General features: G+C 53.0%; 36 protein-coding genes, 4 tRNA genes, 1 other RNA gene and 1 pseudogene (2 of these 42 cut by a window edge). 20 read left to right on the top strand and 22 right to left on the bottom strand.

The window, feature by feature from the left end; all coding sequences use genetic code 11:
- From CRP01_RS13355 to CRP01_RS13325, 8 genes are all read left to right on the top strand, one after another.
- A protein-coding gene (locus CRP01_RS13355) for a M1 family metallopeptidase (RefSeq protein WP_170110369.1) crosses the window boundary here: on the top strand, positions 1 to 1731 show its 3' portion. Its footprint begins 642 nt before the window's first position; 1731 of the gene's 2373 nt are visible here — the last part of the coding sequence; its start codon lies off the left edge, out of view; it ends in the stop codon at positions 1729 to 1731.
- 111 nt (positions 1732 to 1842) lie between these two features.
- Positions 1843 to 2505 carry a methyltransferase domain-containing protein gene (locus CRP01_RS13350; protein WP_099150553.1) on the top strand — a complete coding sequence of 221 codons (663 nt, stop codon included), beginning with the start codon at positions 1843 to 1845 and terminating at the stop codon, positions 2503 to 2505.
- A 427-nt stretch (positions 2506 to 2932) separates the two neighbouring features.
- On the top strand, positions 2933 to 3205 hold the full coding sequence (locus CRP01_RS13345) for a hypothetical protein (RefSeq protein WP_099150552.1): 273 nt from the start codon (positions 2933 to 2935) through the stop codon (positions 3203 to 3205).
- A gap of 158 nt (positions 3206 to 3363) precedes the next feature.
- Positions 3364 to 4173, top strand: a complete 810-nt coding sequence (locus CRP01_RS13340; RefSeq protein ID WP_099150551.1) for a phosphatidylinositol-specific phospholipase C/glycerophosphodiester phosphodiesterase family protein — start codon at positions 3364 to 3366, stop codon at positions 4171 to 4173.
- A 169-nt stretch (positions 4174 to 4342) separates the two neighbouring features.
- Positions 4343 to 4413: transfer RNA gene (locus CRP01_RS13335), tRNA-Trp, on the top strand.
- A 39-nt stretch (positions 4414 to 4452) separates the two neighbouring features.
- Positions 4453 to 4545, top strand: a tRNA-Ser gene (locus CRP01_RS13330).
- A 40-nt stretch (positions 4546 to 4585) separates the two neighbouring features.
- A tRNA-Ser gene (locus tag CRP01_RS42285) sits at positions 4586 to 4668 on the top strand.
- A gap of 7 nt (positions 4669 to 4675) precedes the next feature.
- Positions 4676 to 4748 (top strand) — tRNA-Lys (locus tag CRP01_RS13325).
- A 330-nt stretch (positions 4749 to 5078) separates the two neighbouring features.
- Here the strand turns inward: CRP01_RS13325 and CRP01_RS13320 are convergent.
- The 3 genes from CRP01_RS13320 to ssrA all read right to left on the bottom strand — a co-directional run bounded on the left by CRP01_RS13320 (position 5079) and on the right by ssrA (position 8440).
- Positions 5079 to 5987: a DUF5995 family protein gene (locus CRP01_RS13320; protein ID WP_222845730.1), complete on the bottom strand. Its 909-nt coding sequence runs from the start codon at positions 5985 to 5987 to the stop codon at positions 5079 to 5081.
- 415 nt (positions 5988 to 6402) lie between these two features.
- Positions 6403 to 7767, bottom strand: a complete 1365-nt coding sequence (locus CRP01_RS13315; RefSeq protein ID WP_099150550.1) for a cytochrome P450 — start codon at positions 7765 to 7767, stop codon at positions 6403 to 6405.
- Between the two features lie 294 nt (positions 7768 to 8061).
- Positions 8062 to 8440: a transfer-messenger RNA gene (ssrA, locus tag CRP01_RS13310) on the bottom strand.
- A 146-nt stretch (positions 8441 to 8586) separates the two neighbouring features.
- On the opposite strand from ssrA, the gene CRP01_RS13305 reads away from it, so the two are divergent.
- Positions 8587 to 9801, top strand: coding sequence for an NAD(P)-dependent oxidoreductase (locus CRP01_RS13305; protein ID WP_099150549.1), 1215 nt, complete (start codon positions 8587 to 8589; stop codon positions 9799 to 9801).
- Positions 9802 to 9814: 13 nt separating this feature from the next.
- On the opposite strand, the gene CRP01_RS13300 is transcribed toward CRP01_RS13305, so the two are convergent.
- From CRP01_RS13300 to CRP01_RS13290, 3 genes are all read right to left on the bottom strand, one after another.
- Entirely contained in the window at positions 9815 to 10984 is a 1170-nt protein-coding gene (locus tag CRP01_RS13300; RefSeq protein ID WP_099150548.1) for a WG repeat-containing protein, read from the bottom strand.
- A 78-nt stretch (positions 10985 to 11062) separates the two neighbouring features.
- A complete protein-coding gene (locus CRP01_RS13295; protein WP_099150547.1) occupies positions 11063 to 11779 on the bottom strand; it encodes an NUDIX hydrolase in 717 nt (238 codons plus the stop codon).
- 110 nt (positions 11780 to 11889) lie between these two features.
- A complete protein-coding gene (locus tag CRP01_RS13290; protein WP_099150546.1) occupies positions 11890 to 13344 on the bottom strand; it encodes a nicotinate phosphoribosyltransferase in 1455 nt (484 codons plus the stop codon).
- A gap of 326 nt (positions 13345 to 13670) precedes the next feature.
- On the opposite strand from CRP01_RS13290, the gene CRP01_RS13285 reads away from it, so the two are divergent.
- Positions 13671 to 15383 carry an Ig-like domain-containing protein gene (locus CRP01_RS13285; RefSeq protein ID WP_170110357.1) on the top strand — a complete coding sequence of 571 codons (1713 nt, stop codon included), beginning with the start codon at positions 13671 to 13673 and terminating at the stop codon, positions 15381 to 15383.
- Positions 15384 to 15568: 185 nt separating this feature from the next.
- On the opposite strand, the gene CRP01_RS13280 is transcribed toward CRP01_RS13285, so the two are convergent.
- From CRP01_RS13280 to CRP01_RS13275, 3 genes and pseudogenes are all read right to left on the bottom strand, one after another.
- Positions 15569 to 19084 (bottom strand): hybrid sensor histidine kinase/response regulator transcription factor, encoded by a 3516-nt coding sequence (locus CRP01_RS13280; protein WP_170110356.1) that lies wholly within the window; start codon positions 19082 to 19084, stop codon positions 15569 to 15571.
- 177 nt (positions 19085 to 19261) lie between these two features.
- Positions 19262 to 19351, bottom strand: a pseudogene (locus CRP01_RS43435) (two-component regulator propeller domain-containing protein); the annotation flags it as partial.
- 350 nt (positions 19352 to 19701) lie between these two features.
- Positions 19702 to 23124 (bottom strand): ThuA domain-containing protein, encoded by a 3423-nt coding sequence (locus CRP01_RS13275; protein ID WP_099150543.1) that lies wholly within the window; start codon positions 23122 to 23124, stop codon positions 19702 to 19704.
- A 355-nt stretch (positions 23125 to 23479) separates the two neighbouring features.
- Between CRP01_RS13275 and CRP01_RS13270 the strand changes: the two genes are divergently transcribed.
- A complete protein-coding gene (locus tag CRP01_RS13270; protein WP_099150542.1) occupies positions 23480 to 24265 on the top strand; it encodes an NUDIX hydrolase in 786 nt (261 codons plus the stop codon).
- A gap of 7 nt (positions 24266 to 24272) precedes the next feature.
- Here the strand turns inward: CRP01_RS13270 and fahA are convergent, their stop codons facing one another.
- Entirely contained in the window at positions 24273 to 25517 is a 1245-nt protein-coding gene (gene fahA / locus CRP01_RS13265; RefSeq protein WP_099150541.1) for a fumarylacetoacetase, read from the bottom strand.
- A gap of 298 nt (positions 25518 to 25815) precedes the next feature.
- Here fahA and CRP01_RS13260 point away from each other — a divergent pair, with 298 nt between their 5' ends.
- From CRP01_RS13260 to CRP01_RS13250, 3 genes are read left to right on the top strand one after another with little or no spacing between them, the layout of a single operon-like run.
- Positions 25816 to 27237, top strand: a complete 1422-nt coding sequence (locus tag CRP01_RS13260; RefSeq protein WP_099150540.1) for an MBL fold metallo-hydrolase — start codon at positions 25816 to 25818, stop codon at positions 27235 to 27237.
- Position 27238: 1 nt separating this feature from the next.
- Entirely contained in the window at positions 27239 to 28867 is a 1629-nt protein-coding gene (locus tag CRP01_RS13255; protein WP_099150539.1) for a 4Fe-4S dicluster domain-containing protein, read from the top strand.
- 59 nt (positions 28868 to 28926) lie between these two features.
- Entirely contained in the window at positions 28927 to 31842 is a 2916-nt protein-coding gene (locus CRP01_RS13250; protein WP_099150538.1) for a molybdopterin-dependent oxidoreductase, read from the top strand.
- Between the two features lie 129 nt (positions 31843 to 31971).
- Here the strand turns inward: CRP01_RS13250 and CRP01_RS13245 are convergent, their stop codons facing one another.
- The gene (locus CRP01_RS13245) at positions 31972 to 33381 is read right to left on the bottom strand and encodes a S41 family peptidase (protein WP_099150537.1); all 1410 of its coding nucleotides are present in this window, start codon (positions 33379 to 33381) and stop codon (positions 31972 to 31974) included.
- 64 nt (positions 33382 to 33445) lie between these two features.
- Complete coding sequence (locus CRP01_RS13240) at positions 33446 to 34303, bottom strand: DUF6597 domain-containing transcriptional factor (protein ID WP_099150536.1); 858 nt, start codon at positions 34301 to 34303, stop codon at positions 33446 to 33448.
- 254 nt (positions 34304 to 34557) lie between these two features.
- Between CRP01_RS13240 and CRP01_RS13235 the strand changes: the two genes are divergently transcribed.
- Positions 34558 to 34935, top strand: coding sequence for a rhodanese-like domain-containing protein (locus CRP01_RS13235; RefSeq protein ID WP_170110355.1), 378 nt, complete (start codon positions 34558 to 34560; stop codon positions 34933 to 34935).
- Between the two features lie 885 nt (positions 34936 to 35820).
- On the opposite strand, the gene CRP01_RS13220 is transcribed toward CRP01_RS13235, so the two are convergent.
- The 4 genes from CRP01_RS13220 to CRP01_RS13205 all read right to left on the bottom strand — a co-directional run bounded on the left by CRP01_RS13220 (position 35821) and on the right by CRP01_RS13205 (position 39141).
- Positions 35821 to 36954, bottom strand: a complete 1134-nt coding sequence (locus tag CRP01_RS13220; protein WP_099150532.1) for a hypothetical protein — start codon at positions 36952 to 36954, stop codon at positions 35821 to 35823.
- 59 nt (positions 36955 to 37013) lie between these two features.
- Positions 37014 to 38141: a permease prefix domain 1-containing protein gene (locus CRP01_RS13215; RefSeq protein ID WP_099150531.1), complete on the bottom strand. Its 1128-nt coding sequence runs from the start codon at positions 38139 to 38141 to the stop codon at positions 37014 to 37016.
- Positions 38142 to 38227: 86 nt separating this feature from the next.
- A complete protein-coding gene (locus tag CRP01_RS13210) occupies positions 38228 to 38827 on the bottom strand; it encodes a hypothetical protein (RefSeq protein ID WP_099150530.1) in 600 nt (199 codons plus the stop codon).
- Complete coding sequence (locus CRP01_RS13205) at positions 38794 to 39141, bottom strand: PadR family transcriptional regulator (RefSeq protein ID WP_099150529.1); 348 nt, start codon at positions 39139 to 39141, stop codon at positions 38794 to 38796. Before CRP01_RS13205 ends, CRP01_RS13210 begins: the two co-directional genes overlap by 34 nt.
- A 146-nt stretch (positions 39142 to 39287) precedes the next feature.
- Between CRP01_RS13205 and CRP01_RS13200 the strand changes: the two genes are divergently transcribed.
- The 5 genes from CRP01_RS13200 (at position 39288) to CRP01_RS13180 (ending at position 47936) form a co-directional block, all read left to right on the top strand.
- The gene (locus CRP01_RS13200; protein ID WP_099150528.1) at positions 39288 to 39878 is read left to right on the top strand and encodes an RNA polymerase sigma-70 factor; all 591 of its coding nucleotides are present in this window, start codon (positions 39288 to 39290) and stop codon (positions 39876 to 39878) included.
- A gap of 261 nt (positions 39879 to 40139) precedes the next feature.
- Positions 40140 to 41195, top strand: a complete 1056-nt coding sequence (locus tag CRP01_RS13195; protein ID WP_099150527.1) for a FecR family protein — start codon at positions 40140 to 40142, stop codon at positions 41193 to 41195.
- A gap of 153 nt (positions 41196 to 41348) precedes the next feature.
- Positions 41349 to 44645 carry a SusC/RagA family TonB-linked outer membrane protein gene (locus tag CRP01_RS13190; protein ID WP_170110354.1) on the top strand — a complete coding sequence of 1099 codons (3297 nt, stop codon included), beginning with the start codon at positions 41349 to 41351 and terminating at the stop codon, positions 44643 to 44645.
- Positions 44646 to 44698: 53 nt separating this feature from the next.
- Positions 44699 to 46324, top strand: coding sequence for a RagB/SusD family nutrient uptake outer membrane protein (locus CRP01_RS13185; protein ID WP_099150525.1), 1626 nt, complete (start codon positions 44699 to 44701; stop codon positions 46322 to 46324).
- Between the two features lie 112 nt (positions 46325 to 46436).
- On the top strand, positions 46437 to 47936 hold the full coding sequence (locus CRP01_RS13180; RefSeq protein WP_099150524.1) for a sulfatase: 1500 nt from the start codon (positions 46437 to 46439) through the stop codon (positions 47934 to 47936).
- Positions 47937 to 47959: 23 nt separating this feature from the next.
- Here the strand turns inward: CRP01_RS13180 and CRP01_RS13175 are convergent, their stop codons facing one another.
- From CRP01_RS13175 to CRP01_RS13150, 6 genes are all read right to left on the bottom strand, one after another.
- On the bottom strand, positions 47960 to 49357 hold the full coding sequence (locus tag CRP01_RS13175) for a sulfatase (protein ID WP_099150523.1): 1398 nt from the start codon (positions 49355 to 49357) through the stop codon (positions 47960 to 47962).
- A gap of 208 nt (positions 49358 to 49565) precedes the next feature.
- The gene (locus CRP01_RS13170) at positions 49566 to 50684 is read right to left on the bottom strand and encodes a sialidase family protein (protein ID WP_099150522.1); all 1119 of its coding nucleotides are present in this window, start codon (positions 50682 to 50684) and stop codon (positions 49566 to 49568) included.
- A gap of 43 nt (positions 50685 to 50727) precedes the next feature.
- Positions 50728 to 52224, bottom strand: coding sequence for a sulfatase (locus CRP01_RS13165; protein ID WP_170110353.1), 1497 nt, complete (start codon positions 52222 to 52224; stop codon positions 50728 to 50730).
- Complete coding sequence (locus CRP01_RS13160; RefSeq protein WP_099150520.1) at positions 52211 to 53800, bottom strand: sulfatase; 1590 nt, start codon at positions 53798 to 53800, stop codon at positions 52211 to 52213. Before CRP01_RS13160 ends, CRP01_RS13165 begins: the two co-directional genes overlap by 14 nt.
- 47 nt (positions 53801 to 53847) lie before the next feature.
- Complete coding sequence (locus tag CRP01_RS13155) at positions 53848 to 55530, bottom strand: sialidase family protein (RefSeq protein ID WP_099150519.1); 1683 nt, start codon at positions 55528 to 55530, stop codon at positions 53848 to 53850.
- 172 nt (positions 55531 to 55702) lie between these two features.
- Positions 55703 to 57671, bottom strand: the 3' portion of a protein-coding gene (locus tag CRP01_RS13150) for a sodium:solute symporter family transporter (RefSeq protein WP_099150518.1). It continues 719 nt past the right edge of the window; only the last 1969 of its 2688 coding nucleotides appear in the window; the start codon falls outside the window, past its right edge; it ends in the stop codon at positions 55703 to 55705.

The following is a 57671-nucleotide window of genomic DNA, read 5'->3' as shown; positions in this document are numbered from 1 at the left end:
GACTATATCTTTACGATAACGCAGTGGTATCCAAGACTCTGTGTGTTCAGTGATGTGGAAGGATGGCAAAACAAGCAGTTCACCGGACGGGGAGAATTCGCGCTGACTTTCGGTAACTTTATCGTGAAAATGACCGTGCCGGAAGACCACGTAGTCGGCTCTACCGGCGAGTGTCTGAATTACTCCACGGTACTGACTCCGGCCCAGTTGAAACGTTGGGAGCAGGCCAAAACGGCTAAAGAACCCATCGAGATCGTTACCCTGGATGAAGCCAAAGCCACAGAAAAAGCCAAAAAGGCTACCAACACCAAAACCTGGATCTACAAAGCGGATAACGTAAGGGACTTTGCCTGGACGGCCAGCCCGAAATTCGTCTGGGATGCCATGCCTCACTTCACCGAAGACGGCCGGCGGGTGATGGCGATGAGCTACTACGGCAAAGAGGCTTATCCGATCTACAACCGCTATTCCACCAAAACGGTCGCTCATACGCTGAAGACCTATTCCAAATACACCATTCCTTATCCCTACCCGGTAGCTATCTCCGTTGAGGCTTCCAACGGTATGGAATATCCGATGATCTGTTTCAACTACGGTCGTGCGGAAGAGGACGGTACCTACACCGAACGGGCCAAGTACGGCGCGATCGGTGTGATCATTCACGAAGTGGGGCACAACTATTTCCCGATGATCATCAACAGTGACGAACGCCAGTGGACCTGGATGGACGAAGGGATCAATACTTTCCTGCAGTTCCTGACCGAGCAGGAGTTCGACAACAACTATCCTTCCCGCCGGGGCCCGGCTTACGCCATCACAGATTACATGAAAGCGGAAAAGGATCTGTTGGAACCGATCATGACCAATAGCGAAAACATCGTACAGTTCGGACCGAATGCCTACGCCAAACCGGCTACCGCGCTGAACATCCTGCGGGAAACCGTCATGGGTCGCGAACTGTTTGACTATGCCTTCAAGGAGTACAGCCGTCGCTGGGCGTTCAAACACCCCACTCCGGCTGATTTCTTCCGCAGCATGGAAGATGCCAGTGCGGTGGATCTGGACTGGTTCTGGCGCGGTTGGTTCTATACCACCGAAGCGGTTGATATTTCCCTGGACAGCATCCAGTGGTACAAGGTCGACCTGGAGAGTGATCCGGAAACCCGCGAGGTAAGCTATCCGGTGAAAAGGGATAAGCCTTACGAGCACATTTCCAAGAAGCGTAACCGCGAAGAAGGCCTGGAATTCTCCATAGAGAAAGACGAAGAGCTGGTGGATTTCTACACCGAATATAAGCCCTGGGAAACGGCCGATTCCGTCACTATGGTGAAAACAGAGCTGTACGCGGAGACCCTGAGCAAAAAGGAAAAAACGGAAAAATTCGGCGACAAGAACTACTACGAGCTGTATTTCAGCAATAAGGGTGGTCTGGTAATGCCGGTGATCCTGGAATTCACTTTTGAAGACGGCACCACCAAAGTGGAGCGCCTGCCGGCACAGGTCTGGCGGAAGAATGAAGACAAATTCTCCCGCGTTTTTGTGACCGAAAAGGAAGTGAAAGCCATTCGCCTGGACCCTTTCCGGGAAACGGCGGACATCGATGAGAGCAACAACAACTGGCCGGTAATGGAAATGCCGAGTCGCTTCCAGGTGTTCAAGAGCCACAAAACGGAAGAACGCCCGAATCCGATGCAGGAAGCGAAAGCAAAAGGAAAAGTGATCCGCCCGTAAGCGCGGAACGAGCTGCTGACTTTCCAGAATATTAGCTAAATTGACGCGAGTCCGGATTGTTTCGGACTCGCGTTAGTTTTTTGGTCACGTCTATTCAAACCATCTTGCGCTATGGACTCTTGCTGTAATCAGGCTTACCAACAAACTTTTGATGACGCCAGCGCCGCGAAGGAGATGAAAGATTACCTGGCGGGGGGCGTGAAAAAGAGTTCGCGACCTTTTTTGGCGGTCTTACAGCAACTGCCCCTCCGGGGAAGGACCCAACTCGATATCGGAGCCGGGATCGGTGCGATGATCCTGGAGTCCTTTAACCGGGGACTGGCCACGGCTACCTATGTCGATATTGCGGCCGGGTACCGGCAAACTTTTCTCCAGGAAGCTACAAACAGGGAATTGACCGGACAGATTGACGCCAAACTGGGTGATTTTACGGAATTACACGCCACCGTAGACCCGGCGGATCTGGTGACGCTCGACAAAGTGATCTGTTGTTATGAAGATTACGAAGGGCTCGTCCGGCATTCGCTGAGCAAGGCCCGTCGCTGGTACGTTTACAGTATTCCCCGAGAAGTCTGGTGGGTACGTTTGGTGCACGTTGTGGTGGAGAAGATCCGCAAGATCAGAGGAGGCCAGTTTCGGTCCTTCATTCACCCCGCCGGTAAGATCGAAGCAATGGTCGAAGCCGCCGGATTCAAAATGATCGCGATGCAACGGCGCCGGGAGTGGGAAGTGAAAGCTTTTGAGCGGGTATCGGAAGTGGAAGTCCTGCGTTAAACGGGAATGCAGAGAGCTGCTGATCTGTAGATAGTCTAATTTTATCGATTGTTAAAAAACGCCTGTCCTAAAATGGGCAATAGGAAAATCTACCCGCAAAAAAAAACGTATATTAAAGCATTGATTATCAGTCTAGATGCCAGATTAGGTGTTGTTTTTTACACCGGGTGCCCGGGCCGGAATTACCCAAAATTCACCCCCGATCGCAACCTTTCAAATTAGCGGGGCGTATAATAAGTTATTCTTCAGCTTCGTTTTATTAGCGACTTTGATTGATTCCCCAATCTTTATCCATTCCGCCTTTCCCAAATACTTAAACATCGGAAAAAGTTCAGACTAATTGTGGTCCGGAACGAACAATCCATCGTGTCCTGTACTTTAAGCTTGAGACCATCTGCACTTCTTAACCTTACTAAAACCATTAAGCATGGACATTACTTATCTATTGCCCACCGATGAGGTAAACACACTGGAGCAGATCAGAAAAAATCACGAAGATTATTCTACCCGTCAGCGCGCGAGCCTGGTTTTACTCAGTTTGATGGATCGATCTTTACAATCCGGTCGCCAGTTTACGGCCATCGGCCTGATGACCCTGATCGAACGGTATAAGAAGTATGGTTTTTCCTGTCTTCTTCCCAACTGGGATCTTAAATACGTCCATTCCTGGTCGGCCTCCGGCCCTTACCAAATGGCTTAATACCCACCGAAATTACAGTTGCATCCTTCTTTGAATTGGATTGGTTAGTTTTGCCAGGAGAGGGTGGACACCAGGCCGTTCCGGCCTGAGATCCACAATGGGCAATACAGCGTACCCTATTGCCCGATCTTTTCTTTTGTGAACTAAAGCTGATACCGATGAAATTATGCTACCGGCCACTGATCGCGATGGTGCTGACCTTTTCCCTCCTGGCCTGCCGGGCTCAGACCTTCGCTCCGATCCCCTACGCCCACGCTCACAACGATTACGAACACGAAAGGCCCCTGCTGGATGCGCTGGATCACGGTTTTACCAGTATCGAAGCGGATGTCTTTGCGATTGACGGTGACCTGTACGTTTACCACAACCGACCGGATCAGGTAGATCCCGCCCGAACCTTAAAACAGTTGTACCTGGAGCCCCTGCGCGAACGCATCAGCAAGAATAACGGACAGGTCTATCCGGGATACGACGGGCATTTTCAACTCATGATCGACATCAAAACTGATGCAGCGGAAACTTATTCCCTGATCAGTCGGCAACTGCAGGAGTACGCCTCTATCTTTTCCCGGATCGAAGCCGGGCGGGAAGTAGCCGGTCCGGTGATGGTATTCCTTTCCGGCAACCGTCCCATCGAAACCATTCTGCAAGCAGATACCCATATTGCCCGTCTGGACGGCCGCCCGGATGATGTGGGCAAGGGCTACACCGCCGGTAAAATGCCGGTGATCAGCGAACGCTACGGTAAGGTGCTGCAGTGGGATGGTACCGGCAAACTGAGCGCCAAGGAGAAAAAGCAATTGCGGAAGCTGATCAAATCGGTACACCGGGAAGGCAAACAGTTGAGACTGTGGGCGATGCCCGAATCGGAATCCGCCTGGAAGGTATACCGTAAACTGGGTATAGACTGGATCAATGCCGATGATCTGGCGCGCCTGCAAAACTTTTTTTCCGCCTCCCGGAACTAATCCCTCCCAAAGCCTGTAGTATTAGCCGTATGAATACAAATCACCACATATCGATCTCCATCAGTAGTAAGCGTTGGGCGAAGCATCGTCCGGCAGGGGGAGATCTATGATATGTCCGAATAAGGCAATCTAAAGCCCCTTGCATGCTGATGTAAGGGGCTTTTTTTATGTGGGTACCCAATTGGTGTGGTAAGCGGTCTCCAAAACCGTGACCTGTAGGTTCGAATCCTGCTACCCGCGCAGCGGCCATCATTTAAGCCAGTGGCGGCCCTCATATCTGGAGAGTAGGCAAATATTGGTTTGTTGCATCCGACTGCTAATCGGAGCCGGTCCCAGAGGCCGGTGCAGGTTCAATTCCTGTGCTCTCCGCCAATTTCAATGCACTGACCGGAGTGAAGATCACTTCGGAACCAGAGAGTAGCACGCGATGGTGCGTAACTGGTCTTGAAAACCGGGCCATCCTTCGGGATGAGGGTTCGACTCCTTTACTCTCTGCAAATATACCCTCGTAGCTTAACCGGCAGAGCAGCGGTCTTTTAAGCCGCGTGGTGGAAGTTCGATCCTTCCCGGGGGTACTTTTATTATGCGAACGCCTACTGCACCGGACGGTAGACGGTTCGGCCGGAATAGATCCGGCTGGCCATTAAGAGAGCTGACGGCCTCACATTTCCCGGGATGCTACGCGGATAGCGGCAGGATCAGCAAGGGGTGTACGTTCGCAGTCTATCGTCCCCAGAGAACAGGCAAATATCGGTTGGTTGCGCCCTTAGGCATTTTGGGTTCGGAGGCTCCCGGTACAGGTTCGACTCCTGTGTTCTCTGCTAAAATGCGGGAGTGAGGAAAGGAGAGTGATCATTATGAAAACCTACGCACTCTTCCCTTCCTCCTCCCTCCTTTGTGGTTTGCTAGGAGGCTACCGCCGGTACACTCAGTTCGAAAAGTTTTTCGGATACGGAGCCCCGTTCTTCCTGCCGGATCCGGCGCAGCATCATACTGGTGATGGTACCGGGCCGCCCGATAAATTTGGCTTTCCGGGCGGTTTGCCGATCCCGCCTGGCGATAAGCTTCGTCTTTTCACGGGCCGGTTTTTTTGCCAGCTTTTTGGCAAACTTCCAGGCGCTTATCCGGGCCGCCCGCATAACCAGATCCACCAGGAGGTTATCGAATTTTCCGGCCCTTTCCAGGATGAGCCCGTAGAAGGGCCAGATCCCGGAGAGGCCGCACATGACCTCGTCTACCAGGGAAGCCAGGATCTCATTTATTTTGATAAAATCGTTTTTTAAGCCACGGATATCTTCTCCCGCGCACACTTCCGCCGCCGCAATGCCTAGGTCGAGATTGATGTGCGCATTGATGCCCAGCAATAGATGCTGCAGGACGATCGGCTCGTCGACCGAACCGAGATCAAAGGCTTTTTTCCAGCAGTAGGAGAGGGGCTGCCCTTGTTGGTAGGCGAAATAAGCTGCGAGGTACCGTTCTGCGAACACAATATCCAGTTGTTCCATACGCGGGCCGTCGTCAAAAAAATTATTGGCAATCCCTTCCTTGACCTTTATGGTCACTTTCTGATACAGCACGGCAAAATAGCCCAGTGGATCGTGGCGCTGTTCCGAATCCCAGATGATCGTGGCCAGCGCCGCAATAACGTCATCGATAGTGTGTAGGGGCAAGGGCTCCAATAATCCGGTGTCCTTGTTTTCCGCAAAATGTTTTCCGGAAGCGGGAGCTGACTGTCCTGCGGAAAGTGGGAAAACGGAATGCTGCGTCCGATAGGGAGCAGATTGAATGACGTGCATAGCTGACCTATCCATCATAAGTTGTCTGTCATTGGTTTGGTAAAAGAAATTAGTCTCAAAAGTCATGATGTCGGACGGTTATTGTCCGCAAAAAAAGGTGGGTATAGCTATGCTACATGCAATGGGTTGTTAGGTTATTTTGGACGCAAAGTGGTTTTATGATGACGTGTTTGACACGTCAGCACCACCCCAATTTTACGCCAGTTAGGTATTGGTTACTTAATTTGTAAGGACTGTCTAAGTGGTATTCTTTAAGATAGATGGGGTCCTATCCAGGGAGAGAGTGACCCTGAGTCGTACATTTAGCTGTAATTTGCCCTTTTTTTCGCCCTAAAGAAAAGACCGCGTGAGCGAAATACTCATCTGGGTGAGCCGATGAATGGAAAGATTTTTTGGATTTTATAGCTGTTCGGCAGCTGCTACGATCCTTACTTTAAATGGACCGCAACTTGATGTAGATCTCCCGGTCCGGCTGCAGTGATATGTAGGGTGCCAGACCGACGGGCACATCCTGCTCGAGCGTCATCTCAAAATGCTGCAGGATCCGCACCAGCATCATTTGCATTTCCATCATGGCAAAATTGGCCCCGATACACAGACGGGGACCGCCTCCAAAGGGAAGATATGCGAAGGATGGACGCTGCCTGGTGGCATCTTTGGTAAAACGATCCGGATCGAATTTTTCGGGTTCCGGCCAGTATTGAGGATCGTGGTGAATGCCATAGATATATAGCCCGATGATGCGGCCTTTGGGCAGTGATAAACCCTCAAATTCATCATCTTCGATCGGGATGCGATCGAGTATCCAGGCGGGCGGATACAGCCGCATCACCTCCTGCAGAACGGAGTTGACGTATTCCAGTTGGGGCAGCGTATCAAAGCCGGGAGCTTTCTTGCCCAATACGGACCCGATCTCCGTACGGAGTTTGTCCACGGCTTCCGGGTGCCGGCCCAGCAGATACCAGGCCCAGGCCATGGCATTGGCGGTAGTTTCGTGGCCGGCGACCAGCAGGATCAAGCATTCTTCCAGCAATTGCTGATCCGTCATACCCTCTCCGGTATCCTCGTAACGTGCCTCCAGTAGCATATCCAGCAGGTCGTCGTGGCGTTCTTCGCTCTGCTTTCGCTGGCGGATAATGCTGAGTACGATCTCTTTGAGGTCCGCCGCGATCCGCTCGTGTTTTTTCCATTCTCCGGTAAGTTTGTACCAGGGGATCAAATAAGGCTGCCGGATCGGTTTGACGATAAAGGACTGAATGGCGTTAAAATTTTGACTGAGCCGGTTCAGGGTACTGACCGCGACGCCGGTACTGAATAGGGACCTGGAGACGACATTAAAAGTGAGCAGCATCATTTCGTGGGCGATTTCCACGGACTCGCCCTTGCGGGCGCGCTCGTGCCATTGCTCCAGGTACTTGTCGATCTCCCGGTTCATGATACCCATCAGACCCGCCAGCTTTTTGCGGTGAAATCCCGGTTGGATCAGGCGGCGCTGCTGGAGCCAGTAGGCACCGTTACTGGTGAGCAGGCCACGGCCGATAAAGTGAGCCAGATGCTCCGTCTGTAGATAGGATTTTTTATAATTCCGGTGGTTTTTCTGCAGCACATACTGGATCAGTTCGGGGCGGGTCGTCACCATGGCTTTCGTCCCGGGCGTGAGAAACAACAGGAAGGTATCTCCCGATGCCCATAAATAGCGGTTGAGGGACGGAATGGGATTGCGGACAAAATCCGGCAGGTTCTGCAACATCCGATAGAAAGAAATGACGGGCGGACGGGTTGGGGTATCAGCTTCCATGCTTTGTTGTTTTTAGGTGTCTGGGTCTGTAAAACTTGGATTCTGTTCCGAACGAACCACTTTTTTGCAGGCGGTCCGCATGACAAGATCAACAAAAAGATGATCAATTGTGTGGGTAAGGGTAAAAAAACGGTCAAAATAAGGATGGAAACCTGAGCGTCCTGCTGCTATGCAAATAAAAGTAAAGGTGAAACTCCATATAATGGTCCGACGAACTCAGGGTGGGCATAGGGCAAAAAAAAGTGAGTAACCAGGGTGCAGATCACTGCATTTACCTCGTTACTCACTTGTGCTTTGTGGAGCCGGCGGGAGTCGAACCCGCGTCCAGAGAAAGCACCAATAAGCTTTCTACATGTGTAGTTTCCAGTTAGATTTTCGAGCGATAGAAAGGATTGGAAACCCTCCCATACTATCGCCTTATTCCCTTAATTTCGCATACTGATCGGGACCGGTCAGTATACTAGCCCGAGGGTTGGTTGATGCGCGGCACACTGTGTATCAGGCGTCAAGCGTGGGGCGCAAAGGCTTTCTAAGATCTAATCTTAGGCAGCCATGGCGAACTGTCTGTTGCCATGTAAAAGTTGTTAATAGCCAGTTGTTAACGGAGATAAGCTACTATGCTCCGACATGCTTACTTACCAGTTGACTCTCCTGTCGATTCCGGTACGGCCCCTTTCAAAAAAGCGCTTTCGCTTTTTCAAAAAGTGCTTGCAAAGTTAATAACTATATTTGTTAACAAAAAGTTCCCGATCTTTTAGTTTTTCCTATAATTGGATTTTTATTTTTGCCATCCATTACCTAACCAAACCAAAGTTTTAAATGAAAATAGGCGTTATTCGGGAACGCAAGAATCCACCGGATCAGCGGGTGGCGCTTACGCCTGAGCAGTGCGCCCGGGTACTGAGTATACCGGGAGTGGATATTGTGGTAGAACCCTCTCCGATCCGGAGTTTCACCGATGAGGAATATGCTGATCTGGGGATCCCCATGCAGGAAGATCTGAGTGATTGTGATGTGCTGATGGGGGTGAAGGAAGTCCCGGTTGACGAGCTGATTCCCGGCAAGACCTATTTCTTCTTTTCCCACACGATTAAAAAACAAGCCTACAATCGCAAACTGTTACAGGCCGTACTGGCCAAAAATATCCGTCTGATCGATTACGAAGTGATCACCGATGAGCAGGGGCGGCGACTGATCGCTTTCGGTCGTTTCGCCGGTATGGTCGGTGCGCACAACGGTGTGATGACCTACGGACTGCGTACCCGCTCCTTCCACCTGCCGCGGATGCAGGATTTTATGGATTACGAACACGTTCGGACCTACTACCGCGATGTGCTGATCCTGCCTCCGATCCGGATCGTCCTGACGGGTAGCGGCCGGGTAGGGCAGGGAGCCAATCAGGTGCTGCGGGATATGGGCGTACGCGAAGTGAGCCCGGACGCATTCCTGGAACAGCACTGGTCCGGACCGGTATTCACCCATCTTACCAGCGGTGATTATGTACGCCGCAAAGACGGCGGTGCATTTAATAAAAAGGATTTTTACGCCAATCCGGACGCCTACGAGAGCAATTTCGCCCGTTTCGCCCGCGTAGCAAACCTTTTCATCAACGGTATTTATTGGAACAACCGTGCTCCCGCTTTTTTTACCCGCGAAGAAATGAGCCATCCGGATTTCAAGATCCGGGTAATCGCCGATGTGACCTGTGATATCGCCCCGGTCTCTTCCATTCCGGCGACCCTGAAGGCCTCTACGATCGCCGATCCGATCTTCGGGTACGATCCGGTGCAGAATAAAGAAGTTGAGCCGTTTCAGTCCGGCATCATTGACATGATGACGATCGATAACCTGCCCAGCGAACTACCGAGGGATGCTTCCCAGGCGTTTGGCGAGATGTTCCTGATGCATGTGCTACCGGAATTGCTCAAACCGGAAAGTAAGCTGATTGAACGGGCCACCATCGCGGTGGACGGGGATCTCGGTCCGCATTTTGAATACTTGCGCGACTACGTCAACGAAGGTACTGTCGGCTGATATTCTGGAGACTCTAAAAAGATTGTACGGGAGCAAGACCTTCCGAAAAGTCTTTCATGTCCTGGTAGGCAGGTGGGATTTTAATCTGCCCGCTGGCGTTGATGAAGGCGAAACCCTCCCGGATCGCGGCCCGGGAAAGGCCTTCCCGTTGCGGCCACAGTAAACCGAAGATAGCCGGCGCTACTTCCCGTCCGTCCGGACCGAGCATGCCCCATAGGTAGTCTTTCAGAAAGGGGGCAACACCTTCCGAAAAGGCATAGATCTGTTCGTACTGGACAGGCGTGAGCAGTTCCCCGCTGGCCGTTGTCAGACCGAACAGGCCGGACCGGCCGACCACCCATCGCTCCTCCCCGGCGTAAAACATCATATCGTAAGCGGGTGCGATAGTTGCCTCCCCGTTTTTATCAATCAGTCCGTAACCGTCGTTGCTGGCGACTACAGCGTGACCGGCGGAAAAATCCTGCGCATCAAGGTATTGCGGGTCTATTTTCCATTGATTGTCGGGAGTAAGAAAACCGAATTTCCCGTTGACGCGGGCGCGGGCCAGCCCGCCGGCGAAGGGCGCGATCCGATCGTATTCGGCCGGGATCACCCATTGACCATCCGGATCGATGAGGCCATATTTGCCGTCCTGCCGGGCCACAGCTAACTTGTCGGTAAAATCATTGGCTTTTTCCAATAGGGTATCGATGGCAAGCGAGCCGTCCGGCGCCAGATATCCGTAGCGGGTACCACTGCGTACCCAGGCCCGGAAATTGGAAAAATTCCCAGCAGCTTCCCACTGGGCCGGGATTACCATTTCGCCCTGTGGATTAATAAAACCAAAACCGGATTCGTAAGTTTCTACGCGGGCCAGGCCGTTATGGAAGGCCCAGGCGCCTTTGAAGGCCGGAGCGATGGCTATTTGGCCATCCGGACGAATGTAGCCCCATTTCCCGCCGAGGCGGACTACCGCCATTCCTTCGGAAAAGGGCCGCACTTCGTCGAAGCGGGTCTCGATGACCAGTTGTCCACTTTTGTTAATGAACCCCCATTTGAAATCTGCGGCTTCGTAGTCGCTTTCCGGTGGCGGCAGTTCGATCGGACCCTCTGCCCCTCCGCCATCGGTGGCGGCATCGGACTTACAGGAATGCAGGCTAACGGAAAGGACCAACAGCAAGGTAGGGAATAGGAACTTTTTCATGTTTTCTGGGTATTGAATCGACGGCAGGACCAGTTAGGCTTTCGGGAAAAAATCGGATGGTTAAAGGGAGGGGAATGCCTACACTTCAAAATCCACACCCCGTTTGATCAGGTTCTCGTAGCGTTCCTGCACCAGTTGCTCGTACTTGGCTTTGTCAAAACGATAAAGGATCGCGGGCCGGTGGGCCACACCTTCCTGTTTGCCGGCTTCCTGCAGGATGCCCATGTCCAGGATACGTTTGCGGAAGTTGCGTTTGTTGAGTTCTTCCACGCCCAGAATCGTCTCGTACAGTTTTTGGAGCTGGGAGAGCGTAAATTGTTCCGGTAGCAGTTCGAAACCGATGGGTTGGTAGCGCACCTTACCCCGCAGGCGGGTGATCGCCAGTTCGACAATGCGATCGTGATCGAAAGCCAATTGGGGAAGCTGATCCAGCTCAAACCATTCTACGTGATCAGCGTCGGAAGAAGCGTGTACGGGGTGTTCCGCCAGATTGACCAGTGCGTAATAAGCAACACTGACCACCCGCCCCCGGGGATCCCGTTCGGGCTGGCCGAAGGTGTACAGTTGCTCGATAAACACATCCCGGACCCCGGTTTCCTCTTCCAGTTCCCGCAGGGCTGCGGCTTCCAGGTCTTCCTCCATATCCACAAATCCACCGGGAAGGGCCCAGTCGCCTTTAAACGGTTCCAGCGCTCGCTGAATGAGCAGGATCTTGAGTTTGTTACTTTCATCCAATCCAAAGATCACACAGTCGACGGTCAGAGCGGGTCTGGGATATTCGTAAGTATATGGCATTATCGGAAGTTAATAGATTGAAAATGAAAATTACGATGAAATTTTCATTCTGTCCTTATAGACGGCTAAAGGATGTATCTGGTTTGGTAAAATTTTATCCGGGAAGAAGTCTAGATCATAGCTTCTTCCACCAGCCCTTTTTTGAGAACGGATAACTGAGGCTCCAGTCCATTGGTGTACTCCGGGCTATCCAACAGGCCGGCAAAGCGGGCTTGTTGGGCCAGGCAGTGCTCCCGGATGGCGTGGAGATCCGGCGACTGGTAGACTAGTTTCCCATCCTGAAAAACCGGCAACAGAAGGTCTTCCTCCCCGGCGGCCTGTTCGAAGCTGACTTTCTGATCATCCCCGAAATTGATCACTTCTGCCGGAGGATTACCAAATTCCAGATTATAGATCTGATCTCCCATCGGATGTCCGTCCGGATCGGAATACCGGCGCACCTGCAATAATCCGGGATTACTGATCTTGATCGCCTGTTCGGATAATTTCACCCGGTATTCCCATAATCCCGCTTCGTCAGCAATGGCCGCCAGCTTGTAAACCCCGCCTAGGGCCGCCTGGTCGTAGGCAGTTGCCAGCCGGGTACCTACTCCCCAGACGCTGATCTTTGCGCCCTGCTCTTTGAGGGATTTGATCCGGTATTCGTCAAGATCATTACTGGCCACAATGGCCGTCTGGGTGAATCCGGCTTCGTCGAGTAAGGTACGGGCGATCTTGCTGAGTTCGGCCAGGTCTCCGCTATCGAGGCGGATGCCGAGCAGATCGTGGCCTTTTTCCCGCAGGCCCCGTCCGATCCGGATGGCATTTTTTACGCCTTCCTCCGTGTCGTAGGTATCCACCAGAAAAATGCAGTTATTGGGCATCGCTTCGGCGTAGGCCGCAAATGCTTCGATCTCCTCGTCAAAACACATCACCCAGCTGTGGGCGTGGGTGCCCTTGACGGGAATGCCGAACAGGCGGCCCGCCAGTACATTACTGGTACCGGTACAACCGCCGATGTAAGCGGCCCGCGTGGCCGTTAGTCCGCCGTCGATACCCTGGGCTCGGCGCAATCCGAATTCGAGCACACTTTCGCCCTGCGCGGCCTGGTAGATCCTGGCGGACTTGGTGGTGATCAGAGTGGAAAAATTGATGATATTCAGGAGAGCGGTTTCCAGCAACTGGGCCTGGATCAGAGGGCCTTCCACCCGTAACAGTGGTTGGTGCGGGAAAACTACGGTCCCTTCCGGCACGGCGGAGATGGTGCAGTTGAATTCCATCCGTTGCAGATAATTGAGAAAGCTTTCGTTGAACAGGGGTTTGCCGTCGGCCGCCCGCAGTGCACCCAGATACTGGATATCATCGACCGAAAAACGGAAATTCCGGATCAGGTCGATCACCAGGTCCAGACCGGCCGCCAATGCGTAAGGATGGCCGAATGGGTTTTTGCGGTAGAAGAGGTGAAAGACGGCATTTCTTTCGGCCATGCCGTTCTTCCAGTAACCATAACCCATGGTCAACTGGTAGAGATCGGTAAACAATCCCCAGGAAGTGCGGTAAAGCCGGCTAAGATGCGATGTTGTCATTAGTTAGTTTTATTTTAAAACAAAGGTAAGCGAGTCCAATGATATTTGCAAGAGTAGGGGAGGAAAAGTTTTGCGATTCCGGTCGGATAAGTAGGTGCAGTTAATACTTCTTGCCCGTAAGCCTTCGTCTGCATTCCATTTCGTCCCGGTCAGCGCGGCCGTTCCTGCACTTAAGTGTCAAACAAAAGTTAATCTGCCCATCAAAGCCCGAATTTGACACTTGCATACCTACCAAAAGCCGGAAAAGTCCGTGTATCTTTGCGCACTCAGCAAATCAAGGGTAATTATACATGGAGGTTTCCGGCAAAAAATATTTTCAGACTTATTTGATTCGGACGTTGCGGTTAGTGACCATCAGCGGGCTGATCTGGTTACTGCACAGTTGTGCCACGCCGACGGCTCCTCAGGGTGGTCCCCGCGATGAAACGCCTCCGCAGATCGTGGAGGAGGAATCCACTCCCAATTTGCAGACCAATTTCGAGAAGCAGACCATCGAACTCACCTTCGATGAATGGGTAACCCTGGAACAGGTGCGGGATGAAGTGATCATTTCCCCGCCTCTGCCCGCCGATCCGGAGATCAAATTGAAAAAGCGCACGGTTCAGGTGATCTTTCCCGATACGATCGACTTGCGGGAGAACGTCACCTACACCATCAATTTTGGAGAAGCCGTCAAAGACCTCAATGAGAAAAACCCGGCGGACGACCTGCGTTTCGTTTTTTCCACAGGCCCGTATATCGATTCTCTGCGGATCTCCGGCAGCATCGTAGATGTACAAACCGGAGAACCGGTGGAGAAAGTGCTGTTCATGCTGTACGATAATCTGGCGGATTCGGTGGTCTATACCGAGCGTCCTTTTTATTTTGGCAAAACGGGTGAAGATGGTCGCTTTGAGATCAACAACATCCGCGAGGGCACCTACAAAGGGTTTGCGCTGAACGACAGCCCCCAGGGAAAGAAATACATCTTCGAACCCTTGTACGAGGCGCTGGCTTTTCCCGGAGAAGAGATCACGATTACCGCCGATACCACTTTCGATCTGGAACTGAAACTCTTCCAGGAAGCAACGCCCCTGCTAGCGACTACCCTGGATACCAGTCATTCCGGAAAGGCAAAGATCATTTTCAACCAGCCGATCTTCGATCTGGAACTGGCCTACGATAATCTGGTCGATACCCCGCTGATCAAACAGCAGGGCGATTCCCTGATCCTCTGGTATACCCAGACCACACCCTGGACCCTCTACCTTAATCAGGATACCGTTTTCCGCGATACCTTTTCCATTCGTGCGGGCAGGCGGGCGGCCATGCTGAGCCAGGATTCGATGGCGACCGTGCGAACGACCGCTGCGAATCAATCCATCGTACCGGGAACGCCGCCGGTGCTCCGATACAATCATCCGGTTGGCAGTTTTGATACCAGTCTGATCACACTTTACGTCGATACCCTGCGGCAGGCGGTCCGGCCGGGCGTGCAGATCGATCCGGAGAACTTCCAGCAACTACAATTGGACTACTCCTGGCGGGAAAATATGCTGTACGAACTCGAACTGTTGCCGGGGGCAGTGACCGACATTTACGGCCTGACCACTTCGGATACCCTTACCGTCAATTACAGTCTCGATGCGCTGAGCCGATACGGGAATATCGTCCTCACGCTCAGTAATCTTGATACGGCGGAGCAGTACCTCGTACAATTGCTGACCAAAGACCTGAAGCAGACCCTGCTTACGGATGAGGTCACGGGCGTGAGCACCTACGAAACCACTTGGACAACCATCAAGCCCAGCGATTATACCCTGCGGGTGATCACCGACTGGAACGGTAACGGCAGGTGGGATACGGGCAATTACGATACCGGCCTGCAGCCGGAACCGATCTATCTGCGGCCACTCGAGAAACTACGAGCTAACTGGGACCTGGACGCCACCGTCGTTTACGGCGAAGTGATCGCTGCACCGGAGCCGCCGGAGTCCGAAACCAATTCCAACCAGCGACCGGGCGATATTCCTAATGGCCGCCGCGGAGGGCGGAATTAAGACACCTTTCCTATCGGAATCACCTGTTCTTTCTTTTATCGCGGATGGTTATCCAAGATTACCCTCCTGGACCATTTTCAGAAAATGGGTAGACTTGGATACCAGAATATCTGGAGAAAAGCCGACCTTACCCATTCACCCATTCACCCATTCACCCATTCACCTGCTCATCCCATCTCAAAATCCTATCCCTGCCGAAACTCACTGGGAGACTGCCCGTACGCCTCCCGGAAGGTACGGGAAAAGAATGCCGGATCACTAAAGCCGACCTTGTAGGCAATTTCCGCAACCGTTAGCTGCGTCTCTAACAACATCCGCTGGGCGTGTCCCAAACGAATACTGCGTACCAGCCGGGAAGGAGACTGACCGGTCAGCGCCTTGATCTTTCGGAAGAGTTGCACCCGGTTCATTTCGAGCTGCTCGGCGAGTTGGGCGATGGTAAGACTATCGTCATCCAGTCTGGCTTCCACCTTCGAACGAACCTTTTGGATAAATTCGTCTTCAATTTCGAATTCCGGCTCCGGTAAGGGAGTCTCCGTACCGGTAGCGGCGTAACGAGCTTGCAACCTGGCTCGGAGTTCAATCAGTTTTTGCAGGCGGGTCATCAATTCGGCCTTGATAAAAGGTTTTGCCAGATAGGCATCGGCTCCCCGTTGCAATCCGGTGATCCGGGCTTCGGCATCTGCCCTGGCGGTCAGCAGGATGATTGGGATATGGCTCGTCCTGGGATCCTCCTTAAGGGTTGCGCACAATTCAAAACCATCCTTTTCGGGCATCATGACGTCACTGATGATGATATCCGGTACCGAGGTTATGGCCAGGTCGATCCCCTCCTGCCCGTTGACGGCCGTAAGGATCTGGTACTGATCGGCCAGGAGCTGCGTCAGATAATAGATGACGTCCGGGGTATCCTCCACGATCAGCAAACTCGGTTTATCAACGGGGCCACTTTGGGATTCCGGCATTACGGGCTGGACATTTGCCCCGGATGGCAGATCCGGTCTGGTGATATTGGCGGTGCCGGAATTTCCTAAGGGAGCCTCTCGGATGATGGGGAGAACTACCTTAAAGAGCGTGCCCCGGTTGATCTCGCTTTCTACCGTGATCTCACCGTGCATCAACCGCACCAACTCCCGGGTAAGGGCCAGGCCGATACCGGCACCCTCCCCCTTGCGGGTAGAGGAGGTGTCGACCTGGTAAAACCGGTCAAAGACAAAGGGCAGGTTCTTTTGCTCAATACCGATTCCGGTATCCCGGATGCTGATCAATAAATGCTCGCCCCGATCCTTAAAAACCGTATTGAGCGAAAAATAAACCGAACCGCCTTCCGGTGTGAATTTGATGGCATTACCCAGGAGATTGGAAACGACATCCATCAATTTATCCGGATCGTAATCCATCTGCAGCTGTTCCGGCCTGGACCGGAAGATCAGATCGATCCCTTTCTCCTCCGCATAAAAGCGAAAAGGTTGGGAGATCTTATGCAGATACGTGATCACATCCGCCTGGACAGGGTATAGCTGCAGCGTGCCGGATTCCAGTTTGGAAAGATCCAGTAACTGCTCCACAAGTTGGGACAATCGCTGATTATTCTGTTTGATCAGAGTAATTCCCTCTTCCAGCTTGTGGTCCGGTTGGCGCAGGATCTGGTTGGCCATTCCCTCGATCAGGGTAATGGGCGTCCGGAACTCATGGGTGATATTGGTGTAGAAGCGGGATTTAAAAGAATCGAGTTCCTTCAGTTGGCGAGCCTCTGATCTGGCAATCTGTCGGCGGAGATCGTAGTTGCGAAAAGTGTAAAGTAGAAAGACCAACAGGCCGATGTAGGTGGCGTAGGCCCAGCCGGTGCGGTACCAGGGCGGAGCAATCCTCAAATTGATGAGTAATCTTTCCTCTTGATTGGAGACCAGCGAGTCGGCCGTTTCGGCCTCCACTTCAAAAGTGTAGTTCCCAGGATCAAGGTTGGTAAATGGGGCGGTGCGTTCATCTCCATCTACAGTGACCCAATAGTTCTGATAACCCAGTAAGCGGTACCGATAGTTGATCTCTTCGGTTCGGCGGTAGTGGAGACTGGTGAATTCGAAAGATAAAGCATTCTCTTCGTACGGAAGTTCAATGTTTTTGACCAGTTCATAGGCGGTTTTTAGATGCCTTTTTTCGTTGAGTACGTTGAAGTTGGTCAATACAACTTTCGGCCGGAGAGAATCCTTTTCAAATGTGATCTCTTCGGGAAAGAAAGAATAGATGCCGTTTGTTCCTCCGAAGGTGATTCGCCCTTCTTTACTTAAAGTACCCCCGTCAGTGAAGGATTGGATGTCCTTCTGGCCGCTGTAGCACTCCCAAATTGTTCCGTCGTATTTACAGATCTTATTCTCATCTCCGGTAAACCATAAATCTCCCCGGAGATCAGGGATTATACTGTATATATTTTTGATCGGAAAATCGGAAGGTACATGTTTAAAAGTTTTGTTTTCCGTATTGATAATAATGGTTCCCTTAGCACAGCTTACCCATAATTCCCGGTCATTTATTTTTTTTAATCTGTTACCTCTAAATCCGGTCACGGAACTTGGGTGGGCGGGGTTATCAAATTCCGCGATGAATTTTTCTTTTACCGGGTCAAAATATGCCAGTCTGCTCCCTTTTTGGTAAAGAATGGACATCCATATATCTCCGTTTCCGGCCTGTTCGATCTGTCCGATCCGGCTGCCCTGGGTACCGAGGTCTTCTTCAAAGGAGAACCATTTAGCCGTTTGGGTTAGGCGATTCACTCTACATAGGCCTTGACCGGTGGAAATCCAAAGCAAACGAGGATCAATTTGATCGGATATAATGCGTAATGGAACGGCTTGTTTGATGGTCTCTCCCAGATCAATGGGCTGAAGAGTTCGACTAACGGGAGAAAATTTGAACAAGCCGTGGGTTAGTGTAATTACCCAGACATTCCCGTCCACATCCTGCGTAAAATCTTTGATCTCTTCAATAGCTGATGTCCTTTCCGGATTAAGGAGAATCTCACATGCTCCTTCCAGGCCCGGGCTATAGCCCAGGCCTAACCGAAGTAAACGAAACCAGAAACCACCGGAATCATCCTGCATTAACCGATATACGTAATTATCATAATTATTGGGTCCGGGATCGATCTGGTAAAAAGGGAATTTTTGCGCTTTTAAGTTTGCCCGGCTAAGTCCGAACATGGTACCCGCCCAAATATTTTGAAACCGATCGACCATAACAGCATGGATGTTATTGCTCATCACCGTATGGTTATTGTCCGGATCGTGGGGGAAATTGGTGAATACACCCTCTTTAAAGTGAAATAGTCCATTAGATGCCGTACCAAACCACAAACTTTGATCTTTATCTATAAACAACGTTGTAATTACTGGGTCGATTAATACCGGAAGTTGGAACGAAGTGAAGGTTTTTCGATCGGTATTGAAGATCCAGATGCCTTCCGAGGTCGCTAACCAAAGATTGTTATTTTGTCCCACCGCCAAGTCCAGGATAGAAAATTTATCCGGATCGGATAAATGGTTCGTCGGCAGACGACAGAAAGATGGCCGGCCCGACTGCACTTCCCAGAGCCCTTTATTGGAAGCGGCATAAATTTCGCCGTCGGGGCCTTCTGCTATAGCTGTGATCCCGGTTAGAGCTTGGTACCGTGGTCCAACATCTATATCATCTATAAATCGGATCATACCGTCGTCCGGGTTTTCCAAAACGTATAGGTGTTCCTCATCTCCGATCCAAATTCTGTGTTTTCGGTCTTGGTACAAGCTATGTATACTTCCAGCGCGAAATTTGGTAGCCTTCTGTTGCTCGTGAAAGTATTGCACAAAGCGGTCACTACTACGATCGTATCGGTAAAGGCCATTAAATGTACCTACCCACAATCGTTGCTGATGATCTTCCAATAGGGCCGGTACCCATCCCGGATTAATAATACTACCGGTATCATCTACCATATCATACTTGGTGATTTGGTATCCGTCATAGCGAAGCAGACTGTTGCTACCTCCAATCCAAATAAAACCATGGTGATCTTCCAGGAAAGTAAAGGTGAAATCATCACCTATTTTTTTAAATACGTATTGACGGGAAAGCGTCATAGACTGCCCGGAAAGGAATTCCGGTACCAGGAGAAGAGAAAGCATCAGACAAAGCAAGGGCCAGAGCCCTCCGCGTATAACTCGGGTTAGTAGAAGCTGCACGGGATAGTTTTTTGATCAATCGAATTTACGAAAATTTGTTGATCAAAATAATACCGGGAAGCGAATGCAGCCTGATTCGCTTCCCGGTAATTTATCCTTGATATTTACTGTAACTGACTTTCGAACTGTAGTTCGATCAGTGCCGTAACCGCTTCTCCCGATCCATTGGAGAAAGTGATGTAGAGGTCATGCATGCCCGGTGTGGCGGGAATGGGTATACTGATCTCATCCATGCCCATATCGGTAATGGAGGTCTTGATATCAAAGCCCGACAGGATGGGACCGTCCATGCTGTCCAGATGGAAATCGATGCGGCCGCCCTTGAAATAGGCGCCCGCCCGCACGAATCTGGTCTTAATGGCGGTAATCCCCGTCAGGTCAATGTCCTTAAACAAGAGGAAATTACCATCGGAGCCCAGCATGATGGTCATTGGCTCGTCAACCATTCCCTGCGCCTGGTCGGGATCAACCACAAACTTCATGGTGTTGAACTGATCCGCCTCGGCCGCACCGACTACGGGTGCCCGCAGGGCGAAGACATCCCTGGCGGTGAGCGGACCGATCTTTTTCCCGCCTTTATCGGTGTAGGATGCAGTAAAAATATAGCGTCCTTCCGTCTGGCCGGCCTTATGGCGGTCGAAAGCATAACTTCCCTTGGTAGACAGACCACCTACCTGTAGATCCTCACCGCTCAGCGAAAGGATATACCTGGCCATCTGCTGCGCCTCGCTGTTGCTGAGTTGCGGGTGCGCGGCCATAACCGTTTCTCCCCAGACGCCACCGCCACCGCTAATGATCTTATTCGCCAGGTAAGGAGTCGCGTCATCCTGTCCCTTATATTTTTCGGCGATCTGCAGGTAAGAAGGCCCGATCGATTTTACGTCGGGCTGGTGGCAGGCCGCACAGTCCGAACCGGCGATCAGGCTTTTTCCGAGTACGAACTGGGACGCTTCCATCAGCGCCTGGTGGCCCATGGCGATCTCATTGGCATCGTAGCCGCGCTCCAGGTAGTCGATGGTAACCACCACGCGGGATGGGTCGATGCCGTTGCCCAGCGTGCCGTCCTCCGGATCGGATACTTCCACCTCGTAGGCAAAGGGACTGCCCTCCCAGAAGAAGGTCTGGTTGCCCTGGATCTTCCAGCTGATCTGCGGCAGTTCGTTGCCGACCAGTATCTTTTGGGTCGCTTCGGATACTTCTCCGCCGGGATCCCGGGCGATCAGTTTCACCTGATACTCACCGGGTTCGTCAAAGGTGAAGGCCGTGGTGCCGTCGGTAGAGCTGAGGGTTTCATTATTTTCAAAGTACCACTCGTAAGTCAGGTCGTCCCCGTCGAAATCTTTGGACTTCGTGGCGTCAAACTGGACGCTCAACGGGGCCGAGCCTACACTTTTATCCAGTTCGATGCGGGCCACCGGTTTCCGGTTGCCGGAAGCGTAGGCTAAATGAACCAGCCGGGCGTCCGGGTTCTGGGCGAACCAGACAGAGCCGTATTCCAGCAGGTACATATCGCCTTTCCCGCTGAAGACGATATCGATGGGGTTATTCCATTTGATATTGGGCAGGAAGGGTTCCATGCGTTTGTAATTACCTTCCTCATCAAGTGTTACGGCCATGATCCAGCCGCGGATCCAGTCGTAAATGAAGAGTTTTTCGTTGTAATAAGCCGGATAGCGCCATTCGTTATCGGGATAATCGTCCAGGTAAAATACCGGTCCGGCCATGGCATTCCGTCCCCCGTTGCCCACCAGTGGGAATTCTTCCGAATCAGCGTAGGGATACCAGATGAAGGCCGGATTGGCCGGCGGCAATTGCTGTGTTCCCGTGTTGTGGGGAGAGGTATTCATCGGCTTTTTGGGATCATGCGGGCCCTGGGAAGCGCCAGTGGCAAAATCCACTTTGTGGTAAGGGTAGTTGTTGCCGACAAAATACGGCCAACCGAAGAATCCGGCCGCTTTGGCCTGATTGACCTCATCGTAACCGCGCGGTCCCCGCGCCGAGCTATCCGAGCGGGCGTCCGGCCCCACTTCCCCCCAGTACAGATAGCCCGTATGCTGGTCTACGGAGATGCGGAAGGGGTTGCGACACCCCATCACGTAGATCTCCGGACGGCCTTCGGCGGCATCGGTAAAGAGATTGCCGTCGGGGATGGAATAGGTACCGTCCGCTTCCGGTTTGATCCGGAGGATCTTACCGCGCAGATCCTTGCTGTTGGCCGCGGATTTTTGGGCATCCCAGGGGCTGCGGCCTTCCCGTTCGTCCGCCGGCGCATAGCCTTCGGATTGGTGCGGATTGGTATTATCTCCCGTGGAGAGGTACAGCAGCCCGCCCGGCCCGAATTCAATACTACCGCCGGAGTGGCAGCACTCTTCCCGCTGGGTGGCGACTTCCAATAGAAGTTTTTCGGAACTCATATCGATCGCACTGAAATCTTCCGCCATGGTGAAGCGGGATAATTTCTGCACCGATCTTTCCGGATCGGAATAGTAAAAATAGATCCAGTGGTTATCGGCCATATCCGGATCGGCCGCCATGCCCAGCAGACCGTCCTCTAGTCCGGAGAATACGTTGAATTCCTGCATGACGCGGGTCTCCCCGGCCTCGGGGTCGTAGGTTTTTACATTGCCGATGCGCTCAATGAAGATCGGGTGGCCGTTTGGCAGGATCTCGAGTTCCATCGGTTCGTGCAGATTATCCTCCAAAACGACTTTGGTAAAGCGGTTTTCTTCCGGCGCCACGTTGGCGTTGTTGAAGTTGACCGCCGTCTGTGGACCGGCCGCGTAGGTGATCCCACCCAGCAGGTGTTCGAGGAACAGTTCTTCGCTGAAGGTCTCATCAGTATGCCCCAGACCGGTATACCAGGAGCGGCCTCCATCGAAATCGTGATACCAGGCAATGGGGTGCTTTTCGCCATTGGTGCCGCCTTCGTAGCTGTCTTCGTCGAGGTTTAGGAGTACATTGATCGTGGGCTGAATGTCCCGGTAATTGTACCACTCGTCGGATCGCGGCCAGACATCCGGGAGCATGGAGGTAGAGATGTGATTCACGTCTATCCGTTCGATCTCGGCGTCCCGTACATTGGGGTCATTGGGGTGGCCGTTAAAGTAAGCACCCATCAGTTCACCGTACCAGGGCCAGTCGTATTCCGTATCCGCGGCCGCGTGAATGCCCACAAAGCCGCCACCGGCCTGGATAAAGCGATTGAATTCCAGTTGCTGGGCATCATTGAGAATATCGCCGGTGGTGTTGAGGAACACCACTACATTGTACTTCTGCAACTGTTGCTCATTGAACACCGAAGCATCCTCGGTGGTGTCCACAGTGAAACCGTGCTCCTTTCCCATTTTCAGCAAAGCCGTTTTTCCGGCAGCAATAGATTCGTGCCGGAACGATTCCGTTTTGGAAAATACCAGTACACTGATGAATTTCTGAGCATTCTGGTACCAGATGAATCCACCGATGGCCAGAGCGGCCAGTACGATGAGGGATAGCAGGAAAATACCGATGCGTTTAAGCCATTTTTTCATAGTACAGAAAAGGTCTTAAAGCCTGAGCTTAAGTCAGTATTTGGTTAATGTCTTGCTCTCAGGGCTGTGAAAGCTATTCCTTACCGTTGGCCGGAATAGCCATTAATGAGTGAATTTCACTCAAAAATAAGCGTTCTTTTCATTTATGAGTAATTTTCACTCATTTATTTTTAACTTTGAGCATTGGCTTGATGAAAAAAGAGCAGGTGATCATAAAGGACAAAGCCGGTGAGATGGCAATTTTTTATCGCGTCTGGCCTGGATACTACCGCCTTTAAGCTCCGTTTCGGAAATAGGCCTTAACTTTGCAGCGCTACCACCAGCCAGGTGCTAGTTTGCACGATCGATTCGAACTATGGAAGACAATACCAGACCCCAGGAAGAAATAAGCTCGCATATTCAGGGCGGTGAAAAGCAGTTCATGCCGCAGCTCTCTATCAATTCCGTGATCTTTGGATTTACCGGAGAGCGGCTGGTCGTGTTGGCTACCCAGCCTCCGATGGCGGAAATTTGGGTAATCCCCGGTGAGTTTGTCTATCAGACGGAAAGTATTGACGAAGCCGCTCACCGGTCGCTGCGGCAGCAACTGGGCATCGACGAGATCTTCCTCCGCCAGTTTCGTACCTTCGGGGAGGCGGATCGTTCCTTCGCCGGCCAAATGGTCGACTATTTTGAAAAAGCCGGTGTCGATAAAAGCAAGTACGGTTGGCTGACCAAACGCTTTGTGACCATCGGGTACTACGCCTGTGCCGATTTTCGTAAGATCGAGCCGCAGCCTTCCAGTTTATTTGAGGATATCCGATGGATCGATATCGATGAGATTGATTTACTCGCAATGGATCACGCCAACATCGTGCGGGAAGCCCGCGCGGTGCTCACCCGCGATCTGCTCGATCTGCCCGTGATCGCCAGCCTCCTACCCGATACCTTCACGATACCGGAACTACAAAAATTGCACGAAGCCATTCTCGGAAGAGCGATCGACCGCGGTAATTTCCGGCAAAAGGTGTTACGCACCAACATTCTGGAAAAGGTAGGGGAACGCAATACGGCCAATACCCGCCGGCCGCCGGGACTTTACCGCTTCAACCGGAATCGCTACCGGGAGTTGCTGGAGGAGGAAGTAAAGATCGGCTTCTGAGCCAGACCTATACGGCGGGCAGGATCTCGGTTCGCACTTCGCCGAAACCGATCCGGATGCCTTCTTTCTCGGCTCGCCCGCGCAGGATGACAGTATCGTGATCTTCGAGAAAGGTCCGGTTCTGATCTTCGCTCAACTTGATCATCTGGCTGCCTCCCCAGGACAATTCCAGCATTGAACCGTAAGCGTCCGGCTCCGGTCCGCTGATCGTACCGGAGGCCATCAGGTCGCCTACCTGCACATTACAGCCGTTGACCGTATGGTGGGCAAGTTGTTGCGCCATATTCCAGTACAAATGGCGCGCGTTGGACCGGCAAATGATTTCCTCTTTTCCTCCCTGCGGATGAATGCTCACGCTCAATTCAATATCGTAATTCTTTTTGCCGGTGGTTTTCAGATAGGGGAGTAAGGGGACTTCCGGTTCCGGCCCCTTCACTTTGAAGGTTTCCAGGGCTTCCAGAGTAACGATCCAGGGGGAGATGGAAGAGGCAAAATTCTTTCCGAGGAATGGACCCAGGGGTACGTACTCCCATTTCTGGATATCCCGGGCGGACCAGTCGTTGAACAAGACCAGCCCGAAGATATAGTCTGCCGCCTTCTTTACCGGCACGCTTTCCCCGAGTTCGCTATCCCGCCCGATGATGAATCCCATTTCCAGTTCAAAATCGAGCTTTTCGCTCGGTTGATAGACCGGGCGGTCCGCACCGCCGGGCATGATCTGCCCTTTGGGACGTCTTACGGGCGTGCCGCTGGTGATGATGGAGGATGCGCGGCCGTGGTAGGCTACGGGTAGGTGTTTCCAGTTGGGCAGCAGGGCATTTTCCGGGTCCCGGAACATTTTGCCCACATTGGTGGCGTGTTCCAGGCTGGAGTAAAAATCGGTGTAATCGCCGATCCGTACCGGCAGATGCATACGCGCATCGGCCTGTTTTACCCTCAACTCGGGATGTCTTTTCAGCGGCGATCTTTCCCGGCACAGCCAGTCCTGTACCCGCTTGCGCACGGCAGTGGTCGATTTTTTCCCCAACCGGATAAAGTCGTTGAGGTGGTCCTGGCCGACGATGGAGGCGTGCACCGAAAGATCTTCGAGCAAGCCCAGTCCGGCCAGACGGTAGAGGTCGATGATCTCGTCGCCGATCGCGATACCGGCCCGCGGAGATCGGTCGGAAGTGGAAAAAATACCAAAAGGAAGATTATAGATAGAGAAGTCACTGTCGTGGGCAGAAGAGATCCAGGTGTTGAGGGATGGCATGTCGTGTATTTTTGAAATCGTAGGGAAAAAGTCGCAACCCCGCTGAAATTGGGCGTTTGCCGTTTTTTACCAAAAGAAAAGGGTAGCTGTTTTCGCGCCGGAGATCCGTTACCGGTCACTGCCTGCCACCGGGTGACAAATATCCTTTTTCTCACTCACCTATCCTGAGATTATGGTGATTTAAATCAGAATTTTTGTGTGGTCCCGTTGGGAAAAATCCATGTATATTTGAAAATATGAAAGAATGTTCATATTTTGGTTCGGCCAATAGTTACTTAACCAAATTATATGTTGTACGATGCTGATAGAACAGATCTATACCGGATGTCTGGCTCAGGGAGCCTACTACATAGAAAGTGAAGGTGAAGCGGCGATCATTGACCCGCTGCGTGAAACCAAACCTTACCTGGATCGCATGCAGGAGCGCGGCGCCAGGATCAAATACATTTTTGAGACGCACTTTCACGCCGATTTCGTTTCAGGTCACCTGGACCTGGCGCAGAAAACCGGCGCCACCATCGTGTACGGGCCAAATGCCGAAACCGCCTACGAAAAATACCTGGCCAAAGACGGAGAAGAATTCCAATTGGGCAAAGTCACCATCCGGGTGCTGCATACACCGGGACATACGCCGGAAAGTACAACTTACCTCCTGCTGGATAAAGCCGGGAAACCACACGCGATCTTTTCCGGTGACACCCTGTTCATCGGTGATGTCGGTCGGCCGGACCTGGCCCAGAAGAAAGGTAGTCTCACCAAGGAAGACCTTGCCGGATGGCTGTACGACAGCTTACGCAATAAGATCATGACGCTGCCCGATGAGGTGATCGTCTATCCCGCCCACGGCGCCGGATCGGCCTGCGGTAAGAATATGAGTTCCGAGACCTGGAGTACGCTGGGCGAACAGAAGCGCACCAACTACGCCCTGCGCGCAGATATGACCAAGGAGGAGTTCATCAAAGAGGTCACGGACGGTCTCCAGCCGCCGCCGCAGTATTTTGCCAAGAACGCCAAGCTCAATAAAACGGGTTACGAAAGTTTCGATACCGTCATGGAGCGCGGTGCGGTCGCTTTATCACCCAAAGAATTTGAGGATGCGGCCAACGCCACCGATGCCGTCATCCTAGACGTGCGCGATAAGAACGATTTTGTGAAAGGGTTCATTCCCAATTCCATATTCATCGGTCTGGACGGCACCTTTGCTCCCTGGGTTGGTGCCCTGATCCCGGACCTGCAGCAGGCGATCCTGATCGTCGCGCCGGAAGGCCAGGAAGAAGAGACCGTCAAGCGACTATCCCGGGTCGGGTACGACAATGCCATCGGCTATCTGGAAGGTAGTTTTGCGGCCTGGGCCGCCGATGGCCGGGAAGTTGATCAGGTCAACAGTATTTCGGTCGAAGAATTTGCCAAACGCTACAACGAGCAGGAAGATCTGAAGGTACTCGATGTCCGTAAACCCGGAGAATGGGAGGGTGAGCACCTGGAAAATAGCGACAACTTCCCCCTGGATTTTATCAGCAGCAATATGCACCGCATTCAGAAGGACAATTCCTACACGCTGCATTGCCGCAGCGGTTACCGGTCCACGATTGCCGCTTCCATCCTGAAGTCCAGAGGTTTCGAAAATATAGTCAATGTGCTGGGTACTTTCGAGGAGATGGCCTCGGCCGGTATGCCAACCACCGATTACGTTTGTCCATCCAAAAAAGTGTCTGCCTGATATGAAATATGGTTTTGTAATTGATAATCGAAAATGCATTGGTTGTCACGCCTGTACGACGGCCTGTAAATCGGAGCACGATGTTCCGGTGGGGGTCAACCGCACCTGGGTCAAACAGGTGGAGAAGGGAGAATTTCCCGACACCCGCCGGTTGTTTTCCGTGATGCGTTGCAACCACTGTACGGACGCGCCCTGCGTGGAGATCTGTCCGACCGAAGCACTGTTTATTCGCGATGACGGTATTGTCGACTTCGATAAAGATCGCTGCATCGGTTGTAAGTCCTGCATGCAGGCCTGCCCCTACGATGCCCTGTATATCGACCCTCAGACGAATACGGCTGCGAAGTGTAACTACTGTGCCCACCGGATCGATGTCGGCCTGGAACCGGCCTGCGTCAACGTTTGCCCGGAACACGCCATTATCTCCGGCGACATGGAAGATCCCGAATCGGAGATCGCCGAATTGCTGGCCCGCCAGCCGGTATCTGTCCGGAAAGCGGAAAAAGGCACGGTACCGAATCTGTTCTACATCGATGCGGATGTAGCTTCCCTGGATCCGTTTGCGACCGAAAGCACCGGTGAGTACCTCTGGAATTCCCAGACGCTGGGCGTAGGACACTACGCCAAAGAGGCCGAAAAAATGGCCTTCTCCAACGGCGATGTGGTCGCTGCGGTGCTGGAAGCCAACAACCAGTATACCACTGCGGGTGAGGTAGCCAAGAACGGCGCCGCCAAATCTGTGGAGGTGATCATGGGTAAAGAAGCCCGCCGCGTTTACGATACGCCCAATAAGGGTATTCTGTGGGGCTGGGAAGTCTCCGGTTATGTGGTGACCAAAGCCATTTCCGCCGGCGCTTTTCTGATCCCGTTCCTGGCCCTGCTGTTCGGTTGGGCCTCACCCGGGGAGACGACCGAGTGGTGGAGTTACGGTTTAGGCCTGGCTTTTCTGGCCGCAACCGGTATCCTGCTGGTGATGGACCTGGATCAACCCAAACGCTTCCTGTACGTCTTGCTGCGCCCCCACTGGGGTTCCTGGCTGGTAAAAGGTGGCTATTCCATTACGGTCTACGGCGGTCTGCTGACCCTGATGGCCGTTGCATTGTTCTTCGGCTGGGATGCGATAAAACCACTCGTGGGCGGTATCACTGCGGTTTTTGCCGTGGTGGTAGCGGTATATACTTCCTTCCTGTTCAGTCAGGCAAAAGGACGTGATTTCTGGCAAAGTCCGACCCTGGCGCTGCACATGCTGGTCCATAGCCTGATGGCCGGTGCGGCTGCTTTCGCGATCCTGGCGATGTTCACGGAAGTGAGTACGGACTGGACGACTTACCTGAAGTACATGCTGTACGGTAGTATCGCCTTCAATCTGCTGGTGCTGTTGTTCGAACTGACGACCACCCACCCCACGGTGGATGCCAAACGGACCGTAGCGATGATCACTAAAGGCCGGTACGCTTCCCGTTTCTACGGTGGGTCCTTACTGGTGGGCAATGTACTGCCGGTGATCCTGCTGGCTATCTCCAACGGGAATCCGGTAATGCTGGCCTTAGCGGGAGCGGCGGTGATCCTGGGTATTTATTTCACGGAGCACATTTGGGTAGAAGCTCCGCAACGTATTCCATTAACCTAAACTTGCTTGCCGGCCGGAGTGCATATGCAGTCTGACCGGCAACTGATGATCATACGATAATGAAACATAAGAAACATACTTTCATTGAGCGTATTGCCGAAAAGCTCAAGCTGATCCCGGATCTGCACCAAGACCGGGATCCCGACCTGGAACGCCTCACGCCGGAAGGCACCCAAACCAAATTTCCGCCGCCGGAAAAATGGGACCACTGGGTGGAATACGAAGCGAAGGCGCATCCTAAGCGGGAAAAGAAGAATTATACCATCGTACCGACTACCTGTTTCAACTGCGAAAGCGCTTGCGGTCTCACTGCCTATGTCGATAAGGACGCCGGGACCATTCGCAAGTTTGAAGGGAATCCCTACCACCCGGGCAGCCGGGGACGCAACTGTGCGAAAGGGCCGGCTACGATCAACCAGATCACCGATCCGGATCGCATCCTGTATCCGCTCAAGCGGGCCGGGAAGCGCGGGGAAGGCAAATGGGAACGCGTGTCCTGGGAAGAGGTACTGGAGGTGGTTTCCGCCCGCATGCAGAAAGCCATTCAGGAAGGTCGCAATAATGAGATCACCTACCACGTCGGCCGGCCCGGTCACGAAGGATACGCCAACCGCGTTATCCAGGGCTGGGGGGTAGACGGGCACAACAGCCATACGAACATCTGTTCGTCCGGAGCCCGTTTCGGCTACAATATCTGGTACGGGTACGACCGGCCGTCGCCGGACCACTCCAATGCCAAATTTATCCTCCTGATCTCCGCTCACCTGGAAAGCGGGCACTATTTCAATCCCCACGCCCAGCGGATCATCGAGGCGAAAATGAAGGGGGCCAAACTGGCGGCCATGGACCCGCGCCTGTCCAACACCGCGAGTATGTCCGATTACTGGCTGCCGACCTATCCGGGTTCGGAAGCAGCGGCTTTGCTGGCGATGGCCAAGGTGATCCTCGATGAAGGATTATACAACGAAAAATTCCTGAAGGAATGGACGAACTGGGAGTATTACCTGCAGCAAAAACATCCGGATGTAGCCGTGACTTTTGAGAACTACATCCTGAAGATGCGGGAAGAATACGCAGAATATACACCGGCTTTCGCCGAACGCGAAACCGGGGTGCCGGGAGACCGGATCGTGGAAGTGGCCCGACTGATCGGCGATGCCGGTGAGCGGTTTGCCACCCACAACTGGCGGAGTGCAGCGAGCGGCAACCTGGGGGGGTGGGCCGTTTCCCGTTGCCTCCACTTTTTGAATGTTCTCACGGGTAGCGTGGGTACAAAAGGAGGAACATCACCGAACAGTTGGAATAAATTCAAACCGACTTTCTTCGATGTTCCTCCGGCCCAGCGGTTCTGGAATGAACTGCATTTCCCGAATGAATATCCGTTGGCCTTTTTCGAGATGAGCTTCCTGCTACCGCATTTTCTGAAAGAGGGGCGGGGTAAGATGGATGTCTATTTCACCCGGGTATTCAATCCGGTATGGACCTATCCGGATGGTTTCTCCTGGATCGAAGCGTTGATGGATGAGGAGAAAGTCGGCCTGCATATCGCCATGACGCCCACCTGGAACGAAACGGCCTTCTACGCCGATTACGTCATTCCGATGGGGCATTCCGCGGAGCGGCACGATCTCAACAGTTACGCCACGCACTCGGGGACCTGGATCGGCTTCCGCCAACCGGTTCTGCGGGAAGCCGCGCGCCGGGCGGGCAAGCAGGTGGAATTTACCTACGAAGTTAATCCCGGAGAAGTTTGGGAAGAAGACGAATTCTGGATCGAACTGAGTTGGCGGATCGACCCCACCGGCGAACTGGGCGTGCGCAAGCACTTCGAATCTCCCTACCGCAAAGGGGAGAAGATCAACATCGACGAATATTATCAGTACATCTTCGAGCACACCAAAGGTTTGCCGGAGGCCGCCCGGAAAGAAGGGCTGACCGAACTGGAGTATATGAAAAAATACGGTGCTTTTGAAGTAGAAAGACACGCCTACCAGAAGCATTTAAAGGAATTGACCGCCGAGCAAATGGAAGGCGCCACGGTGGAAGAGGGAACGAACCTCATCACCAAGAAAGGCCAAACCATCGGGGTCATGGTGAACGGGGTGCCGCGGGTCGGTTTCCCGACGCCCTCGCGGAAAAATGAATTCTACTCCCAGACGATGATCGACTGGGGATGGGAAGAATACGCCGTTCCGACCTACATTAAGAGCCACATCCATCCGGAAAAACTGGATAAGGAAAAAGGCGAATACGTACTGGTGCCGACTTTCCGCCTGCCCACCCTGATCCACTCGCGTTCGGGTAATGCCAAATGGCTGACGGAGATCTCCAACCGCAACCCGATCTGGATGCATCCGAATGATGCCAAACGCTGGGGTTTCAAAACGGGGGATCTGGTTCGGCTCAATACCGATATCGGCTACTTCGTGGATAAGGTTTGGGTTACCCAGGGTATGAAACCCGGCGTGATCGCCTGTTCCCACCACCTCGGACGCTGGCGTCGCCAACAGGATGCCGGTAACCGCTGGGCCACCAATACCGTTTCCATCGAAACGGACGGTAACGGAGGCTACAAAATGCAGACCATTTCCGGTATACGTCCGTTTGAAAGTTCCGATGCCGACAGTAAACGGATCTTCTGGACGGATGGCGGGGTGCACCAGAATATTACCCACGCGGTTCATCCCGACCCGATCAGCGGTATGCACTGCTGGCACCAGCGGGTGCGGATCGAAGCGCCGCATCCGGGCGATAAATATGGTGATCTGTTCGTAGACACCAATCGTTCGCACGAGATCTATAAGGAGTGGCTGAAAATGACCCGTCCGGCTCCCGGGCCGAATGGTCTGCGGAGACCGCTCTGGTTCAAACGCCCGCTCCGTCCGGTCGAAGAGCTCTATTACCTGGATCATCCGGATAACGAACGATGCTCCAACGGAATGGTCCACAAGGCGAAAGAAGCCGTAGAGTCCTGATCATTATTAAGTGATCGTCAGTTGCCCGAAGTTCCGGAAACGGAGTGCAAGGGTAATACAGATAAACACAAACGCAAGAAGGGGTGACCACCGCAACGGTAATCACCCCTTCTTCTATTTTGGGACCGATCAGGGTTTTATGGTCAGCTGTTCTTTGGCCCGGGCCAGATTTTCCTTGAACAGATCCAGGTTCGGCGACTGGTTTTTGGTGCCGACTTCTACGGCTTTCTGGTAGTTCTTTACCGCTTCCTTCTTTTGGCCCGTGAGCAACAGGCCTTCGGCGTAGCTGTCGTATACGTTAGCCGAGTTGGGATACAGAACGGTATTGGCCTTAAAAATGGTCACCGCTTCTTTTTGCCGACCCAGGTTGTGCAGGAAGTAGTAACCCATCTGATTGATGTCGTCTTCCGCCAGCAGTCCGGTCTCCTTGCAGTGTTTGAAGGCGGCGATCACCTTTTCATCCGACCCTTTATCGGCCATTTGATTAATACTGCTGTGCAGTTCGGTCAGCAGTTTTTTATTCCGCTGGTGCCGTTCCTGCCGGTAGGTTTCGGCGGCCTCGGTAGCCAGCTCGATCGCTTTGTCCAGGGCTTCTTCGGCGCTGGTCTTCACTTCCGGCACGACGCCTACACCCTCCCAGTTGGTACCCGTGACGGGATTAATGGCCCGACCGGTGGGAATAAAAACGACCAGTTGCTCATTGATCGGAAATCCGCCGCCGGGATTGGCGCCGCCGCCCGTGGTTTCGCCCACCAGGGTTGCCCGCTTGCGGGTTTGCATATTGTAGGAAAATTCTTCGGCACCGGAGAAGGTGCGGCTGCTGGTCAGTACAAATAGCGGCACATCGGGCATTTTCTCGCCGCCTACCTCATCGAGGGTCCAGAATTCTTCCGTCTCATCGCTCTGTCGCCAGTAGAGGCTGTTGAGGTGTACCTTCTCGTCAAAAAAGTAGCTGCAGAGATACTGCACCATGGCCGGGCTTCCGCCGCCGTTTTTGCGCAGATCGATGATGATCGCATCGGTATTGGAAAGCAAACGCATATAGTGGTCGGCCGTCGGCGCGCCGATACCCACGCCGGCAAAACCCCGCAGATCGAGGTAGCCGATGTTGCCGTCCAGTCGTTCGGCGGCTTTGAAGCCGGCCAGGTTGCGCCGGCTGGATTCGATCACATCGAGGTGTTCTTCAATCAGACGTTCCGGTGTATTGACGGGCGCTTCGCGTGGCGGATTGGGCCGGATGCGCATGTGCTTGTCTTTATTGATGGCCTGCACGGATTCGGTAAGCGCTTCCGCAAAGCTTTGTACGGTATTCAGTTCGTCAAAATCACCGGCTTTCAGTTTTTTATTGAGGTGGGCGGCGGTAGCTTCCGCTACGTCGGGAAATACGTAATTATCCTGCATCAGGCTGTTCAGGCGTTCGATGGTAGTTGCCTTGAACTTGGCGTCGATCTTGGCGTCCTGGGCGCCGGCGGTATAGGTAAACAGGCCGACGATCAGTATCCAGAAAAGGTGGAGGTTAGGGATTCGAATTTGGATCATATACAGTCTTATTTTGGTGTGGTGCGAAAATAAGACTAGGAGAGGATCAAAAATTGTAAAAAAGTTAAGCCCTGGGATCGTAGTAATTGGAAAAACGCCGGTTAATAATTCCCTGGGAGATCCGGAGCAGGCTCCCGTTGTACTGAAAATAGGGTAGTGGACTGTGATTGAAAAAGGACTGAAATTCCTTAATGCAGTGCGCCTGATCGTAATAGCCAACCTCCAGACCCATGGCCGTCAGGTTGGCGAGTTTTTGCTCGTTCTGTACCTGCAGGAAATAGTTGAGTCGCCAGATACGGGATACTTTCTTGGGGGTAAGGCCCATTTTTTTCAGAAAGTGCTGGGATAAGGTCACCTTGCTGGTCTCGAACTCCGTGGTCAGATCACAGATCCGGACCAGGCCCTTTCGGTTCAGAATGAAATTGAGCTGCGCCCGGAAATTCTCATCCACCTCCCAGTGCTCGCGGAACAGGATCGACAGGAAGGTCTGCATTTTTTCCACGCGGGCAACCGGATCTTTTTCCTGTAGAATGGTATCGGCGAAATTCCCCGGTGTGTCGGGAAATACGCGGCTCAGCGGTACAAGCTGGTCCGTGAGCTTGTACAACGGAATGGTCAGCCGGTTGGCGAAAGCAAAGGGTTTGAACCGGATACCCAACAGGCGCGTGGGCTGCAATACGTGAAAACGCAGGCCACTGGAGCGCTGGCCGATCAGCGTGGCCGCCGCCGGGAGTTTTTCCCAGCGACCTTTGTGGATGAACTGAACCCAGACCGGGTTCGGGCAGATGATCAGATCGAAGGTGCAGTCCGGAGACAGATTCTCAAAGGTATTATTTACCATATTGGGCATGAGCTGCATCTCCCAGATGGACTCCACCTGGCGGGTCAGAAACGGTTCCGGTAAAAACTCTCGATACTGCATAGTCGGCGGCACTTACACTTAACAATTCTCTTCAAAGGATGCGGATAAACAAAAAAAGGTTGCTTCCTACGTGACCTGGATCACAGTCTTTCCAAAATAAAACCTGCTTATTTGTAAATAGCAATCCGGGCGGATAAAAATTTGCACGGATGGCTCTGAAGTTGTTGCTAATACGGCTCCGAACAAAGCAGATCTCCGGATCCTGCCTTATTCGGAGCCTATTTTTGGAATACCCTATGCAAAAGAAAAATAAAATGAGCCGGTGGGAGCTGCTAAAAAGTCAGTTGAATAATCTGGAACCGGAGGAATTTCATACCGCGGTGGAAAACCAGTCGGACGGTATTCTGATCGATTGCCGGAAAGCTTCGGAAGTGGCGCAGGGCAAGATCCCCGGGGCCATCAATGTCGATTATCTGGCACCGGATTTCTGGGAGCAGATCGAACACCTCGATCCCCAGCAGACTTATTTTGTGTATTGCCGCTCCGGTCGGCGCAGTATCCGTACCTGTACGCTCATGCAGAATGGCGGTTTCTCCCGGGTGTTCAACCTAAACGGCGGACTGAACGCCTGGATTGACCAATTTGGAATGGATTCACTGATCAATGAGGATTCCTGCCTGGATGAGGGATAGGGCGCTACGCTGTAGCTTCATCTATCACCATCCCAGCGCAGACGGGCGTTTATCCAGGTGCAGCGCACCGTTCTGGGGCATAATAAATAGGACGCTACGCTGTAGCTTATTCTATCACCATCCCTTCGGGCTGGAGATAGTACGGTGCGCTGCACCTTCCTGTATTTTTACATTGTGGAAACCATGAGGGACGATGTTTTTTCATTGGTTTGCCTGGTGGATTCTCCCTCCCAATAAATCGATCAAAAAAAGGTGCAGCGCACCGACCTCTCTCCAGCCCGGCGCAGACGGGCGTTTATCCAGGTGCAGCGCACCGTTCTTGGTCATGATAAATAGGGCGCTACGCTGTAGCTTTCTGTATTTTCACATTGTGGAAACCATGAGGGACGATGTTCATTACATTGATTTGCCTGGTGAATCCTCCTTTCCAAAAAAAGATCAAAAAAAGGTGCAGCGCACCGACCTCTCTCCAGCCCGGCGAAGGCGGGCGTTTTTTCAGGTGCAGCGCACCGTTCTTGGTCATGATAAATAGGGCGCTACGCTGTAGCTTTCTGTATTTTCACATTGTGGAAACCATGAGGGACGATGTTCATTACATTGATTTGCCTGGTGAATCCTCCTTTCCAAAAAAAGATCAATAAAAGGTGCAGCGCACCGACCTCTCTCCAGCCCGGCGCAGACGGGCGTTTATTCAGGTGCAGCGCACCGTTCTTGGGCATGATAAATAGGACGCTACGCTGCACCTTCCTGTATTTTCACATTGAGGAAACCATGAGGGACGATGTTCATTACATTGATTTGCCTGGTGAATCCTTCCTACGAATAAAACGATCAAAAAAAGGTGCAGCGCACCGTTCTATATCCTCAGAATGGAAAACCCACCGGTCAGCCTAATCCCTTGGTTAAACGGCGCTGTTCCTGGGCGACCATCACAAATGTCAGGATCAATAGTAATAGCAGAGCGAACGCATTGATCATATAAGAATTGGTTACGAAAGTGCGCATAAATTTTCGGGTCATCGGATCCATGATGCTTAAAATGACGTACATATAATCCACGATAGGGAAAAGGATCATTGCCAGCAACGGCAGCATCCAGTTCTCCCGCCGGCCGAACATTTGCGGCTTTTTCCGTTTCAGGAACAAAAAGATCGCCATCCCATCTACGAACAGACATTTCAGGATCAGATCAAAATTGGAGATGCCGGTTTCCGTCAGCCCCATCCACTGCCCACCGTAAAAGGAAACGAAGCTCATGATTTTAATACCCGCCTGAATTACCAGCAAATAGAAGAAGAACATGAAAACAACCGACTGCCTGGACCCGGTTCGGGAAACGGCCCGACGGTCACGATCCTTGTATCGGCGCAGGTAATGAACGACAATCAGGATCAAAACACCGGCGGGAGCCATTATTTTCGAATTGGAAAGCATTCCGGACAGCATATCTTTCTGGTAAGTGTACAACCCCGACGGACCCTGCACCAACGGCCATAATCGTGCCAGGAGGTAGGGGAGCACGCCCCCGAGCAGGGGAAGTAACCACAGTTCCAAACGGCAGAAGTAGGGGTAGTTTTTTAAGCGGTAAGTAAAATAAGCGGCAAAACCGCCAAGCAGCAGCGCCTTCAATCCAAAATCAAAGATCCGTCCGGTTCGGGCGCTCCAGTGAAAATGGTCTCCGATGAGGAAGTTGAGGATGGTCAGGTGTTCGGTCAGCCCAATAAGCAGGAGTACGGTGAAAAAGAGCATCATGCCGGTCACGATCCGGCTCTTGAGGCTGGCGAACGGTTTGGCTCTCTCGTATTCCTGGCGGATCAGCCCGGTGGAACCGAACCGGTCCGTACTCAGGGTAAATGCTTCTCTGGCCGACAATCCGTCCTCCATCAGTGCTTCTGTATCCGAGAGCAGGTGATCAAAAAGCTCGTCGTATTCCTCCCCGCGCAGCAGGTCACCATTGTTGATCTCATCGATGTAGTGGGCGATGGCATGATGGAGGTTGAACTGATCCGGATGGTGCATATTGGGATATTTTACAGTTTCCGGCAGAGCCGGATCTTTGGTGATGTAAGTCTATCGGTCTAAGCCGTGGTCCTGATCTGTTTCCGTTCCCGGTACATCAGCAGGTAAGTGGTGGCAATTATGGCTATGAAGACGATGCCGAGTACGATCTTCGAGTTATAGTTAATTGTACCGAAGAATACCCGGTCGAATTTGCCGAGCGCGGCAACCCCCAGCAGCAAATATTCCGAAATAAAGGGACCGGCCGCACCCAAGAGTGGCACCAACAGCAGTTCGTACCTTTTAAATCCGGCTTGTCGTTGTATGCGAGAAGCCACAACGGCCAGCACGCCGCCCAACAGCATCAGTTTAAGGACCAGATCCAGCATTTGTACCCAGCCGGTTTCCAGCAAGCTGAGATAAGAAAGCCACATCGAAAAACTGGATACGGCATTGATAAGGCTGAATATGGCGAAAGCGAAAAAGAAGGTCACAATGATCCCGGCCCGGGCCTTCCGGTCGCCGTTTGCCATCGGATCTAAGCCTCGCCCGGGCTGTTGTAATTTGAAGATTTCCCGGTAGCCGCCGATGAGTGCCGCCAGCATCAAAAAGATGAGCAGATAAAAACTGGTGTAATGACCCGTGAGCAATACTTTCAGATTGACGTAACCCTGGTAAAAAAGACAGTAGGAAATGACGAAGGGAGAAACGAGGCCAAGTACCGGGATCAATGCCGCTTCCCAGGAGCGTAACGGCTGCTGTGCCCGGAACCGCCGCCGCACGTACCACGCGATCGTGCCCAGGATCACGACTTTCAGAGAAAGATCCAGATAAGTGGTAAATGGAGGCATCAGATAGAACTGTTTGGCAATCAGTGTTGATCCCAGAGAGAGCGCGTAAAGGAGGCCCACGAGAAACATAAAACAAAATACGAGCAGGGAGGCAGCGATGGCCGCTTTGCGAATGTTAAAGAACGGCCTGATCTGCTCGTATTCCCGACTGATCAGCTCGGAAGACCCGAACTGCTCAATTGCGATCGAGAAGGCCTGTTGCTCACTCCAGCCCGCCGCCTGCAGTTCCTCCGTTTCTGTAAGCAGGTGGTCGAGCAATTCTTCCCGTTGTCCATAGCTGAGCAATTGGTACCGATCGATCCGCGACAGGTATTGCTCAATGGCTTCCGATAAATTGAAATGATCGGGCGTATGCATAAGTTGGTGGATTTTGAGGCGCGCAGGCCGGATGAACTGTTCATACCGAGATCACCGGCGGCAATTAGTGATAAATTCCGGACGCTTCAGGCCGGGATCAAGGTCTTGCGTTCCCGGTAGATCAGGATATACGTGAGCAGCACCGCCAGTTGCAACAGGAACCGGTTCCCGGAAAAGTTCATAAAAAATCCGAGCAGAGGAATGGCAAACAGTTCCAGCCGGGTAAAATAGGGCTTCGTTCGCAGCCGGTAGACGATGTAGGTCAGCAAGCCGCCCATGATCAGGAAACTCAAAAAATAATCCAGGAAGAGGAATAGCATTTCCCGGGTCTCGCCGAAACGCCGGTATAAGCTGGTAACCAACTGGTGGGCAGCGCTGACCAGGGAATACCCGAAACCGATCATAAAGAAGCCCATAAAACCGAAAATGATCTTTTGGCCCGCACCGTCAACGGGCTGCACCCGCTCGTATTCCCGTCGGATGACCGCGGCTTCTCCGAAGCGAAGTTTACTGACGGTAAAGGCTTCCCGCTCATTCAGCCCGAGGGCAGTAAGCGAAGCGGTCTCTTCGGTAAAATGATCGTACAATTCATCGAGTTGGTCGCGATCGAAGACCTGCCTCCGATCAATTTCCCGGATGAAGTTATTGATCGCTAGCTGAAGGTCAAATTCGGTTGGATGTTCCATAGTTTTGCCAGGATTTGGTTGATGGATGACCATTCGTTCTTTACATCGGCGAGGAACTTAATCCCGTCCTGATGAATAGCGTAGTATTTGCGCGTCCGGCCGTTCTCCTTCTTCTTGTAGGAAGTGATCAGGCCGTTCTGTTCCAGTTTGGCCAGCACCGGATAGAGCGAGCCTTCTTTCCAGTTCAGTTCGCCTCCGGAAATCGTCTGCACTTCCTTGATAATGCGGTAGCCATAGTTATCCCCCCTTTGAAGAATAGACAATACAATGGGGATCGTGGAAGCGGCGATCAGGTCCTTGGAATAGCTTTTCATGCATAGAAGTTCTTAGTGTGTTACAATGATACTTAGAAATTCTAGGTAATGCAAGTGGTAACACATTTTTTTCTCGTCTAATCCGTGGCGGATAAATTTTTTCCATTAATTTTAGAAAGTCTTACTGCCAGAAGCAGGAATGATATATGGATCAGACGGAAGCAAAAAGACGAGCGATAATTTCCAGGTTGAAGAACAGCGACATTTCAGCCTTTGATGATATTTATCGCGCTTATGCCTCCCGTTTGTTCGGCTTCGCCCTGAATCTGGTGAAAAGCCAAAAAGATGCCGAAGGGATTGTGCAGGAGGTTTTTCTGAAGCTTTGGAAAAACCGGGAAAAGATTGACCTCCATACCTCTTTTGACTCCTATCTTTTTACGATTACCTACAATACCGTGGTGAGTTTACTGCGCAAGCGGTCGAGTGAAAAGAAATACATCGACTATGTGCAGTCTATCCAGATCCCCCGGGTAGCGGATTCTTCCGTCGACGAGCTGGAGTGGCGGGAATTGCAGGATCAGGTAAATTCCATTGTGGATCAGTTGCCGGCCCGCCAGCAGGAAGTTTTTCGGTTGAGCCGGGAAGAAGGTATGACCCACGCGGAGATCGCCGAAGCCCTGAACATTTCCATCAATACGGTGGAAAATCACATGGGACGGGCCCTGAAATTTATTCGCTCCCGCCTGACCGACCATCATTCCCTGAAGGTATTGCTCTTCATTTCTCTGTTCTTTTGAGTCTCCGGATAGAAGCATTTTGGCCGTCGCCGGGATGAAGCTATTTCTTTTGTCTTTCCATTTATTTCCACACAAGATTTCGCTTTTCAAAAAAAAATAAAAAAAAATGCGGTTTGGGTGGTGGTATGCGATTGCTTGCGCGTATTACTGGTAGTTCGATGACACGATGGGGGGTAACGGTCCTAATTCAGAACCAGCTAAAAGCAATTGGACCATCGAACTTATCAGGACGGTCTAATCACAACAGTCGATTAACAGGAAATGAATTCCAAGCTACTCAATAAATACATCCGGAATGAATGCGAACTGGCCGAGCTGGAGGAGGTGCTCCGCTGGTTTCGGGAAAAAGCCGGTACTGCCGACGGAAAGCAGATCATGCGGGAGAGCTGGGAACAGTTTCAATGGAGGGAAGAACCGTCCGATGTGGATTTTGAACGCATGCTGGACCGATTGCATCACCAGATCAATTTATCCGACCGGACCGGTGAAAAAGGATTGAAGCAGCCCTTTCAACGGTTAATCATCCGGCAACTGATGCGGGCGGCAGCTATCCTGTTTGTGCCGGTGCTGGCGGTGTTGCTGCTGAGTTACCTTCGGGGCGAACTCCTGTTTCAGGGGGGCGCGGATGCAGAGTGGATCTCGATCGAAACCCCGATCGGTTCGAAGACCCAATTCAATTTGCCGGACGGCAGTATCGTCTGGCTCAACCACGGCAGTAGCCTGAAGTATCCCCGGCGATTTCGCCCCGGGCAACGGGAGGTCGAGCTGGAAGGAGAAGCCTATTTTGAGGTCACCTCCAATCCCCGAAAACCGTTTAGGGTGAGATCCGGACAACTGCAGGTCGTGGCGGTCGGTACCGAGTTCAACGTGTTGGCCTATCCGGAAGATACCACACTCGAAGTCACCCTGGTGGAGGGGCGGGTGGATATCCGGCAGGAATTGCGCGACGGTCCCCATACGCTTTACCAGATGCAGCCCGATGAACACCTCATCTTCCAGAAAAGGGCCCAACGGCTGATCCCCGCTAAAGTAAGCCCCGACAAATACGTCGCCTGGAGAAGTAATAGGCTCATTTTTGACAACGATACCTTCGACGAAGTGATCAATCGTTTGAGCCGCTGGTTCAATGTAGATTTCACCCTCGAAGACCCCGAATTATCCAAGTATACCTATACCGCCACCTTCAGTTCCGAAACCTTACCCCAGATCCTGGAACTGATGGAACTGGCGACCCCCATCGCCTACGAAATTATCCCAAGAGAACAACAACCGGATGGAAGCTACAGCAAAATGAAAGTGCTGATTAGCCAAAAATAAAGGCAGATAAGTGCGGCAACACCTATCTGCCATTGCTTAGTCGTATGACGGCAAATTCGAATCATCTACAAATCATACTAACTAATGGAAAAAAATTCTATCAGGCAAGATAGGAAACATTACCCTATCGTGCCTAGTAAAGCCTTCCGAATTATGAAACTAACCACTTTACTCATTTTGGGATCGGTCTTACAGATCTGGGCGGCGGATACCTACGCCCAGTCGACCCGCCTCAACCTCGATCTGGATAATGTTCCGGTAGCGCAGGTACTGAAGGCAATTGAAGACCAAAGCGAATTTTTCTTTTTGTACAGCCCGAAGATCGTAGATGTCGATCGGCGGGTGCAGATCACGGCCGATGATCAACTGATCATGCCGGTGCTGGAAAAGGTCTTTTCCGGTACTTCCACCCGCTATGTCGTTAAAGGACGGCAGATCGTATTGTCTTCCGCCGAGCTGATCCGGTCCATGGAGGCTCCGGCTATACCGAAGAACGCAACGGCCATTGGGAACGGGCCGGGTGGCGGCGACTTTGAAGTCCGGGGCGTCGTGAAGGACGATGAAGATATGCCGCTGATCGGGGTGAACATCCTGGAAAAGGGAACCGGCCGCGGCACCATCACCGACTTGGACGGCAATTACACCATCACCGTGACCAACGGCAATGCCGTTCTGCAATTCTCCTACACCGGATACATTTCCCGGGAGGTGCCCGTGGGCAATCGCCAGATCATCGATCTGATACTGGAACCGGATATCGCCAGTCTGGAAGAGATCGTGGTGGTCGGATACGGTACCCAGAAAAAGTCGGATGTGACCGGATCCCTGGTCAGCACCCGGATGGATAAATTTGAGGACCTGCCGAACTATAATGTTCTCCAGGCGCTGCAGGGCAGTGTACCCGGCCTGTCGGTAAGAAATCCGGATCGTCCGGGAGAAGATCCGGGTATCCTGATCCGGGGTACCAATTCCCTGTCGGCGGGCAATGGTCCGCTGGTCGTGGTGGACGGGATCATTTTCAACGGTTCCCTTAACCATTTTGATAACAACGACATTGCTTCCGTAGATGTACTCAAGGATGCCAGTGCTGCCGCTATTTACGGATCGCGGGCGGCCAACGGCGTTATCCTGATCACGACCAAGGGAGGAACTTCCGAGAAACCAACTTTTAATTTTAATACCTCCCACGGCGTTTCCGATCCGGTTTATCTGGTGGATGTACTGGACGGTCCCGGCTACATCCAGAAAATCCTGGATTTCCGCGAAGCTTCCGGCCTGGAAGCCGACCCCAATAACATTACCGATTACCTTTCGCCGACAGAAACGGAAAACTACCTCAATGGGAAAACGATCAACTGGCAGGATGAAACGATCCAGACCGGGATGAGTCACAATTACCATCTGGATGTTTCCGGTCGGACGGACAAAACCAACTACTATCTGGCCGGTACCCTGTTTTCGCAGGACGGTATTGTGCCGAATGACAATTTTCAGCGTCTGGCCCTGAAGGCCAACTTTTCGAACGATATCACCGACTGGTATACGATCAAGTTCAACACGGCATTTTCCAGCCTGGATTATTCGGGGATTGCCGCCGAGTTGAATTACACCTACGGCCTGAGTCCTTACGGTTCTTACTGGGAAGATGAAGCGCGCGGTATCTACCAGGAGCTGCCGCACGAAGACCCACTCGGGGTACATCCGTTGCTGAATACGCTGCACGATGATGTGGATATTCGCAACAGTTTCCTGGGGACCGTTTCCAGCCAGCTTGAATTTCCGTTTATTCCGGGCTTGTCCTGGACGCTCAACTATTCCACCAATTTGCGAAATCGAAAATTCAATCAGTTCTTTAGCGGGAATTCACTGGCTGGAAGGACGGCCAACGGGCGGGCCAGCAAGTACTACAGCGAAGCGCTGGACTGGACTTTTGACAACTTCCTGACCTACAAGCGGACCTTCGGCTCCAGGCATTCCGTGCACGCTACATTACTGTACAGCCGGGAGGCACAACGGATCGAGACCTCCGAACTGAACGGCAACGATTTGTTCACCCAGCAACTGGGCTTTCACGGTCTGGATATTGCCGCGGTGCAAACCATCAACAGCGGTTATTCCGATCAGAACAGTGTGGCCATCATGGGACGCCTGAACTATTCCTTTGATAATCGCTACGCACTGACCGCTACCATGCGGCGGGACGGTTACTCCGGTTTCGGCCGTGGTAACAAATACGCCAACTTCCCTTCCCTGGGCCTGAGCTGGACGATCTCCAACGAGGAATTCATGAAGGAAAGCCCGGTCGATATTCTGAAACTGCGTATTTCCTTCGGTCGGAACGGCAACCAGGCAGTAGGGCGCTACCAGTCGCTGGCCCGGATCGGCAACAGCCAGTATGTATTCGGCAATACGACCGTTCCCACGACCTACAGTACCTCCCTGGCCAATACCGCATTGGGTTGGGAAACTACCGAGGTGATCAACGGTGGTCTGGATTTTGGGATCCTCAGCGGGCGCTTAAGGGGAAATATTGACGTATACACCTCCAATACTTACAACCTGCTACTGCAGCGCAGTATTCCGGAGACGAGTGGTTTCAATTCCGTTTTTACCAACCTGGGTAAGGTGCATAACCACGGTGTGGAAATTGCCCTGAACTCGACCAACATCCGCCCGGATCATCAGGACTGGTCCTGGGAAACCGGCTTTACATTTTCCCTCAACCGCAACCGGATCGAAGGCCTGACCGGAATTGATGCGGACAATGACGGCATCGAAGATGACGACATCAGTAACAGCTGGTTCATCGGGCATCCGGTGAATGTGTATTTCGGTTACCAAACGGACGGGATCTACCAGATCGGAGACGAGATCCCCGACGGATTTCAGGCCGGAGAATACCGGTTGAAGGACACGGATGGTGTCGACGGTCTGACGGCCGATGACCGGGTCATTCTCGGATCTTCCCTGCCGAACTACACTTTTGCGATTTCCAATACGGTCCGCTACAAGAACTTTTCCCTGTACGTGCTGATCAACTCCATTCAGGGCGGCGGCAAAGAGAACTACTACGTGGGCAACAATATTCGGATGTACAATGTGAACGGCCGCTTCTCAACCTGGTCCGAACGCTTCAATGTGCAGGACGTGCCCTACTGGACGCCGAACAATCCTTCCAATGTGTATCCGATCGTGAACTACGTGCCCAGCCGGTCCCATCCGGTACTGGAAGACCGCAGTTTCATCCGCCTGCAGGACGTCAGCCTGTCGTATCGCTTTGATGAAGAGTTGCTCACTCGCCTGGGCGTGCAATCACTGCGGCTCTACGTCAGCGGAAAGAATCTGCACACCTGGACCAAGTGGTCGGGCTACGACCCGGAAAACGCCTCGACCGTCGGGCAATTTCCCATGTTGAGAACCTTCACGATGGGGGCGGATCTCCGGTTTTAACCGACAGACCAGTTTGACACCAAACCGTAGTCATTTTAAAAATCCTACAACAAATGAGACATTTCAATATAAATACACGAAGTTTTTTTCTATTCCTGCTGTTGGGCCTGCTGGGGTTCAGTGCCTGTAATGACGAGTTCCTGGACGAGGTGCCCAAGAGCTTCCTGAGTCCGGAAAATGCCTACACTAATCGCGCCGGCTTCGAGGCGGCCATCAACCACATGTATCGGGTGGGTCGTACGCTGCGAACGCACGAGAACCTGCCGGGAGCGGAAGCGGATAAGGGCACCCAGACGCTTTACGGTTCCGGCACGGACCTGGGCTGGTACTGGGACAAAAAGAATTATTTCGGGGATTATACCACCATCAATTCCTTCAATGCCATCTCTACCGGTTACTGGCGGAAGCTGTACAACATCATTAAAAATGCGAACATCATTGTGACCCGGTCCGAGTATCCGGAGGTGACTTGGGACAATGAAGCCGACAAGTTTGAAGTGCAGGCCCACGCGCGCTTTTTCCGGGCGTACGCCTACCGCTTTTTGGTGCACCTGTACGGAGATGTTCCCTTGCTGCTGGAAGAGATCACCGGACCCCGCCTGGATTTTACGCGGACTCCCAAAGCAGAAGTGCTGGATCAGATCGTAGCCGATCTGGAATTTGCGATCCAGTATCTGCCGCAGAACAATCCCGACCTGGGGCGCCTCTCCCAGGCCGCGGCGGCGCACCTGCTGGCGGAAATCTTCATTACCACCGGCGAATACGATAAAGCCATTGCGGCGGCCACCAGCGTGATCGAGGACCCGCAGTACGAATTGATGACCGAGCGTTTCGGTACTATGACGGATAAACCCGGTGATGTGTTCTGGGATCTGCACCGTCTGGGGAATCAGGATCGCTCCTCCGGTAATAAGGAAACCATTCTGGCCTGGCAGATCGAATACAATGTGCCCGGTGGTGGAGACGGTAACCGACTGGAACGCTGCTGGGGGCCGTTGCTCGAACGCATCAAAACGCCCGATGGTCTGGGGGCGATCCTCAAAGACGGTATGCTGGGACGGCCGGTCGCCTTTATGCGCCCTTCCATCTACATGGAATATACGATCTGGGAAAGCGACTGGGATAATGATATGCGCAACTCGGAATACAACATGCAACGCAAGTTCTATATCAACAATCCGGAATCGGCTCATTTTGGGGAACTGATCGAACCTTCGCCGGCGGATACGGTACGCAGTCACTTTGTTTGGGTGAAAAAAGCGTCACATCCCCACGGACATCCTCAGGGTTATGACAACAGCGGACGTCTTTACAGTGATATGTACGCCATGCGCCTGGCCGAAACCTATCTGCTGCGCGCCGAAGCCTATCTGGGTAAAGGAGATCTGGAGAATGCCGCAGCCGACATTAACCTGGTGCGGGCCCGATCCAACGCCACACCGGTAGCTCCGGGCGATGTAGATATTGATTATCTGCTGGATGAGCGGGCCCGGGAACTGCTGGTGGAAGAACCGCGCCGCCTGACCCTGGCGCGTTTGGGTTTGCTGGATGACCGGATCAAAAAATACAATCCGGTATCCGCGCCAACCATTCAGGAATTCCACAACCTCTGGCCGATCCCCCAATCGGAGATCGACGCCAATCAGGAAGCGGAAATGACCCAGAATCCGGGCTATTAGCCAGAATGTTTAGCACGGCAGATCCGATACTGCCGGGTCTGTCGTGCTGAATATCTGTTCGGTTTGATCCGGCCCATGGCGCTACCTGAACCTGAAGAATAAAACGAATCGTATGCTATTCAAACGCATTTTTTACCTGCTGGCAATTGTATTGCTGGCTGCGGCCTGTCGTTCCAACGGTACCCAATCGAAGGGAACGGCTATGCCCGAACATCCCAACGTACTTTTTATCGCCATTGACGATCTGCGACCGGAATTGGGCGCGTACGGCAATGAAGTGGTACAAAGTCCCCATCTGGATCAATTGGCGTCATCGGGTTTCCTGTTCAACCATCATTACGTAACAGTACCCACCTGCGGGGCCTCCCGCTACAGCCTGATCACGGGCATGCACCCCCTGACGAGGAGTCATATTCAGAATAGCGCCATTGCCGAATACCTGTCCGAAAAGCCGGAAACCGAACGGCCGGAATCTTTCGTGCACCACCTGCGGCGAAACGGCTACCATACGACCGGGATCGGAAAGATCGCCCACTCGGCCGACGGTCTGGTGTACGGTTACCTGGAAGAGCCCAGCGATATCCAGGAGATGCCGCACAGCTGGAATGAATTCCTCTTCGATGCCGGCGAATGGGGCAACGGCTGGAACGCCTTTTTCGGTTATGCCGGTGGCCGGGATCGCAATCATCTGGACAAACAGGTTAAACCCTACGAAGCCGCACCGGTGGAAGATGAAGGATATCCGGACGGACTGACGGCCAATCTGGCTATTGAGCAATTGCAAAAACTAAAAAAGCAGGACCAGCCTTTTTTCCTGGGGGTAGGGTTCTTTAAACCGCACCTGCCGTTCAATGCACCCAAAAAATACTGGGACCTCTACGATGAATCGGAAATTCCCGTGTCCCCTTCGCCGGGCATTCCTGAAAATGTTAATGAGGCTAGTCTGCACGGCAGTGGCGAATTCAACCAGTATCAACTGGGAGAGGAAAAGGCCGGACTGGATCATGATGTTTCGGATGCTTACGCCCGTAAATTGAAACACGGTTACTACGCCGCCATCAGCTACATCGACGCCCAGGTGGGTAAATTGATGGCTGAACTCAAAAAACTCGATCTGGATAAAAATACGATCGTGGTGGTCTGGGGCGATCACGGCTGGCATCTCGGTGACCAGCGGGTCTGGGGCAAACACACCATATTCGAGCGGGCCGTACGCAGTGCTTTTATCCTGAAGTTGCCGGGTAATCAATACGCACCCAAAGCCTTCGATGAGATCGTCAGCACGGTCGATATCTACCCGACGCTGGTGGATCTTTGCGGGCTGGAAATGCCGCACCAGACCGATGGGCACAGCCTGAAAATGCTGTGGGAACCTCAGGCCGGGCAAAGCTGGCGAAATACGGCCTACAGCTATTTTCGGAATGGTATTTCCGTACGGACCGACCGTTACCGGCTGACTCGTTATTTTCGGGAAGCGGAACCCACCGTGGAGCTCTACGATCATCAAAGCGATCCCTACGAAACTAAAAACGTTGCCGCCGATCAGGCCGCAACCGTCGATCGCCTGCTGGAAACTTGGAATGCAGGAAATACGGGCATCTTTGATCGCTAAGTTAAAAGCGTGGATAAAGTTGCTTACAGATCCGCTACCGGCTCGGCACTTTCCGTCGGCAGCTGACGGGCCAGTTCGTCCATGATCTTCCGGTATTCCGGCCGGTCGGCGAGGTTGTCCCATTCGTTGGGGTCACGTGTGTGATCGTACAGCTCCTCACTACCGTCCCGGTAGCGAATGTAGCGCCAGCGTTCGGTGCGTAGGGCGTGGTTATCTCGGCCGTAGGTCATTAGGGCCGGTGGCAAGGTAATGGTGCTGTCTTTCAGCACGGGCACCAGACTGATGCCGTCCAGGCTTTCCGGTACCGCAAATCCACATAGGTCCACAAGGGTAGGGTAGAGAGAGGTGAGATCTACCGGCTGCTCCAGGACCATTCCGGGCGAAGTCACTCCCGGTGCAATGATGATGTAGGGAATGTGATTGGTCTTTTCCCAAAGCGCGAACTTCTCAAAGTGATCTTTTTCGCCCAGGTGGAAACCGTGGTCGGACCACAGCACGATAATGGTGTTGTCCCGGTAAGGGCTGGCATCGAGGGCGGCGATCACCCGGCCGATCATGTCGTCGGCAAATCCGGCGCAGGCCTGGTACGCCCGTACGTAATCCCGCCAGGCGTTGGGGTTCTCCCTCAGCGCTTTCATCATACCGTTCCAAAACCACTTTTTGTTCCGCATAAGTTCTTCGGCACCACTTGGCAGATCTTCCCAGTCGTCTGCTTTGCGGTTGGGCATCACCAGTTGTTCTCCCGGATAGGCCGCAAAATATTCAGCGGGTGCAAAAAAGGGCGAATGCGGCTTGTAAATACCGATATTTAGAAAGAAGGGTTGATCGTGCCGCCTCTGTAGGAATTGGGTCGCGTATTCGGCGGTCCGAAAGTCCGCGGTTTCCTCTACCCGCTCCGGCCAGGGACCCCAGTCGGTATTCCGCGAGCCGTAATCCGCCAGTCCGTTGAGCTTTTGGGGCGGATAGGGTTCGTTGATGCTCATCATCAGGTACTCGTGAAAGGAGGCATTATCGTGGTAGGCCCAGTCCCGGTGATGGTGGAAGATCTTGCCGGCGCCACCGACGAAGTACCCACGATCCTTAAAGAATTTTTGCAAAGTAGTCGCTTCCGGCAGGGCGGAGCGCCAGTCCGAAGCATTACCGTAGATACCGGTTTTGTGGGGCCGCGTTCCCGTCATGATGGAGGCGCGCGAAGGATTGCAGGCCGGGGAGGAACAATAGGCCCGCCGAAAAAAAGCACCGCGGGCGGCGAGCTGCTCGATGTTGGGGATCTTGATGGGATGATCCGCGTCGAACAGACTGGTCCAGTCGTTCAGATCATCCACGGCAATGAACAGTATATTCGGCCGCTCCGTTTCCTGCTTCGGAGTTTCGGTTCCCCAGATCAGGGTAAGCAGCAATACGTATAAGATCCACTTCATGGTTAATGCTTGTCAGCCCCGCCGGCGGTAGCTGTTGATCAGTTATTATTATTTTATTCAAGTTGCGATACTTGAATTGTAGAGAGTAAATGGTAAAGCGTAGAGAGACTGCAACCGTTAAAATGAGCGATTTTGCTCCATTTTAACGATAGGTAATCCCTCTACCCGCTACTCTATACCCGCTACCTAAGTTACATCGCAACTTAGATTATTTTATAAACTCTCTCCAGTCCCGTCCGTCGGTCAGCCAGGCGAGATTGAACCGGGCCAGTTTGGCACCCCCGTCACTTTCGTACAACAGGTAGACCAGGCCCTCGCTGGGTGTTCCCTTCCGGCCGGCCACCATGGAGGAATAAGCGAAACTCCCCGCATCGACCAGCTTTTTGACCGGCCAGGTCTTACCACCGTCGAAACTGGCCCAGACGGTACCGCCGTGGCGCCCTTTCGGGGATTCAATATTGCTGAACAGGAGGATGTCCTGTCCATCCACCGGCAATCGGACCAAGCCACCCATCAGTCCGTAGTCGCGGTCCTGGTCTCCGTCGGGCAGGGCTTCGATGAGCGCCAGATCTTCCCAGGTCTTTCCTCCGTCATCACTCCAGGCGCTGTAGCGTCGCCGGGGATTGAGGCCGTCGGTGGATTTGTGCCGCCGGGAATTGTAATACAGCCGTCCGTCCTCCAGTTCCACAATGGCCGCCTCTCCGGTGCCATTGGCCGGGAAGGGTTCACTGGCCTGCCAGGTCCGGCCGCCGTCATCACTGAAGATCGCATTAGTATAGTGGTCGTCCCAATAGGCCCGGTCGTTTCCGCCGCCGTAGTAACGCGTCGGACGGATCAGCCGGCCGGCGTGTTGCCCGTGCTGTAAGGTGATACCGTGTTCGTTCATGTGCATGGACGGGATGTGTCCGAGGCTATTGGGTTCGATCTTTACTTTTTCCGCTGCCCAGGTCTTTCCCAGGTCTTTACTGCGGTAGACGGTGAGCGGTGCCACGGGATGGTGTTCTTCCACAAAGAGCAGTACATCACCGGAATTTTCATCTACGGTCGTTCCGCCGCCCTGAAAGCCCGGGTTGGCGACCATAATTTCCGGCCCCCAGCTTTTTCCACCGTCTTCACTGCGGCGGACCCGGTATTTTTCGCGGCCCCAACTGGCGATAAGGGTTCCGTCGGTGCCGACTACAATATTGGGGAATCGTTCGTCAAAAAACAGCTCCTGTACATCGAAAGCCATTTCTCCGGAGGCCCAGAAGGGGTTCTTTTTACTGATGCCGCAGGAAGTAAGCAGTCCCAGCAGCAAGAGTGTGCCCAGGTGTTGGTGTAATTTCATTTTGTGTAATTTTAGATGATGTGCCGGTTGAGACTTTTCGAGTCTACCGGTCTTTGTTTTGAGAAATAGGCATTGTAGGATTGGCTGCGTTCATCTGATCTGCTAGCCGGTTCATCACCGTTGCGTATGCCTGCTTTCCCGCCAAATTTTGTGTTTCTGTTTCTGTTCCGCTCAGCTGGTATAATTCCCGCTCCAGGACGGTCATATCCGGAAAATTCCTCCATTCGGTATACCGGTATTCGTCGGTGCGGATCGAGTAGCCCATGGTGCCGGGTTCGCGTGAATTGATCGCCTGGTAGGGGCGGACGAACTGACTCAGGGCAAACTCCGCCCGGTTTCCCGGTATAGCAAAGAGGTTATCACCGGCCAGATCCGCAGGTAACGGCAGGTTTGCCCAGGTGGCCAGAGTCGGATAAATATCAACTAATTCGACAATAGTGGGATCGACCTGCCCCTTTGCGATACCGGGGCCCGACAGGATCAGCGGGACGCGGGTAGCTGCTTCGAAATTGGTCGCTTTGCACCACATCCCGAAATCTCCCAGATGGAAACCGTGGTCGGACCAAAGCACCACGAGGGTATTATCCGATAGTCCCAGTTCAGTCAGTTCCCGCAGCAGCTTCCCGATCTGGGCATCCACATAACTGATGCTGGCGTAATAGGCGTGGAGCAATTCCACTTGTTTCGCCCGGGGAATGGTGTCTTCCGCGGGAATATCTTCGTATCCTCTCAGTTCATTGGAGTCGTGAAAAGCGATTTCCGGCGCGCCGACCGGTGCCGGAGTACTCTTGTACTCCTGGTGGATTTCCTGCGGATCGTACAGGTCCCAGTATCGCTTCGGAGCGGAAAAGGGCAAATGGGGCCGGCGAAATCCCACGGCCAGAAAGAAGGCTGAGTCCTGTATTTCCCTCAGGACCTCCATAGCGGCGGCAGCTACTTTGCCATCTATATAGGCGGTATCTGGCACATCGGCCTGCTCGCTGGCTGCCCCTTTGCTTCGCTGGGGTGTGTAGTTGGCCGGCAGGGCATATTTGTGGCCCTGACCATTACGGGTAACGGCATATTGAGAAGGCCCCGACCAGGATAAGGAATCCTTATGCGAAGCGGGATCGTGGAAGATCTTTCCGATCTCCCGGGCCGCGTAGCCCTGTTGTCGGAACAATTGCGGTAGCGTCACGACGTCCGGGCGGTGTTCCCGGAAATGGGGTTTGTTGGTCCATAACCGCAGGGCATCCGGACGCAGACCGGTCAGGACCGAAGCCCGGGACGGATTACAAACCGCTACCTGGCAGTAGGCCCGGGAAAATCTGGTGCCGGATCGGGCCAACTGATCCATGTGGGGCGAAATAACCGTTTGGTGACCGTAGCATCCCAGTACCGGACGCAGATCGTCGACAGCGATGAATAAGATGTTTTTCCTACCGGCATCTTCACCCGTTTCACCACAACCAAAAAACAGTGCGGCGAATACTAACAACACCGGTAACCACCAGGCTGCCTTCCAAAATTTCCCCGGATGGATTGGTTTACTTTTTGCCATCGATAAAGACTTTAGTCTCCTTGTGTAGGAAGGAATAAGCATAGGGGTCGAAAAGGAAGCTGTTCTTTCCGGGGACCGGTTCGGCGAAGGTATCCGGTATCCATTTCCGGTGCTGTTCAATGATCTCGGCGTAGCGGGGATCCCCGATCAGATTGGTCCATTCGTGGGGATCGGTTTTACGATTATAGAATTCTTCGGTGCCGTCATGATAGCGGATGTAGCGCCAGTCGGAGCTGCGCACCGCCATGTTCCCGGTCTTGATCTCCGATATCGCCGGATAAGGCCAGGCTGCTGTGGGCTCACGCAGCAACGGGGCCAGGGAATGACCGTCGAGATCAGCTTTTTCCGGTAGGCCGCAGAGTTCTACCAGGGTGGGAAATACGTTGACCATATCTACCGGCTGGGGGCAACGCTCGTCCGCCGGAGTGATACCGGGGGTACGGACGATAAAGGGGATCCGGGTACATTCCTCCCACAGCGTTTGTTTGTGCCAGTGCTGTTTGCTGCCCAGATGCCATCCGTGGTCGGACCAGAGCACAACGATGGTATTCTCGCGGTAGCTGCTCGCTTCAAGTGCATTCAAAATGGCGCCCACCTGTTCGTCGGCAAAGGTGATGCTGGCGAGATAGGCTTGAATGGCTTCCCGCCATTTTCCGGCCGCCGCAATTTTTTCAAATTCCCGGGCGGTCGCCAGCGCCAGTTTTTTGCCCGCTGCGGGTACGTCGTTTAGGTCGTCTTCCCGGATTGACGGCAGGACGATCTCATCCAGCGGATAGCGGTCAAAATAGGCCTGGGGCACATGCCAGGGCAAATGGGGGCGATAGGTGCCGACCGCCAGGAACCAGGGTTTTTCGTGTGGTTGGGTTAAAAAGTCGGTGGCAAAATTGACGGCCGCTACATCTCCGTAATCTTCCGGCGCTTTATCAGGGATTGGTCCCCAGTCCAGCTCGGCATTATGGGGGAACAAACCGTTGAGTGGTTTCCAGTCCGGAAAGGGAACGATAGGACCGCGGTAGCCGTAGGTCAGGAAATAACGTTCGGCGGACCATTCGGCAAAATTCCACGGATCATCAAACACCTGGTCCTGAAATTCATCCCAGCTGCACGGGGGATTATTACCCGGCGTATGGTGGAAAACCTTCCCGGCTCCGGCGGTATAATAACCGTGCTCCTTAAAATACTGCGGCATGGAGATCTCTTCCGGAAGGGTGGCTTTCCACCACTGATTGTTATCGTACAGGCCGGTAGTGGAAGGGCGTTTCCCGAGCATCATGGCATTGCGGGAGGGACAGCAGACGGTAGCGGAAGTATGGGCATTGGTGAACGCCACTCCGGCGGCCGCCAGCCGGTCTAGGTTCGGGGTGTATACTTTTCCTTCGTATCCACCTAAATAACCTACCCAGTCTTTCAGGTCATCGACACTGATGAGCAGGACGTTGAAGGGAGCGTTATTTGTCCGTGCTTCCTGGCCGGATGCAGGGGTAAACATCAGCATTAAAAACGCCATCACCCAGGCGGATAGCCCGGCAAAGGCAGTTTTATGGGAACGGAATGGATTGAATAGGTTTAGGTGCATAGTTTACGTTCGTTTTGCATTACGCCGATGACTATAGATCCCAGCTCTTATTTGGTTTCATCTTCTGATAGCGTTGAAAGCCTGCTTCGGACGAAGGTGATGGTCTGGTAAAGATCTCTTTCAAACAGGATGCCGAGTGTTTTCCCGTCGATCTGGACCAGATCGGAATAAGCAGCCGATCCGCCGTAGATCAGGGTTCCGGCGCTCCAGTTGCGGCCGCCGTCGGCGCTCGTGCGTACGGTCAATCGTTCCCTGCGCTGGGAGGCCGGGTTACTAAAGACCAGCATATGCAATCCGTCCTCTCGGTTAAACCGTAATAAACTTCCCTGGCAAATGGAATCGGGAAGTTTACAATCATACGCAGTTGGGCCAAAATTGTCGCCGCCGTCCGGGCTCCAGGCAACTTCCCGGCAATAGGGCTTACGGTTATTGTGATTGCTGCTGCGCATGTTGACGTATAGCTGGTTGGTTTCGATCTCGGCAACGGTATTCTCATTGGCATTGGTTTCCGGCAGACCGCCGATACGCCAGTTTTTGCCGTGATCGTCCGAGATGATCATATGGGGCTGGGTGCCGCTTCCCGACGGACGTCCGTGATTGGCCGGCACCACCAATCGGCCATTGGTCAACTGGATCCCGTGACAGGGGCCGGTGGCATACCAGGAACCCCAGTCGGGTTCTTTCAGTGAATCGGTCAGATCCGTCGGAGTGGTCCAGTGCATCCCATCGTCGGTGCTTTTCGTGACCAGGACATTTTTGTTGTCCCGGCAAAAGAACAACCAGATGTTTCCGGTTTCCCGGTCCACTACCGGCACGGGATTGCCGATCGTGACCTTGGCGGTCCCGCCCTCTTCGTAAACGAGTTGCAACTTCTGCCAGGATTGCCCGCCATCCGTACTCCGGCGAAGTACTAGGTCGACATTCCCGTGATCGGCGGCATTATCCTTTCGGCCTTCGGCAAAGGCCAGCAGCGTGCCCGCTTTGGAACGAACCAGGGTCGGGATCCGGAAAGTATGGTATCCTGCCTGGCCGCGGGTAAAGACATCTACCTGCTGATCACCGGCTACGGGATAATGGCGTTCGAGTCGCGGTATCCACTCCGAAAGGGGAGTGAACTTTCCCCACAGCCCGAATTTCCGGACGCTTAGTTGGGCCCGCCCGGGTTTGAGCGTCAGTTTTCCGAAAGGACGTTCGTTGGCATACTGCATCGACCATACCAGAGAATCGGCAATGCGAAATTCAACGGTATCTCCCCGCCGGCGGACATTCAGATCAAACCACGCTCCCGGCCGGATGAGTTCTGCCACCGGCCTGACCCGCTGGGTCCGATCGCCGAAGAAAAAGCCGCGGACGGTAATGTTACCGTTTCGGGAGAAAATAAGCTCTCCGGTTTCGACAGGGCCGGCCGCATCCAGCATCAGCGAAGCATTATCCTGGGAAAGATCTTCAATGCGCAGGCGGGCGAAGAGTTCGAAATCACCGCTACCGACACATTTTCCGGCGTGGAGACGGCTGAGGTCTCCGGTGGCCGTCAGTCCGTCTGCATTTGCTGCCCAGTCACCGGTCTCGTCCACGATGTCTACCGCCTGTCCGTCCCGGATAAACCAATGGACCGACGGATCGCTTATCCCCGCTGTTTTGCAACCGGAAAACCCGCTCAGACCGGATAGAAATAGTGCCAGACAGATCAGCTGGTAATAGGTTCGATTTGGGGGGGTGAATGCCTTCATGCTTCGATTATCATCTGATTTAATTAATCTAAGTTGGGATGCAACTTAGGTAGAGTGTATAGCGTAGAGGGATTACCTATCGTTAAAATGGAGCAAAATCGCTCATTATAACGGTTGCAGTCTCTTTACGCTCTACCATCTGCTCTCTACAATTCAAGTATCACAACTTGAATTAATTATTCGTATTTTCCTCCTGGTCCGTCAAAGTTTTCTGACCGGAATAGGTCAAACTAAGATCTACTTTCGATGGATCACCCAGGATCAAACTGGCCAGCCAACCGCAGATAAAACAGGACAAAACGCCCGTCGCCGAATACAGCATCAAATGGACTGGCTGGTAATAGGCAACCAGAATCTGCACGATCACGCTACAGCTAATGCCGACCAGCGCACCGGCACCGGTGGCTCTGGAGGACAGAATGCCGAGCAAAAACACCCCGCCCAGGCCCCCAATGATCAGGCCCAGTACTTTTTGAAATTCATCCCAGAGAGACTGAATATCCCAGGTAGCCATGATGAGGGCAAACGCCGTTCCCGAAAGGCCGATGATCAGGGTGGCGATCCGGGCGAGCCGCAGGCGGTCGATCCCCGCCGTCCAGCCGAAACGAAAATGGAAGTCTGTGGAATAAGCGGTAGCGGCGGAGTTCATGCTACTGGAAATACTGCTCATCGCCGCCGCGAAGATCCCGGCGATCAATAAACCGGAAACCCCGGTCGGCAACTGGGAAACGATGTACCAGGGAAAAATAGCATCATTGTTCGCAAACGTAGGGTTCAGTTCGGCGGGGAACGACTGGAAAAAAGCATAGAGTGCCGTCCCCAGGAAAAAGAAAATGAGCGTAGCGGGAATGGTCAGTAAAGCATTGGTCCAGACGCTCTGGTTGGCCGTCTTTACGGATTTGGTCGTGAGGTAGCGCTGCACCATGGTCTGATCGGTGCCGTAGGTCGTGATATTGGCAAACATGCCGCCCACCAGCATGACCCAGAAGGTCGGTTGGCGCAGACTGAGATCCAGATCGAATAAATTAAACTTATGGTCCTGGATACCGGTCTCCACAATGCCGCCGAAGCCGCCGTCTACTTTGGAAATGATCAGCCCGAGCGAAAGCAGCGCTCCGCCGAGCAAGACGATCACCTGGACTACGTCCGTCCAGATCACCGCCTCGATCCCGCCCATCATGGTGTAGATCAGACTGATAAACCCCATCACACCGATACAAAGAAAAATATCGATCCCCGTCACGACATTCAGGGCAATGGAGGGCAGGAAAAGCACCACACCCATCCGGCCGATCTGGTAGAGAATAAAGGAGGCGCTGCCCAGTAGCCGTACCGATAGATTGAATCTTTGCTCGAGGTACTCGTAGGCCGTGGTGAGGTTAAGACGGCGGTAGAAAGGAATAAAGAGTAAGATCACCAGGGGAGCGACCAGAAAAATGGTCATATTGAGCATGAAATACGACCAGTCCGTGGCAAAGGTCTTGGCCGGGATGGCCATAAAAGTGATAGCGCTGAGTGCGGTACCAAAGATGCTGAGGCCCGCCGCCCACCAGGGCACCCGGCCGCCGCCTTTGAAATAATCGTCGGTGTTTTTTTGTCTTTTGGAGAAATAGAAACCCATCCAGCCCAGTACACCCAAGTATACAGCCACTACCAGAAAGTCCCAGGTGGAAAGTCCCTGCCCCGCCTCTTTGTCGATCGATATGCGCGTTATGCGAGGGGTGCGAACTCCGGGTCTGATCTCGCCGGAGGGGATGATAATTGAGCTTCCCCAGGGTACGGCGGTGGTCGTCACCTGGCCGGTTGCGGGTAGTTCGCCGGCTATTTCCATCCGGTCGGTGACGGTATTGTAGAGGAATAACTTTTTGCCGAATCCCGGATGGTCATTGAGGTGGGCCAGCAGGTTTCGCTCGGCCCTTGGCAGCGACATTGTATCGGCGGTGCCGGTCCAGCGTTCGACTTCCTTTTTCAGTTCGTTTTCCCGCAGCATCAGCTGTCCGTCGGCGCCGGAGCTGAAAGCGATGCCCGATGTGCCCACCGGAAAAGCCGTACCGGCCATCACGGGAAAGGTAGTCGCCGTACCGATCTGTTCCCAGGTTTTAAGTAAAGGGTTATACACGTACCCATCCTGCAGGATCTCC

This window comes from Flavilitoribacter nigricans DSM 23189 = NBRC 102662, assembly GCF_002646595.1.
Classification (GTDB): Bacteria; Bacteroidota; Bacteroidia; order Chitinophagales; family Saprospiraceae; genus Flavilitoribacter; species Flavilitoribacter nigricans.
This window is presented reverse-complemented; position numbering and strand designations above follow the sequence as displayed.

Coding starts and splice junctions, on each gene's coding strand:
- CRP01_RS13350 (WP_099150553.1), top strand. CDS start 1,843: ATGGACTCTTGCTGTAATCAGGCTTACCAACAAACTTTTGATGACGCC.
- CRP01_RS13345 (WP_099150552.1), top strand. CDS start 2,933: ATGGACATTACTTATCTATTGCCCACCGATGAGGTAAACACACTGGAG.
- CRP01_RS13340 (WP_099150551.1), top strand. CDS start 3,364: ATGAAATTATGCTACCGGCCACTGATCGCGATGGTGCTGACCTTTTCC.
- CRP01_RS13320 (WP_222845730.1), bottom strand. CDS start 5,987: ATGATGGATAGGTCAGCTATGCACGTCATTCAATCTGCTCCCTATCGG.
- CRP01_RS13315 (WP_099150550.1), bottom strand. CDS start 7,767: ATGGAAGCTGATACCCCAACCCGTCCGCCCGTCATTTCTTTCTATCGG.
- CRP01_RS13305 (WP_099150549.1), top strand. CDS start 8,587: ATGAAAATAGGCGTTATTCGGGAACGCAAGAATCCACCGGATCAGCGG.
- CRP01_RS13300 (WP_099150548.1), bottom strand. CDS start 10,984: ATGAAAAAGTTCCTATTCCCTACCTTGCTGTTGGTCCTTTCCGTTAGC.
- CRP01_RS13295 (WP_099150547.1), bottom strand. CDS start 11,779: ATGCCATATACTTACGAATATCCCAGACCCGCTCTGACCGTCGACTGT.
- CRP01_RS13290 (WP_099150546.1), bottom strand. CDS start 13,344: ATGACAACATCGCATCTTAGCCGGCTTTACCGCACTTCCTGGGGATTG.
- CRP01_RS13280 (WP_170110356.1), bottom strand. CDS start 19,084: ATGATCCGATTTATAGATGATATAGATGTTGGACCACGGTACCAAGCT.
- CRP01_RS13275 (WP_099150543.1), bottom strand. CDS start 23,124: ATGAAAAAATGGCTTAAACGCATCGGTATTTTCCTGCTATCCCTCATC.
- CRP01_RS13270 (WP_099150542.1), top strand. CDS start 23,480: ATGGAAGACAATACCAGACCCCAGGAAGAAATAAGCTCGCATATTCAG.
- fahA (WP_099150541.1), bottom strand. CDS start 25,517: ATGCCATCCCTCAACACCTGGATCTCTTCTGCCCACGACAGTGACTTC.
- CRP01_RS13260 (WP_099150540.1), top strand. CDS start 25,816: ATGCTGATAGAACAGATCTATACCGGATGTCTGGCTCAGGGAGCCTAC.
- CRP01_RS13255 (WP_099150539.1), top strand. CDS start 27,239: ATGAAATATGGTTTTGTAATTGATAATCGAAAATGCATTGGTTGTCAC.
- CRP01_RS13250 (WP_099150538.1), top strand. CDS start 28,927: ATGAAACATAAGAAACATACTTTCATTGAGCGTATTGCCGAAAAGCTC.
- CRP01_RS13245 (WP_099150537.1), bottom strand. CDS start 33,381: ATGATCCAAATTCGAATCCCTAACCTCCACCTTTTCTGGATACTGATC.
- CRP01_RS13240 (WP_099150536.1), bottom strand. CDS start 34,303: ATGCAGTATCGAGAGTTTTTACCGGAACCGTTTCTGACCCGCCAGGTG.
- CRP01_RS13235 (WP_170110355.1), top strand. CDS start 34,558: ATGAGCCGGTGGGAGCTGCTAAAAAGTCAGTTGAATAATCTGGAACCG.
- CRP01_RS13220 (WP_099150532.1), bottom strand. CDS start 36,954: ATGCACCATCCGGATCAGTTCAACCTCCATCATGCCATCGCCCACTAC.
- CRP01_RS13215 (WP_099150531.1), bottom strand. CDS start 38,141: ATGCATACGCCCGATCATTTCAATTTATCGGAAGCCATTGAGCAATAC.
- CRP01_RS13210 (WP_099150530.1), bottom strand. CDS start 38,827: ATGGAACATCCAACCGAATTTGACCTTCAGCTAGCGATCAATAACTTC.
- CRP01_RS13205 (WP_099150529.1), bottom strand. CDS start 39,141: ATGAAAAGCTATTCCAAGGACCTGATCGCCGCTTCCACGATCCCCATT.
- CRP01_RS13200 (WP_099150528.1), top strand. CDS start 39,288: ATGGATCAGACGGAAGCAAAAAGACGAGCGATAATTTCCAGGTTGAAG.
- CRP01_RS13195 (WP_099150527.1), top strand. CDS start 40,140: ATGAATTCCAAGCTACTCAATAAATACATCCGGAATGAATGCGAACTG.
- CRP01_RS13190 (WP_170110354.1), top strand. CDS start 41,349: ATGAAACTAACCACTTTACTCATTTTGGGATCGGTCTTACAGATCTGG.
- CRP01_RS13185 (WP_099150525.1), top strand. CDS start 44,699: ATGAGACATTTCAATATAAATACACGAAGTTTTTTTCTATTCCTGCTG.
- CRP01_RS13180 (WP_099150524.1), top strand. CDS start 46,437: ATGCTATTCAAACGCATTTTTTACCTGCTGGCAATTGTATTGCTGGCT.
- CRP01_RS13175 (WP_099150523.1), bottom strand. CDS start 49,357: ATGAAGTGGATCTTATACGTATTGCTGCTTACCCTGATCTGGGGAACC.
- CRP01_RS13170 (WP_099150522.1), bottom strand. CDS start 50,684: ATGAAATTACACCAACACCTGGGCACACTCTTGCTGCTGGGACTGCTT.
- CRP01_RS13165 (WP_170110353.1), bottom strand. CDS start 52,224: ATGGCAAAAAGTAAACCAATCCATCCGGGGAAATTTTGGAAGGCAGCC.
- CRP01_RS13160 (WP_099150520.1), bottom strand. CDS start 53,800: ATGCACCTAAACCTATTCAATCCATTCCGTTCCCATAAAACTGCCTTT.
- CRP01_RS13155 (WP_099150519.1), bottom strand. CDS start 55,530: ATGAAGGCATTCACCCCCCCAAATCGAACCTATTACCAGCTGATCTGT.